This window comes from Pseudomonas sp. yb_5 (assembly GCF_043103865.1).
Classification (GTDB): domain Bacteria; phylum Pseudomonadota; class Gammaproteobacteria; order Pseudomonadales; family Pseudomonadaceae; genus Aquipseudomonas; species Aquipseudomonas putida_Y.
This window is the reverse complement of sequence record NZ_JBICKE010000036.1, coordinates 1-50,534: the sequence shown is the minus strand read 5'-3', so window position 1 is coordinate 50,534 and position 50,534 is coordinate 1. Positions and strand designations below refer to the sequence as shown.

Below are 50,534 nucleotides of genomic sequence, written 5' to 3'. Positions count from 1 at the left end.
AAGCGCTGCTGCCATGGAACTGTTCGCCAGAGATGCCACGGTAACCTTGGCTTCCACCTTGTGGTAGGTGGGGTTCATGGATCGGTTACGATAGCTGTGCTCCGCGAAGGGCGGCAATGGGTCGATAGCGGCCTTCTCAGTAAGCTCTGCTCATAAGGTTGTTTGGAAATTAAGCTGGGCTACTGTAATCCTAATGATGCCCAATATAAATACTATTGACAGGCACCTATCGGCCAGGAGCAGCCAATCTTCGTTTACGCGGTAAGGCAGGAAACTTAAACTATCAACGGCACCGCCATGACTAAACTTCCGAACGAAGCTGTTCCAAGATGAACCTTAACCTTCGCAAGAGCTCGTCATAGGTCACGATGTCTGCGATGTGCTTGTAGTGGCGTCGGGTCACTTCAAGATCACGCAGTTGCGCGTATGTGAGGCCTTTCTCCCGTCCCATTATGATCACGCCACAAGGATTCGTGATCTTGATCTGGAAACTCGGCGGTAACCTATTACCAATTTGCTTCCGCAGTTCAGCCTCGCCCTTCGGCCCTCCACGGTTGAGATGGCGCAGGTATTTCTCAATCTGCATCACAGTGCCAGAAAGGTCTCGCGAAGCGATGTGATTGTCGCGGTAGGTCGTTGAGCTTACTAGCCCTCTGGCGAATGGTCGCTTGATCTCGATTACATCAACGTTCCCAGATGCATCGACCAGCAGAAAATCGAGATATCGTTTGGTCTCACTATCAGTATCTCGAATCTCGATTTCTGGGAAAGCTGCGATATATTTTGGGTTCAGCAGGCATACGATTTGAAGGATTTCTTTTTGCCATGCCGCTTCAGAGTAGCCGTCTTCGCTGTCAAGCATGTGTTCTAATTGCTCCAGCAGAAACTCATATTTGGCAATCTCCGCTTGGCGCACTGGTTGAAGCAGGTCCTTACCCCTGGCTAGCACGCGCTTATTTACGTAGGCATTGAGCTTGGCTTCGGCGTCTATCTTGGCATCCGTATACTGCCTTACGACATTGCTAACCCTCGCCCGAATGTAACGGCGAACCTCGTAATTAGTCGGAAATTGAGCTATGAGCTTCTCGTACTCGGAGATAGGGATAGCGTCTGACTCGCTTCCACCAATGACGATGCGACTAGGTTTTAGTTCAGCAATCACTGCCAATATCGATACCTTACGATCAGTGCTGAACCATCGCCATGTCACCGGGGCATCTTTTGATAGTAAAACCGGTATATCGATGTCCAAAACCGCGGGATCTATGCGGAAATAACCACCTTCACTACTACCGATCTTGAATGCCAGCCATGGATCGTCAAAATAGTCCGGATTACTTAAGCCCGCGTCTAAGAAAGCGACTCCCTCAAACGGTTGCTGATCATGCGCGGCGAGGTGTCCATCAGAAAGATGGAAGGTGCCTTTGATCACAACCTCGTCCCTTTCCTGAAGCTTTCTAAGCACCCAATCTGTTCCGTCGCGCGGGCGGTACACGAGGATGAGTTGATCTCCATCATTTTCAAAGTCTACTGCGGTCGTGGTCATAGCTTACGCCCTCTGGGCCTTACGAATTCTGTCGGTCACAATTTCCCAGCTTTTTCTTTATGGCCAGCAGCGGCGCTAAGTTATCTAAGAAGAGCGTTAAGCCCATTCGAGGCCCGATTTGATTAGGCATACGGATGGGGCGTCGCCGGCCGTGAGTGCCCTCTACGAGGGACAGCAATGGGCCGATAGCGGCCTTCTCAGCAGGCTCTACTCACAAGCTGGGAAATTCAGCTAGGCTACCGCAACTCGGGCGATAAAAAATATAGACTAGCCATCCCAAGCTGGTGAGAGGTCTTAGGCACGTCGCGCGGCGAGCAATATCGAGGCTGCGCCCGACAGCAGTACCGCGCAGATGCGGTTGAAGAAACGCTTCCCTTTGGGATCATTGAACCAGCGTCGCAGGTGCAACCCGATTAAGGCATAGCCTGCCAGTGCGATCATCTCGAGTACCAGGAACAGAGCACCCAGCATTGCAAACTGCGGCGCGACATCATGCGCTGGGTCTATGAATTGTGGTAAGAATGCTGTGAATATCAATATTGCTTTTGGATTTCCAGCTGCAATGAGAAACTCTTGTTTCGCTAGGCCCACAAGACTTCTTGGTTTGGTATCGCTCGTCTCCTGATTTTGAATCTTTGCTGTCCAAAGTTTAAAAGCTAAGTAGAATAGATAAGTAGCGCCAAGAAACTTGATACCTAGAAACACCAGCTCGGACGTTTCAAGTACAGCCGTTAACCCCGCTGCTGCGAGCGCTATCATTGCTGCAAAAGCAATTAGCCTTCCGGCGCCTGCAAGACATGAAGCCAAGAAGCCATAATGTGTGGCGTTATTAACCGAAAGCAGGTTATTTGGGCCGGGAGCCATGTTCAGCGCAAAGCAGGCAGGTATGAATATGAGTAGTGTGGAGATGTTCATGATTTCTCGTTATTTCTGTGAATTTTGGTTTGGACATCATTGATGAAGTCTTTTTTTTTTTCAATCCCCTGCGTGCTGAGCGCCGGCTAGCAGCATCATCTCGGCATGATCATGTGTCCACTGGTTCCCCCTTTGAGTGATAATATATACTTCGGTTTTTCATGTTTAGAGTGGAATCAAGGGCATGCAAGCGTCACAGGGAGTGGTCTACAGCTATCTGCGGTTCTCTGACCCGCGCCAAGCAGCAGGGAACAGTGCGGACAGGCAGGCTGAGTATGCGAAGTCATGGGCTGCGGCAAGGGGACTCACACTAGACGAGTCGCTTTCCTTGAGGGATGAGGGCCTTTCTGCCTTTCTGCCTTTCACCAGCGGCACATAAAACAGGGTGCCTTGGGCGTCTTCCTGCAGGCCGTTGATGAGGGGCGTATCCCGGCCGGCTCTGTATTGGTTGTTGAGGGCCTGGATCGTCTCAGCCGGGCAGAACCGATACAAGCGCAAGCCCAGTTGGCCCAAATCATCAATGCGGGCATTACCGTGGTCACCGCGAGCGACGGCCGTGAGTACAACAGGGAAAGGTTGAAGGCGCAGCCAATGGACCTGGTCTATAGCCTTCTGGTCATGATTCGGGCTCATGAAGAGAGCGATACCAAAAGTAAGCGCGTAAAGGCTTCAATCAAGCGCTTGTGTGAAGGCTGGATCGCTGGCCATTACCGTGGTTTGATCCGCAATGGCAGCGATCCTCGCTGGGTCCGCCTCGTCGACGGTGACTGGCAGTTGATTCCTGAGCGTACCGAAGTTGTGCGATTTGCCATCGAGAAGTATCGCGAAGGGTATGGCGCTGATCGAGCTTTCAGTATGATGCAGGAGCGGGGCTTCGATACTTCTTATCTCGGGATCTCTGCACAGCAGATTTATCGCCTGATCAAGTTAGTGGCTTTGAAAGGTGCGAAGCATATTTGTGTCGACGGTGAGGACTACCTGCTGGAGGACTATTATCCACGGTTACTCTCGGATGTTGAGTTCGAGGAATTACAGCTATTGCGAGGTCAGCGAAGTCGTCGGCGAGGGAAGGGGGCCATTCCTGGGATAGTGACCGGTATCGGTATTACCTACTGTGGCTACTGCGGCACCGCAATGACTGCGCAGAACGTGATGCATAAGGTTCGACCTGATGGGACTTTGACGGATGGACATAGGCGTATCATGTGCATGTCCTACATGAACAAAGGTGGGTGCGACGTTGGCGGAAGTTGTAGCGTTGCACCTGTCGAGCGGGCTGTTATGTCGTTTTGCTCAGACCAGATGAACCTGTTGCGTTTACAGCAGCCAGCAGGACCGAGTGGCGATCTGCAGCAAGGGGTTATGAGCTCGCGAAAGCAGGTAGCTGATCTCGAAGCCCAGCTCGGCAGGCTAACCGAAGCGTTGGCATTGGACGAGAGTGATGGTGTATTGCCGATTGCGTTCCTGCGTAAAGCCGCCGGCACCGGAGGCGTGGTTCATGCAACCGTTCGGGCCCAACTTGACCCAGCGCATGCTCAACGAATTGTCGCCATCACCGACGACGGCGATCGGGGACTGATTGCACTGCAGTCCTGTCAGGCCTACGTGCGCGAAGTCACCAAGTAAAAAGATGGGAGCCAAGTGAATCCGTTCAATATCTAATCTGACCCCTAAGAGAGAATTATCTGAGGTGGAAATTTGCTAAAGTAATGGCGGTGATTTATGTCGCTTTGGGAGAATTGGATGGAATATTTACTAAGCTTGCTGTCTGGTGGGGTTAGTGGGGCAGTGCTAGTCTGGCTTACTAAAAGTTGGATCTCTGAGCGGCTAAAGCAATCCATTGGGCATGAGTACTCAGCTAGGTTGGAGCAGCATAAGTACGAATATTCTCAGGAGTTGGAAAAGCATCGGGCTGACCTGAGTGCGCAGTTAGAACAGGCGCGGCATTATAATCAAGTTAGCCAGCTTAGAACATCTTTGTTTTTTGATCATCAACGAAGCGCTTTTGCAGCAATCATAAAGCAAGCGGTAAAAGTTAACGATAAATGGGCGGAAGGTTACAATCCAGAGGAAGGTCTATACGATGCTGTGCCAAGGGCTGAGTATCAGGAATTGGTCTCCCTATTTTACGAGCATCAGTTGTTCTTGGATGACGAATGTTTGGTTTTGATGACGGTATTAATGGAGGCGTATACAGACTCCTATCCTTATTATGATGGGGAGAAAACGCATTATAAGGATAATTCGCAAATTTTAGAGTTTGTTGGTTATGTTGTTCCAAGGATGGCTTCGATTTTTAGAGGAAAGATTGGGGTGGGGGGTAATGCTGCGCACCTACAAGAAGTTGTTGTGTTGGCTGCGATGATTTTGGTTAATGGTATTAATCTAAGAGTCTTGGGTTTGGATTTTCCACCTAAGGGTGGGCTTTGTGCTCAGAGTAAGCATGGTGCAGCTGATATGGTTAAAAACGGTACAGAAAATATTTCGGCGCTTTTGCTTAAGCTTTGTGAGCTAGACAGCTATCTAAGTAAGGGTGAAGTAATGTTCGTGGATATTCAGTTAAAGGTGCGACGTTGCCTAGGGGTCTTAAGGAACTTGTTGAACAGTGGCGATGCATCATGAAAACCCTCGCATTCTGGAGTGCCGGCGGGGGAGACTTTGCCGACCTGGGTTGTGACGCTGGGGAGCAAGAAATCGTGCGCCATACCATGCCTCTCTACGCCAATTAATTTATTGAGCGCTTAATGCCAACAGGTGCGTAAGTCCCAATTAATTGGGGCTCAAGCACCTGTTTCTATTTCAACTGCAGTCCAATTGGTATGCGCAACTAGAACAAGCGAATGCGCATCACCAACTGATCGAGATCTGTCCCGCTATCCCGCGAGTACAAAATAAACACTATTTACCCTTTCTTGCGAAATATTCGTTGGCTTTTTGAAGAAGGTCAGCGGTAAATTTACCGCGTTTCAGAGCATCTGCTGAGGGTTTTCCAGCTTCTCTAACTATATCTTGGCAGATGACGAACTTATTCATATATGCTCGGTCTTCAGATAGTAGCGAAGAAATTATTTTGTTAGCGTACGTTTCAGCCGCATTTGAAGATGGGGATGGCATTTCAGTTTTGCCGTGTACGACCCATTTGTATACCTGGATAACATGCCAGCGGAGCTTTAGAAAGCTCTGGGCGCCATTTTTTCTTCCGTTAACAAGAGTGTTGTACTTATACAGCGCTAAAGCTGATGCGTAGTACAATGACTCATGGTCGGTGTCGCAGAATAGATCATTCCCGCTTGCGGAAAAAATTTCTTTAACATATCGCGCGGAATTGTGGGGTTGGTTTAGTACCATTGCGGCATAGGAGCGTGCCAGCTCCCGTACATCGAAAATTCTTGTATTCTGGTAACCAGCAGACCCGTATTCCTTTTCTCGCCGCTCAAAATATATTTTGCTATCTGGCGGGTTTTTAGTGTTTTTGGCGTCAAAATATTTTTGTACCAGCTTTGCTTTGTTCTTTAAACCGTGGAACGACTCGGTCTGTACTTCTGTCTGGTTGTTGGTTGCTGCGATTATGTCTTCGGATACATCGGTGTTTGCTGATTCAATAAACTTTACTACAAGATTCACTGAGTCGTTGAGGAGGTGTTTGTTAATAAATAGTGTGTTACTCGTTTGACATCCGTTGATAATCTGATAATTGGTCAGATTGATCTCTTTTGTATTTGGTGTAAGTGTTAGCTCAGGGGCTACAATGGTAATGCCATTGTTAAGAACCGAGAAGAGATCTTTCTTAGTGGCGTCTTCAAGCGTCGCTTGAATTTTGCCGTTGACCTCGTTGGTGATTCCAAGGAATGATCGGACGTTTTCGTCGAAAACTCGATGATTAAGGTTTCCTTCACTGTCGGAAATCACATTTGTGACGAAGTCTAGCGCATTCGCAATGCCGATGTAAGATTGTGGGATGTGGGCGATCTTGGGCATTCCAAAATAGTCGATTAGTTTTAACGTCGCTTCATTGGTTTCGGTTGCGGCTGCGTAAAGTTTCAATAGTTCTGCACGGCCCATTGGCGACACATGGACCTCATGAAATAATTCTGTGCCTTCAACTTTTCTTGATAGCGCTTTGAAAGAGGCTGAAATCTCTTTTGCCTCTCTGTAGGTTCCGCTTGTACAGTAGTAGGCATGAAAATTAGGCAGTCTGTTTTTTACTTTCTTTAAGTTTTTGAGGATGATGCTAAATATCTTTAGTGAGTTAACGTTAAGCTTGCCTTGCGGGTATTGAGGCTTCAGGCTTAGAAAATCTTCTACTCCCACGCTGAAATTATTTATTTCGCTCTTCTTGAATGCCTCACCGCTTTTGCTTTGTGTGAAAATAATTTCGGCGCTTAGGTTTGTTTTGTGCTTTGCGAAGATGTTGGTAGCGTCGTCTACTGTAGTTATCAAGTCCCCATCAATTATAATGGAAATCCCGTCAATGGACGCGTCGTCTTCCTCGGTGGTGATGTCTTTTGGATTAAAACGCCCTAGATAATGCTTGGAGGTAACGCAATAATTCGAAAAATATTCGAATAGTTTTGATTCTGGAGTCTTTTGGGGGAACTGAAAATCCTTTTGAAGTCCTTCGATGTGGTTTTCGATAATGATGTGCATCGGTCATTCCTTGGTCCTGGTGGCGACCTGCCATTGTGGCACGGGACGCGGAGATTGAGCACCTGAGGTGGCCGTTTTCTTGGACGCCGCGGACTAAACCATGGAATGTATATTAGTAATCACTAGGTAACCCCAAGGCCATCCTGATCTTCACCGCCTTCCTGCCGCAGTTCGTCTCGGTCGGTAGCAGCACCCCGGTAAGTGAGCAGTTCCTTTGGCTGGGTGTGTTGTTCCTGCTGCTGGAATGGGCGGCCATCGCCATCTACTCAGGCCTGGGCGCCTACATGCAGCGTTGGTTCAGCCAGCCCGGCCCACGCCGGATGTTCAACCGGGTCAGCGCGTCCTTGCTGGGCTGCGCGGGTCTCGGTCTGCTGGCTGCGCGCCGCTAGAACTGCCAGCGCACGCCCAGGTTCACGCCGCTGGCTTCCTGCTGGCGGCTGTCCAGGTTGGCGGTGTACTGCACGCCGCCATGCAGGCTCAGCGCTTCGTTGACCTGCGCTACCACACCGCTTTCCAGTTGCACTGAGGTATAGCGGTAATCGGTCTTGATCTTGTCTGCGTCATCGAAGGTCAAGGTGTCGCGGCCACCGTCGCCGTGCCACAGGTTGACCTGCGCAAAGGGCTGCAACAGGCGCCCGCTGCTCCCCGTGAACGCACCCTCCAGGCGCAGGCCCAGGCGGCCGGTCAGCTCGACCTGGGCGTCATGACTGATGCGCGAGACGCTGTCGCGGGCGCTGTCCAGCGCGACCTTTTGCGCAATCAGTTGAGCTTGCGGTTCCACGCGCCAGCGCTCGGACAGGGTGATGGGGTAGCCCGATTCCAGTGAAGCTGTCCAGGCGTGGCCGTCGAGGTTCAGCGTGTCGCCACGATCGGAGCGGGCGCGGCCATCCAGGTGGGTGTACTGCAACACCGCGTCCAGGTACGTGCCCTGTGGCCCGACCAGCGTCCAGTAGGTGCCCACGCTATCGCCATCGAGCTTCAGGTCGCCCACGCCGCGGTCGTGAACGGCCAGGGCAAACCCTTTGACGTCGGCGTCCAGGCGGCTGTGGCTTACGTAGATACCAACATGCTGGCGGTAACCATTCTCGCCAACCTTGGCATACAGATCCTGGCCCACCTTGAAACCGTACAAGTCGCCATCCAGCCTCGGGCTGACCGTGCCGCTCCATTGCTGGCGCAGAGCGCCACCGTAGGCTTGCCCCCAGCTGGCGGGCAGGGCGCCTTCACCCTGGAGTAACAGATGGTCGCCCTGGCGCTGGTGAAAGGTGCCCAATGCCTGACGGGCGATGATCGCGGCACCCCGTGGCGCTGCGGCATAAACCGGGACCTCGGGGCGGTACAGTGGCAGGCTTTCGCCCTGCACTGGGGCAGGCAGCTCGGCCTGGCCGGGCGCGGGCGCAGCGACGGGCGGGGTGACGGCCGGGGCGATCACCGGCGCCTCGCCCGGTGCCGGCACAGGGGCTGGAGCGGGCGGCGCAACCAGCGTCGAGCGCAGGTACCAGCTGTTTTCACTGCCAGCAGTGACACCCCCTTTGAACAGCCGATAGTCGTAGGCACCGGCCGATAGCCTCTGGGGCTGTACAAAGGCGGTGGCCGTGCTGGTGGCGCCGTCAAGGGCTTCGACCACCTGGATGCCGTTCTGCGCAGTCGCTGCACCTGCGCCGTTGAGGTTGTTGATGAGCACCTGTGTAGAGCCAGCGATCGCGCCGCGGCTGATCACCAGGCGATCGGAAGCAGCGCCATCGCCGGCCAGCACGCTGTTCAGGCGCAGGGCGCCGTTGTTGCCGGTGTAATCGCCCTCGATGCTCAAGCGGCCCATGGCATCATTGCCGGCGGTGAGGTCAAGTGTGCCTGCGTTGCTGATTGCGGCGCGCTGGCCTGGGGCAAACGCAGTGATCACCCCTTGGCGTGAAGTGATGCTGCTGCTGGCGTCGAGGGTGAGGCTGCCCGTGCTGCTGTCACTGTCGCCCAGTACCAGCGTGTCATCCAGTGCCAGCCGGCTGCCGTTGTTCAGCGCCACGCGCTCCCAGTTCACATAGTGGGCACCGCCTGCCGGCTGGCTGGCATCGAACGTCAGGCTGTCGTTACCTCCGCCGCCGTCCAACGTGATACTCAGTACCTCGGGCGTGAGGCCTTTGAGCAGTGCCGTGTCATTACCTGGCCCCGCATCCACGCGCCCGCCAATACGGCCACCGTCCCAGGTGAAGCGGTCGTTGCCAGTGCTCAGCAGCACATCACCACCAACCTGGCCGCCATGCATCAGGACCTGGTCATCGCCACCGCTGACGCTGATATTGCCGCCGACGTTGCCATCGAAGACTTCGATGTAGTCCTTGTCGAAGGCCGCGATGACGTTCCGGTCGACGCTGCCGCCACGCATGATGAAGGTGTTCTCGTCCAGCCGCATGTTGACGTTGCCGATACGCCCGTCGTCCATTTCGGCATAGTCGCCGCTGTCGAACGTGCCCTTGATCCAGCCACCGGTCATGTGAAAGGTGTCCAGGCCATCACCCTGGTTGAGGTTGCCTTCGATGACGCCGCTGCTCATGGCGAAGTCATCGATGCCGGCGCCCTGGTGGATGTTGCCGCCGACGCTGCCAGAGGCCATGTCGATGCTGTCTCTGCCGGCGCCGAAGGTTACGTCGCCGGTGATGGCGCCGCTACCGGATGCCGGGAATACCAGGCGGTTATCACCGTTGGTGTCCACCAGCGAGGGCGCAGTGCCGCTGTCACAGGTGTAGGTGTCGTTACCCGGGCCGGGTGAGATGGTGCAAGCCGCGTGTGCCGCGGGCGTGACTATGCCCAGCAGCGGCAGCGAACCCAGGGTCAGCATCAGGCGTAGACGCATCAGGAAAACCTCCATTCACCAGGGGGACCTGCGCACCACGCGTGGTGTGCAGGGTTACCGGGGTTGTATAGAGGAGTGCGTCACGATCACAACTGGCAAAAATGTCAGGTGGCAAAAGGCTAGCTCATTAGTCGCGGTAGAACGTTTGCACCAGGTGGTAGCCGAATTTGCTCTTGATCGGCCCGTGTACCACACGCAAAGGCTTCTTGAAAATCACCTGGTCGATGGCACCGACCATCTGCCCTGGGCGGATTTCGCCCAGGTCACCACCACGCTTGCCGGATGGGCAAAGAGAGAACTTTTTGGCGAGCACGTCGAAAGCCTCGCCGTTGGCGATGCGCTGCCTGAGCTTTTCGGCTTCGTCAGCGGTCTTGACCAGTATGTGGCGGGCTTGGGCTTTCATGGGCTACCTGTGTATCGGGAAAAAAGGCGGCATTATGCCTGATTGAATCCAGTAGTAGCGATCGCGCCCAAATGGCCGCGATGAATGTCAGATCTTCAGCTCTGCGCGATCGCGAAACTGCTCCAGTGCCTCCGGGTTGGCCAGGGCATCGGTGTTCTTCACCGGCCGCCCATGCACCACATCGCGAATCGCCAGTTCCACCAGCTTGCCACTGATGGTGCGCGGTATGTCGCTGACCTGGGCGATCACCGCCGGCACATGGCGGGGTGTGGTGTACTGGCGTATTACCTGGCGGATGTGCTGGCGCAAGGCTTCATCCAGCTGCAGGCCTTCTTGCAGGCGCACGAACAGCACCACCCGCACATCCCCGTTCCAGTCCTGGCCGATGGCCACGCTTTCCACAACCTGTTCGACCTTTTCCACCTGGCGGTAGATCTCCGCCGTGCCAATGCGCACACCGCCCGGGTTGAGCACGGCGTCGGAGCGACCGTGGATCACCATGCCCCCGCTGGCACGCTGCTCGGCGTAGTCGCCCTGGGCCCACACCCCCGGAAACTGGCTGAAGTAGGCATCGTGGTAACGGCGGCCGTCCGGGTCGTTCCAGAAACCGAGTGGCATCGAGGGGAAGTTGCGCGTGCACACCAGTTCGCCTTTGTCGTCCACCACGGGCTGACCCTGCTCGTTCCACACCTCCACCGCCATACCCAGGCCCTTGCACTGGATTTCGCCGCGACGCACAGGCAGGGTCGGGTTGCCTAGCACGAAGCAGGAGACGATATCCGTACCGCCCGACATGGACACGAGCCACAGGTCGGCCTTGATCTTGTCATATACATAGTCATAGCTGTGCGGTGACAGCGGCGAACCGGTGGACATCAGCAGCCGCAGGCTGGTCAGGCAGTGGCTGGTGGCGGGTTCCAGGCCTGCCTGCTCCAGTGCCGCCAGGTACTTGGCGCTGGTGCCGAAGGCGTGGATGCCCTCGGCCTCTATCAGGTCCAGAAGGCGCCCGGGGCCCGGGTGGAACGGCGAGCCGTCGTACAGCACCAGCGTGGCACCCACCGCCAGACCGCTGGCCAGCCAGTTCCACATCATCCAGCCGCAGGTGGTGTAGTAGAACAGCACGTCGTCGGCCTTCAGGTCGTTGTGCAGGCCGTGTTCCTTGAGGTGTTGCAACAGCACGCCTCCGGCGCGATGGACAATGCACTTGGGCACGCCGGTGGTGCCACTGGAATAGAGGATGTACAGCGGGTGGTCGAACGGCAGCGGGGTGAAACGGGGCTCGCCGCCGGGCTGGAAGAAGTCATCCCACAGGCTGACGTTGGCTGCCTGGAACTCGTCGGCACGCGTGCCTTTACGGGTATGGGGCACCACGATCAGTTGCTCCAGGCCAGGCAGCTGCGCGCACACCTGGTTGACCTTGGTCACCTGGTCGATGGCCTTGCCTGCATACTGGTAACCGGCGCAGACGATCAGCAGCTTGGGTTCGATCTGGCCGAAGCGGTCGATGATGCCGTGCACGCCGAATTCGGGCGAGGAGGAAGACCAGACTGCGCCAAGGCTGGTGCAGGCGAGCATGGCCACCAGTGTTTGCCAGGTATTGGGCATGATGGCCGCTACCCGGTCGCCCGGGACGATACCTGCAGCCTTGAATGCCGTTTGCAGCCCGGCCACCTGTGCGGCCAGTTCAGCATGGCTGAACACTTCGCGTTGGCCGTCTTCGCGTACGGCGACCACGGCCGGGCGGTCGTCGCGGCGGCGCAGCAGGTGTTCGGCAAAGTTCAGGGTGGCATTGGCGAACCACTGTGCATCGGGCATCTGCGGCCCTTCGCTGAGCACCTGGCTGGGCGGGGTATGCCAATGCACGTGGAAATACTCGGCAAGGGTTTGCCAGAAGGCGCCGCGCTGTTCGATGCTCCAGCCGTGCAGGGCCTGGTAATCGTCGAGTTGCAGGTTGTAGCGCAGGTTGACCCGGCGGCGGAAGGCATCCATCCGGCTGGCCTCGATCTGCGTTGTGGACGGGCGCCAGAGCACATCGTTCATGCCGAATCTCCTTTACCGGAACAAAGCAGGCTCAGTGCAGGATCAGCCTTGTGTTGCGAAGAAGCTGATCCTGCAGAGAAAGCGGTTCTGCTTACTCTACTTTAGCCTTTTGCACATCCTGCGATGCCGACCACACGCGGTAGCGCACTTCGACATCCTTGGGCGCATACACCACCACCGGTAGCTTGCTGTTGTAGCGCAGCAGGAAGCCGTCGCCGACCACCGGCACGAAGGCTTCGGTCTTCTTGCCGTCCGGGCAGGCCATCAGTGTGCTGGCCGGGCCGCTGACGTTGTCCAGGCGATAGTAACTGTAGCCCCAGCCTTCCAGGGTGCGTTCTTCAAGGGTGCCGCCCAGGCGCTGGCGATTGCAGTCGACCTGCAGGGTCTTGCCAGCGAGGATTTCCAGTTTATAGGCCGACTCATCGGCCTGGGCCGGCAGGTGGATGACCTGCCGGGTGAAGCCTTTTTCCGCCTCGGGGTAGGGCGCGATGTCCTTCAGGCTGGCGGCCATCGCAGGTGCGACAGTGGCCAGGCTCAAGGCCAGAATCGCGGTCATTGGGGTAGGGCGCATAAGGCCTCCTTGCTGATAAACGAATGCGCGGCCGTCGCCAGGCCCAGGCCGCCCGTCACTGGGCCAACCAGCCACCATCGACGTTCCAGGCGGCGCCGCGAACCTGGCTACCGGCCTCGCTGCACAGAAAGAGTACCAGCTCACCGAGGTGTTCGGGGGTGACGAAAGCCAGCGACGGTTGCTTTTCTGCCAGCAGATCGTGCTGCGCTTGCAGCCGATCGCCACCCTTGGCTGCACGATCGTCGATCTGCTTTTGCACCAGAGGCGTCAGCACCCAGCCCGGGCATATGGCATTGCAGGTGACATGACTGGTGGCGGTTTCCAGGCCGACCACCTTGGTCAGGCCGACCACACCATGCTTGGCTGCCACGTAGGCTGCCTTGCCCATCGAGCCGACCAGGCCATGCACCGAAGCGATATTGATGATGCGCCCCCAGTTGCGTGTGCGCATGCCCGGCAGCGCCAGGCGCGTGCCATGGAATACGGCCGACAGGTTCAGGGCGATGATCTTGTCCCAGCTTTCCGGCGGGAACTGTTCGACGGGTGCCACATGCTGGATACCGGCGTTGTTGACCAGGATGTCGACGCCGCCGAACGCTCGTTCGGCCAGGTTGAACAAGGCCTCGATCTGGATCACATCCGACAGGTCGGCCGGGTGATGCACAACCTTCACCCCGTGCCGGGCAATTTCCGCCATGGCGGGGCCCGGGTCGCCAAAGCCGTTGAGCACGATGTTGGCGCCAGCCCGGGCCAATACCTGGGCGATGCCCAGGCCAATGCCGCTGGTGGAACCGGTGACGAGTGCAGTTTTGCCTTCAAGGGTCATGCAATGCTCCTTAGACGATGCCAGTGGCGTAGAACGTGGCGATGACCACGAACACCGCCAGGGTCTTGATCAGGGTGATACCAAAAATGTCCTTGTAAGCCTCGCGGTGGGTGAGGCCGGTCACCGCCAGCAAGGTGATCACCGCGCCGTTGTGTGGCAGGGTGTCCATGCCGCCGCTGGCCATGGCGGCTACCCGGTGCAGCACTTCCAGCGGGATGTCGGCCGCGTGGGCGGCGGCGATGAACGTGTCGCCCATGGCGGCCAGGGCGATGCTCATGCCGCCCGAGGCGGAGCCGGTGATGCCGGCCAGCAAGGTCACGGTGATGGCTTCGTTCACCAATGGGTTGGGGATGCCGCGCAGGGCGTCGGCCAGCACCAGAAAACCCGGCAGCGACGCGATTACCGCGCCAAAGCCGTATTCCGAGGCGGTGTTCATGGCTGCCAGCAAGGCACCGCCCACCGCGCTTTTGGTGCCCTCGGCCAAGCGTGTACGAATGGCGCCAAAGGCGCACACCAGGACCATCAGGATGCCCACCAGCAACGCGGCCTGCACAGCCCAGATGGCCGTCAGCTTGGCCACGTCGCTTTGTACCGGTGCACTCATGCCTGGCAGTTGCAGGCTGTGACTGGGGCCGTACCAATGCGGTATCCAGTGGGTGAACACCAGGTTCATGACCCCCACCAGTATCAGCGGCGACAGCGCCAGCCAAGGGTTGGGCAGGCTCAGGTCGGCAGCGGTTTCCGGTTCGTTGCGCAGGTCGGTGCCATAACCTTCACCGGCGCGCAGGGCCTTGTTGCGCTGGCGCTGCAGGTAGGCCATGCCGGTAAAGAACACGAACAGCGTGCCGATCAGGCCCAGCCACGGTGCGGCCCAGGCGGTGGTGTTGAAGAAGGTGCTGGGGATGATGTTCTGGATCTGTGGGGTGCCGGGCAGGGCGTCCATGGTGAACGAGAATGCGCCCAGGGCGATGGTGGCCGGGATCAGGCGTTTGGGGATGTTGCTCTGACGGAACATTTCGGCGGCGAACGGGTACACCGCGAACACCACCACGAACAGCGAAACACCGCCGTAAGTGAGCAGGGCACAGACCAGTACGATGACCAGCATCGCCTGGCGGGTGCCGAGCAGGCGGATGGCCGCGGCGACGATCGAGCGGGAGAAACCGGACAGCTCGATCAGCTTGCCGAACACCGCGCCCAGCAGGAATACCGGGAAGTACAGTTTGATGAAACCGACCATTTTCTCCATGAACACCCCGGTGAAAGCAGGGGCGACGGCAGAAGGGTCGGTGAGCAGGACAGCGCCGAGGGCGGCGATGGGGGCGAAGAGGATTACGCTGTAACCGCGGTAGGCGGCCAGCATCAGCAAGGCCAGAGCAGCGAGTGCGATGAGCACGGTCATCGGGGTGGGTCTCCTGGGTGAGTCTTGTTTTTATCGTTGAGCAGGAGATAGCGGGAATCGTGCCAACTATGTAACTGGCTGATTTTTAAGGGTTAAAGGGTTTTGTTAGAAGTCTATGTCTACATTCAGAGACGCCAGGGGCTGCTTTACAGCCCATCGCTGGCTTGCCTCCGGTAAAGGGCGGAGCCCTGGCGGTAATCTCAAATAAGAAACAAGAGTCTCCAATCAGAGACCAAGTGCCGCCATCTTCTTGTACAGCGTCGACCGCCCCAGCCCTAGGGCTGCCGCTGCCTCTGGTACTTTTCCTCCCTGTTCGGCCAGCGCCCCGGCAATCAGGCCGCGTTCAAAGGCCTCGCACGCCTCGCGGTAGGTCTGCCGTTTGGGCGCCTCAGCCAGCGGGCTCAATGGCCCCAGTGCCGCACGCAGGTCCGCAACCCCCAGCCGGGGCTGATCCGCCAGCAAGGTCGTGCGCTCCAGCACATTGCGCAGCTCGCGAATGTTCCCCGGCCAGGCATGCCTGGCCAGCAGTTGCTGCGCTTCAGCTTCCAGCTCGTACTGGCTGCCCAGCTCAGCCAATATGGCCTCGCAAAGCGCCGGCAGGTCCTCCAGCCGTTGCCGCAACGGCGGGACATCGATCGGCAGCACATTCAGCCGGTAATACAGGTCGGCGCGGAAGGCCCCGCGGGCCATGGCAGCCTGCAGGTCGATGGAGGTGGCGGCGATGATGCGCACATCGCTGCGCAGCATCTGGTTGGACCCGACCGGCTCGTATTCCTTTTCCTGCAGCACCCGCAGCAGCTTGCTCTGCAGGGCCAGCGGCATGTCGCCGATCTCGTCGAGGAACAACGTGCCGCCTTCGGCCAGTTGCAGCTTGCCGCTGCGCCCTTTGCGATCGGCACCGGTAAAAGCACCCGGCGCAGTGCCGAAGAATTCGGCTTCCAGCAGCGTCTCCGGGATGGCTGCGCTGTTGATGCTGACAAAGGCCTTGTGCGCCCGTGCTGACGCTGCGTGAATGGCGTGGGCCAGCAGTTCCTTGCCGGTGCCGGTTTCGCCCAGCAGCAACACGGGTGAATCGCTGCCTGCGCCACGCCGGGCGCGTCGCTTGGCTTCCAGGCTGGGCGCGCTGCTGCCTACGAACTGGGCGAAGCTGTATTTGGCCTGGCGGGCGCGCAGTTGCGAGCGGGTCGAGGCCAGTTCCTGCTGCATGCTGGCGTAGCGTTTGAGCAGCGGTGACAGGCTGCGCAGTTCGTCGAACAGGGCAAAGCCGATGGCGCCGATCAGCGTGCCCTGGTCGTCGTGGATGGGCAGGCGCATGACCACCAACGGCTCGTTCTGCGTGTCGAGCATGTCCAGCAGGATGGGCCGCCCATCGCTCACCACGTCGCGCATCAGGCTGCCGGGGATCACCGCTTCACACGGCTGGCCGATGGCGCTGGCGGCGTCGGCCAGGCCAAAGCGTCGGGCATAGCGTTCGTTCATCCAGACGATGCGTGCCTGGCGGTCGACGATCACCGTGCCCTCACTGGACTGTTCGATGATCTCGAACAGCGAGCGGATCGCCAGTTGCCGTACCTGGGGGTAGTCCTTGAGGCTGTCGCTGTCGTGCATGGGTGAACATCCTGAATCATGTATTGGCACAAGCCCGCGAAAAGACCGGGCCTGAAAACTTATCGTCGGGGGTCAAACGCCTCACGCAGGGCATCCCCGATAAACACCAGCAGTGACAGGATCACCGCCAGCGCAAAGAACGCGGTAAAGCCCAACCACGGTGCCTCCAGGTGCTGCTTGCCCTGGGTCACCAGCTCGCCCAGCGAGGCGCTGCCCGCTGGCATGCCAAAGCCCAGAAAGTCCAGCGCGGTCAGTGTGGTAATCGCCCCGGTCAGCATGAACGGCACATAGGTCAGCGTGGCATTCATGGCATTGGGCAAGATATGCCGCAGCATGACCTGACTGTCCGGTAACCCCAACGCCCGCGCAGCCTTTACATACTCCAGATTGCGCCCGCGCAGGAACTCGGCGCGCACCACGTCGACCAGGGTCAGCCAGGAAAACAGCGCCATGATCCCCAGCAGCCACCAGAAATCCGGTTCGACAAAACCGCTGAGGATGATCAGCAGATACAACACGGGCAACCCCGACCATACCTCCAGCAATCGCTGGCCGAGCAGGTCAACCCAGCCCCCGTGGTAGCCTTGCAGGGCGCCTGCCGCCACGCCAATAAGCACACTGACCACGGTCAGGGCAAAGGCGAACAGCAGCGATACCCGTGTGCCATAAAGCACCCGCGCCAGCACGTCACGGCCCTGGTCGTCGGTGCCTAGCCAGTTGCTGGCGCTGGGCGGGCTGGGGGTGGGCACCTGCAGGTCGTAATTAGGTGTGTCGGCGCTGAACGGGATAGGCGCGAACAGCATCCAGCCACCCTGTTCCGCGATCAGCTGGCGCACATAGGCGCTGCGGTAGTCGGGTTGAAACGGCAGTTGCCCGCCGAACTGCTGCTCGGTATAGCGTTTGAGCGCCGGAACGTACAGTTCGCCCTTGTAGCCGAGCAACAGTGGCTTGTCGTTGGCCACCAGTTCGGCACCCAGGCTCAGCAACAGAAGGCCGGCAAACAACCACAGCGACACCCAGCCCAGGCGGTGGCGACGAAAGCGTTGCAGGCGACGGCGCGACAGGGGCGATAGCATCAGTGCGCCCTCGTATCGAAGTCGATGCGCGGGTCGAGCAGGGTGTAAGACAGGTCACCGATCAGACGAATCAGCAGGCCCGCCAGGGTGAAGATGAACAGCGTGCCGAACACCACCGGGTAATCCCGCGACACGGCGGCCTCATAGCTCATGCGGCCAAGGCCATCGAGCGAGAAGATCACCTCGATCAGCAACGAACCGGCGAAAAATACCGTGATCAGCGCCTGTGGCAGCCCGGCCACCACCAGCAGCATGGCGTTGCGCAAGACATGGCCATACAGCACGCGGCGTTCGCTGAGGCCCTTGGCCCGGGCAGTGACCACGTATTGGCGGGAAACCTCGTCGAGGAAGGCATTCTTGGTCAGCAGCGTGAGGGTGGCGAACCCTCCGATCACCAGGGCGGCGACCGGCAGCACCAGGTGCCAGAAGTAGTCGGCGACCTTGCCCAGCAGGCTGAGCTCGTCGAAATTGTCCGAGACCAGGCCGCGCACCGGGAACCAGTTGAGCGAAGTGCCGCCGGCAAACAGGACGATCAGCAGCAGTGCGAACAGGAACGAAGGCAGGGCGTAACCGATCACGATCAACGCGCTGCTCCAGGCATCGAAGCGGCTGCCGTGGCGCATCGCCTTGCGGATGCCCAGCGGGATCGACACCAGGTAGGTGATCAGCGTGGCCCAGAAGCCCAGTGACAGGGTGACCGGCAACTTGTCGAGAATCAGGTCGGTGACTTTCGCACCACGGAAAAAGCTGTTGCCAAAGTCCAGCCGGGCATATTGGCCGAGCATCAACCACAAGCGTTCGGGGGCGGATTTGTCAAAGCCGTACTGGCGCTTGATCTCTTCGATCAGTTTCGGGTCCAGGCCGCGGGTGGCGCGGGATTCGCCATGAACCACTTCTGCGCGCGCGCCAGGTGCGCCGCCACCGATGCCCTGCAGGCGCGCCACGGCTTGTTCCACCGGGCCACCCGGCGCGGCCTGGACGATGGCGAAATTGACCAGCAGGATTGCCAGCAGCGTCGGAATGATCAGCAACAGACGGCGCAGGATATAAGCGGTCATGGCGAGGAATTCCGGCGTTCGGCCATTTGCGCGTTGGTCAGCGGGGTAGGGCTGACCTCCCACCAGGTGTCCAGCCCTTCGTCGTAAGTGGCCTGGACCTTGGGCCGACCGAAGCGGTTCCACCAGACGGTAGAGCTGCCCGGCGGGTAATAGTTGGGGATCCAGTAGTAATTCCATTGCAGCACGCGGTCCAGGGCATGGGCGTGGCGCAGCATGTCGGCCTGGGTGTCGGCGCCGACCAGGCCGTCGATCAGATGGTCTACGGCCGGGTCCTGCAGGACCATCAGGTTGTTCGAGCCAGGGTCGTGAGCGGCCGCCGAGCCAAAGTAGTTGTACAACTCGGTACCGGGCGACAGGGTGACCGGGTAGCCGGTGACGATCATGTCGTAATCGCGCGCCATCAGCCGATTGACGTACTGGGCCGAGTCGACGTTGCGGATGTTCAGGCTCACGCCGATCTGGGCCAGGTTGCGCTTCCACGGCAGCAGCAGGCGTTCAAGGCCCGCCTGGCCATTGAGGAACGTGAACGCCAGCGGCGTGCCCTGGCTATTGACCAGGCGGTCGCCTTCGGGGTGCCAGCCGGCTTGTTCGAGCAGGGCCAAGGCCTGCAACTGCTGTTTACGGATGATCCCCGAGCCGTCGGTGACCGGGGCGGTGAACACCGTGGTGAACACTTCATCTGGCACTTGGCCGCGCAAGGGGGCGAGCAGCTTCAACTCCCCCGCATCCGGCAACTGGCGAGCGGCCAAAGGGGTATTGGAGAACACGCTTTGCTGGCGGATGTACAGGTTGCGCATCATCTGCCGGTTGCTCCACTCGTAGTCCCACAACATACCCAGCGCCTGGCGCACACGGCGGTCCTTGAACTGCGGCTGGTCGAGGTTGAACACGAAACCTTGGGCCACCTGCGGTTTGGCCGGGGCCAGGTGGGCGCGTTGCAGGCGGCCGTCGTCCAGTTGCGCACCGTTGTAGCCCAAGGTGTAGGCCGTGGCGGAGAACTCGCGGTTATAGTCGTAGCCACCGCCTTTGAGTACCTGGCGCGCCACTTCGGTGTCGCCGAAGTACTCGATGCGTAGCTTGTCGAAATTGTAGCGGCCACGGCTGGCCGGCAAGTCACGTGCCCACCATGTCGGGTCGCGTTCGAAGGTGATGCTGCGGCCGTTGTCGATGCGCCCGATGCGGTATGGCCCGCTGCCAACCGGCTTGTCGAAGCCGGCACCGTTGGCAAAATCGCGCTGCTGCCAATCGTGCTCGGGCATTACCGGCAGGCTGGCGAGGTCCAGCGCCAGGGTGCGGCCGTGCTCGGGCTTCAAGTCGAATCGTACGCTGTGCAGGCTTTCCACGGTCACGCCGGTCACGTCGGCAAACTGGGTACGGTATTTGAGGCTGCCCTTGCTCATCAGCAGTTCGAAGGTGAAACGCACGTCTTCGGCGCGCACCGGCTTGCCATCGGCGAAGGTGGCGCGCGGGTCGATGTCGAAACGCAGCCAGGCATCCTTGGGGCCGCGCTCCATGCGCCGGGCGATCAGGCCGTAAACGGTATAGGGTTCATCGTACGAGCGTACCGCCAGTGGCGCGTACAGCAGACCATCGACTTCGCTGACACCGATGCCTTTGTCGATGTAGGGGAGGATGTGGTCGAACTGGCCGATCTCGATGGCCGAGCGGCGCAAGATGCCGCCCTTGGGGGCGTCGGGGTTTACATAGTCGAAATGCCGGAAGCTGGCGGCGTAGCGGGGGGCTTCACCGTAGACGGTGAGGGCGTGGGTGGTAGCCGCCTGGACCGTAAAGCCCATGCACGAAAATAAAAGCCCCCACAATACTTGTGGGAGCGGGTTCACCCGCGAATGCGTCGGAGCAGGCAACGAGGTTGTCTGGTCTGGTCTCTTCGCGGGTAAACCCGCTCCCATAGGGGGGCTGATCACCGGGAGGGGTGAATCAGTCCTGGCGGCTGGTCACTTCCAGCAGGTGGTAGCCGAACTGGGTTTTCACCGGGCCTTGCACGGTGTTGACCGGGGCGCTGAAGACCACGGTGTCGAATTCCTTGACCATCTGGCCTGGGCCGAACGAGCCCAGGTCACCGCCCTGACGGCTGGACGGGCAGGTGGAGTTGGCTTTGGCGATTTCAGCGAAGTCGGCGCCTGCTTCGATCTGGGCTTTCAGTTCGTTGCACTTGTCTTCGCTGCTGACCAGAATGTGGCGGGCGGTTGCACGGGCCATGGGTACTGCTCCTTGGGGGTAAAAAAGGCAAGCCTAGCGCACTTGTCCGGGGTATGTCTCGCCAGGCTTGCAACCATTGGCCTACAGTTTTTGTGCCGCCTCACGCAACAGGGTTTCGGTCGAGGCCCAGCCCAGGCAGCCGTCGGTAATCGACACACCGTATTTGAGTGCGCCCTTGCCCAGCGCCTGGCAGCCATCGAACAAGTGCCCTTCGATCATCACGCCGACCAGCGAACGGTCGCCGGCCAGGCGCTGCTCCAGCACCTCATTGAAGACCGCTGGCTGGCGCGCCGGGTCCTTGCCGCTGTTGGCGTGGCTGCAATCGACCATGATCCGTGCCTGCAGGCCGGCCTTGGCCAACGCCTGGCGGGCCATGGCGATGCTGTTGGCATCGTAGTTCGGGCCTTTGTGGCCGCCGCGCAGTACAAGGTGTGTGTCCGGGTTGCCCAAGGTCTCGATGATCGCCGGGTGGCCCTGTGCATCCATACCGAAGTGCCGGTGGGGGTGGGCAGCGCTGCGCATGGCGTCGCTGGCGATGGCGATGCCGCCGTCCGTACCGTTCTTGAAGCCGACCGGCAGTTCCAGGCCACTGACCATTTCGCGGTGGATTTGCGATTCGGTGGTGCGTGCGCCGATCGCCGCCCAAGCCAGCAGGTCATCGAAGTAGCCGGCGGCCATTGGTTGCAGCAACTCGGTAGCGATCGGCAGGCCGCGTTCGATCATGCTCAGCATCAGCCCGCGGGACAAAGCGATACCCGCGTGCATGTCGTCACTGCCATCGAGGTGCGGGTCGTAGGCCAGGCCTTTCCAGCCCACTGTAGTACGCGGTTTTTCGACGTAGGCGCGCATCACCAGCAGCAGTTTGTCGTTGACTTCGCGGCCAAGGGCGGCCAGGCGGTCGGCGTATTCCAGGGCCGCGCGTGGGTCATGGATCGAGCAGGGGCCGACGATGACCAGCAGGCGCGGGTCGCGGCCTTCGAGGATGTCGCGGATGGCCAGGCGATGGGCCTGGACTTGTTGGGCCAGTTCGCTGGACAGTGGCATCTGTTGCTTGAGCAGGTGCGGGCTGGGCAGGCGCTTGCTGACAGTGGTGTTGGCCGCTTGCGGCTGGGTCAGGGGCAGGGCGAGGCTGGAAGCGTGCATGGCGTTTTTCCCTGGGCGGACAGCGGGTTCAGGCCCGCATTGTCGGCCCTATCGAGGTGTTCGACAGATCGTTGAATTCGTATTGGCTGCTGCATTGCCACCTGTGGAAGACCGATCGGAGGCGGCAGGCTGGCCCGAGCGGGGTTGGCTAAATCGCCAGGCAGAGGTGTTTGCGTAGTAATAAGTGGCGTAGTTCATGAATCTGTCCTCAACGTGAATCGGTGTTGGTCAAAGGCCTGAAAAGCAAAACCCCCGGTCGGGGAGCCGACCGGGGGTTTGAGTATTCTCATGTTCGGCGGCCCCTCGAAGGTGGACGCCGGATGGGTATCGGCGCCTAGTGGCTAAACCAATACCCAAAGTAATAGCTGGCAGGTGCCACGCAGCCGACAACGGCCAGCACAGGGCGCAGGCTGCGACCGGTGTGGTTGGCGTGGTTGCGGGTGTGTTTCGGCATGTTGCTCTCCAGTGAATGAGCCCGAGCTTACTTCAGTTCGCACGGGCCATTCAATGGATAAATGCTATGGGGTCAATCATTTGTTTTTGTACTGACTGGTTCAATGACCGTATCGCCCGACCAGGCTTTGAGCCCCCAGGGCGTGGCCTTGCAGCAGTTGCAGCAGGCCGCTGCGATCCAGCCCTTCAGGCAAGGTACCCAAGGGCAGGTCGGTGGCGATCAGGGTCAGTGCGTAATGATGGGGGTTGTCGCCGGCGGGTGGACAGGGGCCGCGGTAGCTGAGGGTGCCACGGGAGTTGCGGCCCACTGTCACGGATGGCCCGCTCAGCCCTGCCGTGCCTGCCTTGAGCCCATCCTGTTCGGGATCGATGTTGTAGGCAATCCAGTGCACCACACCAACGCCCTTGCCACCGTCCGGGTCGAACATGATCAGGGCCAGCGACCGCGTACCTGCGGGCAAGTTGTCCCAGCTCAGTTGCGGGGTCCGCTCTTCGCCGGCGCCGCATGCCGGGTCCGGGCCGACCTGTTGCAGGGCGATGACGCCGCCATCGGTGAATGACGAGGAACTGATCGACATCGCGCCTTGGTTGCCTGCGGCAGCTAACGCAGTACACGGCAGCAAAGCAGCGAACAGCCAGTGTCTGAGGTGCATGGTCAATCCTTGGCAGGGCGTCAGGGCTCAGTTTAGTCCAGCTCGGCTTCAGCGGCTGTCCTGGTCCTCGGCAGTGCCGCCGCTGGCACCGGCACCAGAGCCGGTGCCTTCGCCGGTATTGTTGGAGCCGCCAGCGGCACCGTCGGCGGCATCGGTGTTGCTGCCTGTGTCACTGCTGTCGTTACCTTTGCCGCTGCCGGGGCTGTTGACGCTGCTGCCTTCACCGACGGTCTTGCCGCCAGAGGGGTCGGTTTGCGGATGGCTGTCGGTATGGGTGTCGGTGGCGGCGAAGGCAGTGCCGGTGAGGCTGGTCAGGGCGAGCGCCAGGCACAGGGATAGCGGGCGAATGCGGATCATGGGACTTCTCCTTTGCGGATGATCAGTCATTCGTTTGGCTGGCGGCGGCTGGCGGGGTGCCTTCTGGGCGACGAGTGGCAAATTCTGAGGGGCTGTAAATCCCCGTCACACCCAAGGCCGCCCGCAGAAGGGAATGGGATCTTCTGTGGGAACGGCCTGGTAGCGCGATTGGGCCGCAGAGCGGCCCCTGCAATCATCAGGATGCCGAGTGCTGTGCGGGCGCCGGGGTTTCGACTGGCTCCAGCGGCGGATGCTCCTGCGCTGCATGCATCAGGTCTTCGGTCACCCGCAGCTCGGCGCCAGTTGGCGAGAAGGTGGTCGACGCGGTGAACGGGGCAGGGTGCTCTGCTGCCGGGCGCTTGCCGCGGCGCCACATGAAGAAGCACACCATGGTCAGGTTGACCACGGCAAACGCCCAGAACAACCCGGCCTCACCAAACTCGGTCATCATCGGCGAAATGGCTACCGGTGCCATGGCCGAGCCCAGGGAGTTGATCAGCAGCAGGCCCTGGATCATCGGCACCAAGGCATCGGACGGCGCCCGATCGGCTGCATGGCTGACCGCTACCGGGTACAGGGTGAACACACCGCCCCCCAGCAGGAACAGCGTGGCCGGCAGCAGGAACGAGTCCGATGGCAGGAACACCGTTACAAGCGACAGGACAACGCACAACGCGGCAAGCGCGAGCAGCACATCAAGGCGGTCCTTGCGGTCGGACCAGCGCCCGACCGGGTATTGCAGCAGCATCGCGCCAAGGATCACCCAGGCCATCATGTTGCCGACCTCACCCACCTCCAGGCCGATGCGTTGCAGGTACAGTGGCAGCAGCGCATAGATGCCGGCAATCGCTACACCCGAGCCGAAGCAGCCGACCAGGCCCGACGGTGCCACACCCAGCAACTGGCGGGGCTTGAGGGGCTCGACCTGGTCCAGCAGCGGCGACACCCGCGGCAGGATCACGATCGGTAACACCGACAGGGCGGCCAGCACGCCGGCCAGCATGAACGGGGCGGTATCGCCTAGCTGGGTGATTTCGCCAAGGCCGGCCTGGGCGATCACCCCGGCGCCGTAGAAGGCGATCATGTACAGCGCCAGCAGGCGGCCACGAATTTTTGCGTCACCGGCCAGCAGCAGCCAGCTTTCGATCACCAGAAACACGCCGACTGCCGCCCAGCCGTTGATCAGGCGCAGCACCGACCACCAGGTGACCTCGTAGAACAACCCTTGCAGCAGGATGGTCACGGCGATCAGCGAGGCGAAGCTGGTATAGGCTCGGATGTGGCCAATGCGCAGGATCAGCCGGTCGTTGAAGATGGCGCCGAGGGTCAGGCCGATGAAGTAAGTCGACGAGACGATACCAATGGTAGTGGCAGACTCACCGGCGGCGCCCAGGCGCAGGGTGGTCAGGGAAGACATGAAGCCGTTGCCCAGGGCAATGATGAACAGCCCGAGCAGGGGCGCCAGCGCCATGGCCAGCAAACGCGGAGACATACGTACCTCTAGTTGGATGAGCGGAATGAGCACCTTCTCGGCGCGCACACCGGCTCGACCCGGCAAGGGGCGAGTGGCGACACGGATGCGACCTGGGCAAGACTCAACCGCTGGGCGCTATGGGAGATTGGCCGGGCGGGGAGGGTTGAGCCTACTTCACATGTGCGTTCATGTGTTCAGGCGCTGACTCTGTCATTGCTGCTGGTTGCCACCGTTCAAGGCGACGGGCGAAAAGGAAGCGGGATTCTACGGGCTTGGACGCTTTTGCCAAGGGGTATGGGTGTGCGACGAGACGCCGCAGTCTCAGCGCGACATGAACATGTCTTCCACAGACATTTTCGATGGATGCTCCTGCGTGCGGTGAGAACGGCACGGCAATCTTGCAGAGTGCTGCATAATGCTGACCCCCCCACCAAGGAAGGCCTCCATGTTCGCGTCGCTGTTCGCAGTCCTGGCTCCGGTTTTCATCGTCGCCGGAATTGGCTTTGCCTGGGCCCGCAAGGGCCTGGATTACCCCACCGATTTCATCGCCCGGGTGGTGATGACCGTCGGTACCCCTTCGCTGGTGCTGTCTACCCTCAGTCGTACCGAATTGAACCCGAATGCTTTTACCAGCATGGCCGTGGCCTGCTTGCTGTGCACCCTGGGGATGGCCTTGGCCGCTTTGCTCGTGTGTCGCGCGTCGGGCATGCACTGGCGGGTACTGCTGCCGGCGTTCATGTTCCCTAATACAGGCAACATGGGCCTGCCGATCAGTCTGTATGCCTTCGGTGAGCATGGCCTGGCGTTGGCCGTGGCATTTTTCCTGACCCTGTCCATCGTTCAGTTCACCATCGGCATGGCCATCTCCGGCACGGCGGCTTCGCTCAAGGCGCTGCTGCGCAACCCTATCGTCATCAGCCTGGCCGGCGCCATGCCCATCATATTTCTCGATTTCGAACTCCCGCGTTGGTTGGCCAACACCGTAGACCTGCTGGGCGGTATGACCATCCCGCTCATGTTGCTGACCTTGGGGGTATCACTGGCCAGCATTCGCCTGCGTCACGTGGGCAGCGGCATGCTGCTGGGCGGATTGCGCATTGGCCTGGGGGCTGCGGTGGGCTGGGCAGTGGGCGCGGTACTGGGTATGGACAGCCTGGAGCGTGCGGTGCTGATGGTGCAGTCAGCGATGCCGGTAGCCGTGTTCAACTACCTGATGGCGGTGCGGGCCAACCGTGAGCCAGAGCAGGTGGCGAACCTGGTGATGTGTTCTACGGTGCTGTCGTTTGCCTGGTTGCCGGTGGTGCTGGCTTGGTGGATGTAGGCCATTGGCAACGACAGCAATTTCCGTTGAGTCAATGCGCGCTAGCCGGCGGCCCAGCAACCTGGCAATGCGCAGGGGTCACAAGGCCTTGGCCAGAAACGCCGCCGTGCGGCTGTCGGTGCATGCCGCCACCACCTGCGGCGTGCCACTGACCACCACCTTGCCCCCGGCATCGCCAGCCCCCGGCCCGATATCGATCACCCAGTCGCTCTGCGCCACCACTCGCATGTCATGTTCGACCACCACCACGCTATGTCCGCTTTCTACCAGGCGGTTCAGCTGTACCAGCAGCCGGTCGATGTCCTGCGGGTGCAAGCCGTTGGTGGGTTCATCCAGCACATACAGGGTCGCCCCGCGGGCCATGCGCTGCAGTTCGGTCGCCAGCTTGATGCGCTGCGCTTCACCACCGGACAGCTCGGTGGCCGGTTGGCCCAGACGCAAGTAGCCCAGGCCGATATCCTGTAGCACTTGCAGGCAACGGCGGGCAGGCGGTTGTTCGGCAAAAACCTGCAGGGCCTGGTCGACGGTCAACTGCAGCACTTGCGCGATGTTCATGCCTTGCCAGCTCACCGCCAGGGTTTCGGGGTTGTAGCGGGCACCCTGGCAGGTCGGGCAAGGCGCGTACACGCTGGGCATGAACAGCAACTCTACGCTGACGAAACCCTCACCCTCGCAGGTGGCGCACCGGCCCTTGGCAACGTTGAAGGAAAAGCGCCCGGCGTCGAAGCCCTGTGCCTTGGCCTGCTCGGTAGCCGCGAAGAGTTTGCGCACGTGGTCGAACAGGCCAGTGTAGGTGGCCAGGTTGGAGCGCGGCGTGCGGCCGATCGGCTTCTGGTCAACTTGCACCAGCCGCTTGATGCTGCCAAGCCCGGCGCTCACGTGGCCGCTGCTGGTCTGTTCAGGTTCGTCCTCCAGGCTTTGCGCTTCGGGCTCGCTACGTTGCTCGGCATGGCCCAGGTGTGCCCCCACCAGTTCCAGCAGGGCCTGGCTGACCAGGCTGGATTTGCCCGAGCCGGAAATACCGGTAACGGCGGTAAAGCAGCCCAGCGGAAATGCGGCGCTCAGGTTATCGAGGTTATTGCGTGTGATGCCTTCAAGCTTCAGCCAGTCGCGGGCCTGGCGGGGGGCGCGTGTGGCCTGTACCGGGGCATTGAACAGGTAGGTGCGGGTGCATGACTGTTGCACCTCGGCCAGGCCGGCAGGCGGCCCGCTGTAGAGGATGGTGCCACCGTGCTCGCCGGCAGCTGGCCCTACATCCACCAGCCAGTCGGCGCGGCGCATGGTGTCCAGGTCGTGCTCCACCACATACACCGAGTTGCCAGCCTGTTTCAGGCGCTGCAGGGCTTCGAACAGCGCTTCACTGTCGGCCGGGTGCAAGCCGGCCGACGGCTCGTCGAGTACGTAGACCACCCCAAACAGCTGCGAATTCAGCTGGGTGGCCAGGCGCAGGCGTTGCAGTTCACCGGAAGACAAGGTCGGGGTACTGCGCTCCAGGGCCAGGTAACCGAGGCCGAGGTCAAGCAGCGTATCAATACGTTCCAGCAGCTCGTTGGCGATGCGTTGGGCCGCCAGGCGTTTTTCCAGGGTCAGCTCGTCCTGCTGCTGGGTCAGGTAGTCGGCTGCCGCCACCTTGCGGAACACCTCGGCCAGCGCCTGCAACGACAGGTGCGACAGTTCGGCGATGTCCAGCCCGGCGAAGGTCACGCCCAGCGCTTCGCGCTTCAGGCGTTTGCCCTGGCACAGCGGGCAGGGGCTGGGGCGCATGTACTGGGACACACGCTTGCGCATCTGCGCGCTCTGCGAGTGCATGAAAGTATGCAGCACGTAACGCCGTGCACCCATGAACGTGCCTTGATAGCTGGGCTCCAGTTTGCGCTTGAGGGCTTCGCGGGTCTGCGCCGGGGTCAGGCCGGCATACACGGGGGCGGTGGGTGTCTCTTCAGTGAACAGGATCCAGTCGCGCTGTGCCTGGGGCAGGTCGCGCCAAGGGATATCGACGTCATAGCCCAGCGTGACCAGGATGTCGCGCAGGTTTTGCCCTTGCCAGGCCATTGGCCACGCCGCCACCGCACGCTCACGGATGGTCAGCGACGGGTCGGGGACCATGGTCGCTTCGGTCACCTCGTAGACACGGCCCAGGCCATGGCATTGCGGGCAAGCGCCCTGGGGCGTGTTCGGAGAAAAGTCTTCGGCGTACAGCATCGCTTGCCCGGCCGGGTAGTGGCCAGCGCGGGAGTAGAGCATGCGGATCGAGCTGGACAAAGTGGTCACGCTACCCACCGAGGAACGTGCACTCGGCGTGCCGCGTTGCTGCTGCAGGGCCACCGCCGGCGGCAGCCCGTCGATGGCATCTACGTCCGGCACGCCAACCTGGTCGATCAGGCGCCGGGCATAGGGCGCCACCGATTCGAAATAACGCCGCTGGGCTTCGGCATACAGCGTGGAGAACGCCAGTGAAGACTTACCCGAGCCGGACACGCCGGTGAACACCACCAAGGCATCGCGAGGAATATCGACATCGATGTTCTTCAGGTTGTGCTCGCGGGCGCCACGGACGCGGATGTAACCGCTTGGGGTGGTCGGGCTTGGAGGCATGAAGCAGTCCTTGTCTGAAGCTGAGCAGGGCGCTCAAGTTAACAGCAATTGCAGCGCCCTTGTGTGGGCAGCAGTCAAGGAACCTACCCGATGGAGCCAGTGGGGGGCAGGGAGCCGGCTGTTTTCGCCTTGTCTGACTTCGTCTCAAGGCTTTTCATACCTAGCGGGTGCCCAGCACATCGCGGATGTTGTCCACCACATTGTTGTCCTTGATCACGTCACTCAACCAGCCTTCCAACGGCATGTTGCCCCACTTGATCGCACGTTCGATCAGGTAGGGTACCGGGCTTTGCGGTTCGCTCTGTTTGAAGTACTGGGCGATGCCCGCAAGCATGGTGAATGCCTCGTCGCGGGTCAGCGGGGTGGTGCGCAGGGCGGCAGGCGCGGTCGTCGGGGGCGTGGCATTCATCGGTTCACCTGCTTCGTGGAGGTTGGCGCCCGTGGCCTGTGGCTGTGCTTCCTCCGGGATGGCGGGGTGTAGCTCTACGCCGCGGTCCTTGAGCAGTTTTTCCGCCAGCTGGCTGGCACGCGAAAGCATGTCGGCAAGGCTGGCAAAGCTGGGCGCCTCGTGGCCGAACAGGCGGTCGGCGCTGGCCTGCAGGCGTTTGCATGCGTTCAGGCTGGTAGCGATCTGCTGGGCCTTGGCGCGCAGGTAATCGGTGTCGGTAAGCGCTACCGAGCGCTGGAAGATCTCGGCGTTGATCTTGCCTTCGTTCAGCGCTGTCTGCATCGCCTTGGGGTTTTGCAAGGCGAGGTTTTCTACATGGCGTGATTCGTCATAGCGCAACACGCCGAAATTCTGCCCCTGGATAATGGGCAAGCCACCGGCAATGTCGGTGAGCGTGGTTTTCAGCCAGGACAGTCGCGCCGCGCGCTCGTCCAGGCCGTCTTCGAGCGTTGGGTACAGCGTTTCCCAGAACGCAACCAGGAGCTGTTCGGTCAGCTCAAGGCCAAAGGTGATGCCTTCGAAGTGTTCACGCTGGGCCAGCCCCTCGCAGAGCCAGGCCACCAGCATCAGGTCTTTGCTTTGCTGCGCAAGCCCCTGAGCCGACAGGTTGATCACCTGCTCCCAGTCGGCAGTCTTCAAGTCGGTTTGCCAGTCGCCTTGGGTGAGGTAGTCAGGGTCCGCCCGGCGTGCCTCCTTGATCTGGTCGAACAAGGCAGAGAAGCTCAAGTCTTCGCCACTGCCACCCTCGATAGGGGCGACCAGTGTGGCCAGCGAGAGGTCATTGAGAATTTCAGGCATAGAACACTCTGGACATGGCTAATGAACAGCGCGCCAGAATATCCGGCGCGCTGCAGAACACAGGCCGCCGAAGCGGCCCATGGTTTGGCACGTGCTTAGGCAAACACTTTGTTCGCGGTGCGGTCCCAGCCACCGACGATGTTGCCGCCGGCCTGGCCGTCGGTGCGGTTCTGCTGAGTGTAGGTAGTCTTGATGCGGGCAAAGTTGAAGCTGATTTCTTCAATTGGCAGGTCACTGACCGCCTTGTCTTCACCATTCTGGTTGCCACCGGCGACAAACTTGACCGAAGAGACCACCACTTCTTCCATGTCGATGGTCAGGTAGGTGACCTTGTCGCCACCGGCGCGGTTCACGTTCAGCTTCAGCTTGGCAATGTGCTTGCCGGTGCAGCAGTGTTCGAACAGTTTGGCCGATGCCTTGTCGACTGCCTTGCGGATCTTGAAGTCGCTCAGGGCAACGCGTTCGGAGGACGCACCGCCCGAGGAGCTGGCGGTTGCCGACGTAGCCTGGGTGGCGCCGTACTCGTAGCCCAGCACTTCGATCCAGTCCTTGTGTTTTTCATCCAGTACTTCGCCTGGGATGCCGTCGATTTGGATATACGCGTCAAATGCCATTGTGAAACTCTCCATTAACAACATGTAAAGGGTTGCTCATGCGCCCCTTGGTTTTGACCTCGCCGGGCGCGCCGGCAGAGGTAGCTTGCCGCCGCCCGGGCCTCATCCTGTGAGGCCCCGGCGACCGGTTATTGCGGCGTGGCTCAGTTAAGCCCACGCACTTCGATTTCCACCCGGCGGTTGGGCTCCAGGCACTTGATCAACTGCGTTCGCGGTTGTTGCATGTCGCAGTTGACCAATGGCTTGCGGCTGCCTTCGCCCTGCGCGACCACCAGCTCGGCAGGTACGCCTTTGCCAACCAGATAGGTGCGGATGGTTTGTGCGCGTTGTTTCGAAACCTGCAGATTGCTCCGCCTGTCACCCAGTTGGTCGGCGTGCCCCGAGATGATGATCTTGCCGATATTTGGCGTGTTCAGCAGCTTGCTGGCAATTGCGCTCAGCTGGTTCTGGCCTTCGTTTTTCAGGCTCTGGAAGTCGGCGCGGCCGAAGGCGAACAGGGTGTCGGATTCCAGCGTGATGGTCTCGATCGCGCGCAGTGACTGGGCTCGCAGGCTATCGATGTAGTTGCGCGAACTGGACATCAGGAAGGCGTTGTCGAGAATGCGCGGTACATCTGGTTCACGAATCTGGTCGCTGTAGAACGTGATCTGGCGGCTGGCGTACAGGTAGTCCTGGTTGCCACCGGCCTCGCTGCCAGCGGCGGCCATGCTGTTGCCGGTATGGCGGGCGATGGCCGGGTACCAGTAGTCCGGCAGGTGCGCCTTGAGAAACGCCGGGTCGGCATGCTCGCGCTGGCCCGGAGAAAGCATCACATAAGTGTCCAGGGCCGCCTTTCCGAAATTGGCGATCGACTGGGCGCGGTTGTCATGGGGCAGGGCCTCGGCCTCTACGCTGTCAATGCCGCTCACTGGCTGCAGCTCACGGGTGTTGCGCTGGTAGACCTTGAGCGTGGTCAGCAGGTACAGGGTGCGGGTCAGATTATCGGCCGTGGGCTTTAGCATCACATTCTGCAACGTGGCGAAGTAGCGGTCGCGCAGCAGCGGCTCGACCTCATGGCCCTGGTACAGGCCCAGGCGCATGCCGAGGGGCACACCCTTAGCGTGGTGCTGCTCATGGTAGTGAGCAGCCCAGAAGCGCAAGCGGTCGAGGCTTCGCCAGGCGGTGTACTGGCCGCTGGCCGCCTGGTCGTCGGCCTTGGCCTGGGCCAGTTCGTCGGCAATGCTGGCCAGGGTGGCGCGGTTGTTCAGGTACGACCAGCCCCACAGGCTGCACAGCACCAGTGCCGCCAGGCCGGCAGCGCCCACCCACCCGGCCTTGCGCCGGCGTTCACGGTGGTTGCTGGTGTACAGCGCCACCAAATGCTGGTCGGGAATGATCACTTTGCGGAACAGGCTGTTGATGAACAGCGGCGCCGGCTGGCTGCCGGCAGTGCCCGTTCCTTCTGCGTGTTCGAGCGCGAAGCGTTCGGCCACATGCTGGCCGTGGCAGCCCCACTGAGCCTCGTCGGCCTGCAGCGCCGCGGTGAAATAGAAACCGCGCAGCATTTCGGCATTCTGGTAAGGGTTGGCACGCAGCAGGCTGTCGACGAACTGATGCAGGCGCGGCTTGAGCGCGGCCAGCTCCAGCGGGAAGCGGTAGGCAGCGTCGTTCCGCCGGGTGACTTGTATGTCCTGCTGCACCAGCTGCTGGCTCGCCATCTGCCCCCAGTAACGGGTCAGCTCGTCCATCGCAATGCTGAAGCGCTGGCCCCAGTCGGCTTGCTCGTAACCCTTGTGAGAGAAGGTTTTACCCATCACTTCACCACGAGCCGCGTCGTCCAGTTGGCGATAGAACGCGGTGAAACCAGGGATCAGGTCGCACTTGGTGAACACCAGGTAGATTGGCAGGCGCACTTCCAGCAGCGCGCAGCTTTCCTGAATGCGTTCGCGCAGGCGCTTGGCCACGCGCTCCTGGTCTTCGACCGAGCCATGCAGGATATCGGCGATGCTGACGCTGACGATCAAGCCGTTAAGGGGACGGCGCTGGCGGTGCTGGCGCAGCAGTTGCAAAAAGCCGCGCCACTTGCCGGCTTCCTCGGGGCTGTTCATGTAACGCCCGGCAGTGTCCAGCAGTACCGCTTCAGAGCTGAAGAACCAGTCGCAGTTGCGCGTGCCGCCCAGGCCCGCGACCCGCACGCCTTCGCGCTCGGCATAGGGGAAGTTCAGGCCCGACTGCAGGATCATCGTGCTCTTGCCGGCGGCAGGCTGGCCAATGACCAGGTACCAGGGCAGGGCATACAACGCATCCTTGGTCGAGGTACCGCGCGGCTTGTTGCTGTGCAGGCGCTCGATGCTCTGCAGCAGGCGCTCGCGCAACAGGCTGACTTCTTCCCGGTCGGCCGGGGCTGCACTGAGTACGGCCTGGTCGGCGTCGTCGCGCAGCAGGCCTTCAAGGTTGTGGTGCTGACCCACTCCGCGGTACAGCAGCAGTACATAGCCCGCCGACAGCAGCAGAAACACGCCGATCCCGGCCAGCAGGCTGTGCAGCGAGGCGAAGCCGAAGGCTCGGCCGATGGCCCAGACCAGGAAGATCGCCAGGAAGAACGCCACGCCCAGCAGGTAGGGTTGGTAGCGCAGGCAGTAGTACTTGAGCTTGTTCATACAGGCGTCGCATCCAGTGCATCGACGAACTGGTCGATGACATGTTCAAGGGGGCGGTCGTAATCGTGCAGCCGTGGCACCGTTGTCAGCGGGCTGAGCAACTCCAGGTGCTGGCGCGGGTCGGCACAGCCACTGAGCAGGCGGTAGGCACAACTGGCGTGGCGCGCCGGGAAGCAATACAGCTGCGGGTGCATGAAGTCGTCGGCCAACAGGCTCACTGCCGGCAGCTCTCGGTGTTCGCTCATGCGGGCCAACCAGGTCAGCCACAGGTCGGCAGTGGGGTTTTTAAGGCCACGTTCGGCCGGCAACGGCAATTCGATGCCGCCTGCAAAGTCGCCCTGCAGCGAGGCACGGCCGAGCTGCAGGTGGGCGAGGGCAGTGGCACTGTCGAAACCAGGCCAGGACCCATGAAGGGCACGGGCCACATCCGCGAAGCTGAAATCATGCAGGAACTTGGCGTGCACCCGGCGGAACAGGTCCAGGTCCTGGCGCTGCAGCGGGCGCAAGGCCTTGATCCGTTCGAACAGGCGGGGGCAGTCGGCGCCTTGCACGGCCTGGTGCAGCATCGGCTTGATCTGCGCGCTGAACAGCTCGCCAAGCGTGAACGGGTTGACCAGCCCAGTATTGTCATCGCCCTTGAGCAACTGGAAGATGAAGAACGGGTAGCGCCGCTGGCTGGCATCGCGTGAGCTGAGCAGGCCACCCAGTAGCCAGTTGCCGTTGCGTGCGCGGTAGGTGAAAAAACACATCGGCAGCGCGTCGAACAACGCCTGCCAGTCATCGCGGTAGCGCATGGCTGCCAGCGATGACTGCAACCAGGCGTCGAACTCGCAGACTTCTTCCGCCGCCCCATGCAGGCTGACGAAATCTGCGCTCCACGGCAGCTTGCCGAAGCAACCGATCATTGCGCGCCCCTGCTGTTGAGGGCGCTCAGGGCCTTGACGTCACCCAGATCGGTCAGCTTGACCCCACCGAAATTGCGCACGACAAGGCTTACGCGGCCGCTGGCGGTGTTCCAGCTGAAGCGTTGCTGAATGCCGTCAAGGTCGTCGACCCGAGCGCTCTCGTTCATGCGCAGCAGGCCCCACCGCCCAGGGAAGTCGAACACGGTGACCCGTGTGCCGCTCAGGGTGACGACGTCCAGGCGCGCGCCCGGAGCGTTGCTGTTGCCCGGCCAGGCGAAGCGGTTCCAGCTGCTGCGGCCGTTGCGGTAGTGCTGCTCCTGGCCATCGAGGGTGAAGACGATGTCGGTGAAGTTGGCTGAAGGCTCCAGCATGATTTCGAAGCCGTTGTCACGGTCCGACAGGCTGGCGATTACCTGGCCCACGGAGCTGGCCTTGTCGATGCTGTTGAGCATGCCAGGGTTGACCAGCGCCGGCCCCTTGCCATCGCCCACACCCAGACCTTCGCCACCGGCCAGGTTGCCGATTTCGTTGCGCTTGAAGGCCGGCAGCAGCCCGCTGTCGGGATCCACGAAGCGTTGCAGGTCTTTCACCGAAGCCTCGTTGCGGCTGCTGCCGGCAATCGGGTAACGGTGTGCCATCACCTGCTCCCAGGGCTTGGCGATCTGCTGCGCCCAGGCCTTGGCGATCTGCTGGCCGGCCGGATCGCGCAGGGTCGCCCAGGCATACTGGATGGGCAGGCTGAACAGCCCCTGCAGCGAGCGCGACAGGCCATCCTGGCTGGTGTCGACGCTGCTTTCCACGTAGTTGCGCACGGTAGTGATTTCGCTCGGCTGGCCTTCCAGGGTCTCGCTGATCAACTGTTTGCTGCTCTTGCCCACATCCTGCGAGCGCTGGATGTTGTTCATGCGTACCTTGAGCTTGCGCAAGGCGGCCAGGTAGCGGTCCATGATGGTGCTGTCGGCGCCTTCGGCGTTGTTTTCGGCGAACACCCGCGCCACCGGCTCGAAGCGCTTGGCCAGGCTACCGTCGTCCACCGCCGGCAGGACCGGGGCGACGTTGGCGGGCAGGGTGTCGTTGGCGTCGAACAGACCGGTGACCTTGCTCCAGAAACCATCATCGCGGGTGTTGCCGGGGGCCGGGATGGCTTGCTTGACCGGCAGGTCCCACCGGGTATTGTCGTTGACCGCCTGCAACAGGTTCTTCACGGGTGAGTTCTGCACGTCGCTCAGCAGCCCCAATTGCCGGGTCGCCGAGGCTAGGTCGGCGAAGTGGCGCACGCCAACGCTGCTGACCATCTTGTACCAGGCCTGGGTGTAGTCGCGCTTGTAGCGGGTCATGAACTCGCGCACGAAGTTGGCCTTCTGCACGATGGCATCGCCACCTTCGCCGTCCAGCACCCAGTCCGATTCGTTGCGCAGGTTGCCCGACACCAGCTTGATCAGCTCGGGCTTGACGAAGGTGTCCCAGCCCTGGCGGGTGTAGATCGCCGGCACGCCAGCGGTTCCATACAGCAGCGCGCGGCCCGGTTGCGGGACCAGGTCGTTGAGGTTCAGTGCCGGGAACTGTCGGCTCGACTCGAGCTGCAGGCGCAGGTACTCGCGATCGACCAGCGAGCTGGAAATCATGAACGACTTGAGGTTCTGCCGGGTTTCGTTGATCAGCTGTTCGTTGCGCGGCAACGACGGCGCCTGGCCCTGTTCCAGCAACTGCACGTACAGCGGGGCATTTTCCGCGATCACGCCTTCGTCGGCCGCGGTGCCTTCGGCGGCGGCGCTGGCCCAGGCCTGGGGCAGGCTGGCAGCGACGAAGGCCGGGTCTGGATGGCCCTGGGGCTCGGTCAGCAACAGGTACAGCTTGAGGGTGTTGTAGGCCTCGATGATCGACGCCACCTGCTGCTCGTCGAGGCGCCCGAGCATTTCTTCGGACAGTGACAGCCCACCGGTGGCGGCGGACAGCTCGGCGCCATCGCTGGCAGTGGCGAGGTTGACCTTGGCGGCATAGGCGCCAGCACGGGTGTTGCCCAGCGCGGCCTTTGCCCTGGCTGCAACGGCAGGGGCCAGCGGCTTGCCATTGCGTTTCTTCGGCAGCGGGGCCGGGGTGAATTCCAGCTCCTGGTTGATACCGTTGGCGAAGGTGTTGAACGCCCGCATCTGCACTTGCAGGTTGCGTGCGATCGGTTCCAGCGCCTGGCTGCGCAACTGCGCCAGGTAGGCGCTGCGGGTCACCTGGTGAATCGCCTCACCCTGGTACAGGCCACCACCCAGCTGCAAGGGCACTCCCTGCAGGCGATGGGCTTCGACGTTGGCCATCTGTTCACGCAGCACTTCCAGGCCCTTGCCTGCGGCCAGCTGCTGCTCGCGGTCTGCTGCCTGCTCGATGTGCGCCAGCTGCCCGCGCAGGTTGTCCAGCCACTGGCGGTTATTGGCGAACGACAGCGCTTGCCAACCGATGAACAGCAACCCGGTGGCGGCGGCCAGGCCCAGTAGCAGCGGGCTGAACGCAGCCTGGCGGCCCAGGCGCGACTGGTAAAGGATCAGGTCGCGGTCGGGGAAGATCACCTGGCGGAAGGTGTCGGTGATGAAGTAGCTGCGGTTGCCCAGGGGCTTGTCGACGTGCCCGGCCTGCTCATCGTAGGCGGCCTGCAGGGCGAATTCGTCGGCGATGACGTCTTCATAGACCTGCCCCAGTTGCTGCCCGTTCTGCAGTGCACTGGTGAAGTACAGGCCACGCAGCAGCAGCGGGGCACCGCCGCGATGGCCGCGGGTGAAGTGTTCGAGGAATTGCTCGAGCACACCGCTGAGGGCCGCGAAGTACTGTGGGAAATTCAGCAGGGTGCTGTCGGCTTCGGCACCGAGGGCGATCATCTGCGCGTCGACGTGCTGGCGAATATGAGCTTGCAGCTTCTTCAGGCGCGTCTGCAGCACCGCGTGCAGGCCGTTGGTGCGGATTTCCGAAAGGCCAAAGGTCATGCCCAGCGGCTGCTGGCGATCGTGCAGGTCGAGGCCGTCGAAAGCCTGGCTGAAGCCCGGCAACTGGTCGGTCTTGCTCAGCATCAGGTAAACCGGCGGGTTGGCATCGAGACATTCGGCGTATTCTTCCACCCGGGCCACCAGCTGGGCCGCGAGGGCATTGCGCTCATCGCTGTTAGCCGCCAGCAGCTCGGGCAGGCTGACCACCAGGACCAGGCCATTGATCGCCGCTTTGCCGCGTTGCTTACGCAGCATGCGCAGAAAGGCCGAGAACTCGCTGGCCGACTGGTCGTCGCGCAGGTAGCGCCCGGCGGTGTCGATCATCACGGCGTCGGGGCTGAAGTACCAGTCGCAGTGCTGGGTACCGCTTTCACTGTCGTTGGCCGTAGCGATACTGGCCGACAGACCGGAATGGGTCAGCAGCGAGGTCTTGCCGGCCGCCGACATGCCGACCACCAGGTACCAGGGCAGGTCGGACAGCGCCGCCTTGCCGCCGCCACCCGCGGAGCGGTCGGTGCGCAGCATGGCGATGGCGTGCTTCAGGCGCTCACGCAGCACCTGCTGGTCACGGAACTCGCCAGTGGCATTCCACGAGCGGTCGACCTCGATCTGCAGCAGGTTCTCCAGGTTGTGTTCGGCGCGAATGCGCTGGTATTGGCGCAGCACGATTACCAGCAGGAAGCAGGCACTGATGATTGCCAGCGCTTCAGGCACGTGATGACGCAGCCAAGGCACCAGCGGCGCGGCCAGCCAGCAAATCAACAGGCTAGCCAGCCACAGCAGTGGCAGCAGCACCCAGAAACTTTTCAACAGACGCAGTAATGTTTTCATGTCTTCCTGACTCGGCTACCTGGTATGTGCTCAGGCACTGAACAGCTGGCGGATTTGTTCGGACAGGGCGGCGACGTCCTTGTCCAGCAACCAGTCCAGCGTCAGGTACACGGCGACGCAGACCAACGCGATCAGCGCCAGATACACCCACAGCGGTACTTCATGGCGCAGCATCTGCGACACCGGGTCGGGCAGTGCCCAGTCCGGTGACAGGGCTTTGGGCGCCTTGCGGTAGCGGGCAATATCCTGGCCCAGGGTATTGGCCAGGTAACGCAGTTGGTCTTTCTGGCCGAGGCTGAACTTGCCCTCGAAGCCCAGTGCCAGGCACAGGTGGTAAACCTCGAGTACGTCGATGTTCTGCTTGACGTCGGCGCGCAGCGCCTCGACCTTCTCGAAGAAGCCTTCGCCGGCCAGGTGCACGCCGAAATAGCGGAACTGCAACGGCTGCAGCTCGAAGTGCCGACGCAGCGCGTTGTCGTCCGAGCGCAGTACGCTTTCGTCGAGGAAGGCGCACAACGCGTATTGGCTGTCCTTGACCTGCTCGACGCTGTAGTTGGCGGCACGGGCATCACGTTCCAGGTTGGCGAAGAAGCGTTCGACGCTACCTTCGAAGGCCTGCACCGAGGTGACCTGGCGGCCGCGACGTACGATCAACGCCATGCTGATGAAGTCCTGGACCAGGTCCTTGAGCGTCGGTTTGTCGCTGGCAGCCGGGACGGCGCCCTGTTGCAGTACGGCTTCGGTCATTTGAGCACCGCCATCAGTTCAAGCTTGAGGTTGGTAAAGGCGCTGGGCGCATAGAAGCAGATGGCCTGGGCGCTGATCATTCGCTCATACACAGTGCCGTGTGGCTCGATGGCGAAGTACTGGTTGTCCAGGCGCACCGGAATCGCGTTTGGCAGCCGCGCGGCATGATTGAGGGTGACACCCGGCATGGCGCTGTTGACCACCACTTCAATGTCTTCCGGCGAACCGACCTTGAACGCGCGGGGCACCAGCTCCAGCAGGCTGGCGCCGGGCATGTCGGCGTGCACGGCGATATAGAAGTCGGCTTCGGCCAGCCGCGGGTCGTGCAGTTGGCCTTGCCAGTGCGATGGCTTGGTCTGGGTCAGGTTGATGACAATGCACTGGTTGGGCACGACGTTGTCGAGCATCACCCGGATCATTTCGTCGAGCTTGACCAGCGACGCGGCCGGGTCGTGGTGGTCGTACTCGGGGATGTCGCTGAGCTGGGTGTCCAGGGTGAAGGTCAGCAGGCCGCCGGCCAGGTCGGCCAGGAACAGGTACAGGCGCTCCGGGTGCAGGCGCGGGTGGGCCAGTAGATGAGCCAGCTGCGGGTGGGCACGGTTGACCGTGTTCAGCAGCCAGAACAGGGTGACATCGCTGGAGCCGAACTCGGCGATCTGGTCGGCGCGCTCGCGGCGCCGGCCGGAAAGCGCCTTGCTCTTGGCCTGCAGGGCGCCGAGCAGGCGCTTGCCGATGCCGGCAATGGTCTCGTGGCTGCCCAGGTGCAGGGTGGGGTGGACGAAATGCGGGTCAAGGTTGAAACCGCCCATGCTGTTGCGTGTCAGCTTCGCCAGGGGGCAGTGGCTGTAACCGTCGAGGCTGTCACCGTCGACCAGCAGTACGACGTTCAGGCGCAAGCTGGTGATTTCGTTCTCCAGCTCGCCTTCATTAAGGTCGGGCAGGGTGTCGAACTGCTTGCGGAAACGCCGTGCGGCCTTGTGTTCGTGGCCATCCTCGACGTAGTTGCGGCCGAATGGCTCGGGCAGCTTGAGCGCAGCATAGACCTTCAGGTCGTTGGCCTTGAGCAGATCCTTGAGGTCGCGCGCGGCCGGCAGCGGATCGTGCTGCGGCGCGTCGTAGAGGCTGCCATCGGGGAACACCAGCTTCAGGCGCTTGAGCTGCAGTGAACCAGTGGCCAGGGCGTCCTCGTCCACCTGCAGCGCCTGAACTCCCCAATGGAAAGGAGTGCTGCGCAGGGTCGCCTCAGCCAACTGGTGCTGATGGAATTCGTCCTGATACTGGAAGTGTTGGGGCAGCAGAAACATGCCTTCCGACCACATCACCCGGCTCTGCTTGCTCATTTGACGCTATCCACTAAAGAATTGAAGGTTGAATCCATGGCGTTGCTGGCCGACTGGCTGGCGGCGTCGGTGGCTTTGTCGACGACCGCGTCCTGCACCTTGTCGCTAAGGGTCGCCTCGGCATCCTTGGCCTTCTGCGCAGCGGCAAGCTGGTCGGCGGTCGGCGGTTTGTTCAGTACGTCCACGCCCCGCATGGCGCTGATTTCGGTGTTGTCCACCAGCACCCGCAGGCCGTCGGAGGAGAACCAGATACCGTCCTTGCGCAGCGAATTGGCGTCGAAGGCGACTTTCCAGCGCGCGTCCTGCTCATCGCGGAAGAACGCCGCCACGCCGACGTAGCGCGCGCTCTTGGCCAGCGGCCACTGGTCGATCTGGCCGATGCCAGGCAACAGGGTAATCTCGCGGGTCTCCACCAGGGTGCTGCCCAAGGCTTTCTGCGGGGCGTCCCACAGGGTCTCGGCATCGGTAGCCGCGAAGCGCTCGAGGTCGGTCAGCTGGTACACGCGCATCACCACCGACAGCGGGTTGCCCTCGGCATCGGGGTTGAGCTGGTTGCCGCCGTCGGAGGTCAGGATGACCTTTTCGCTGTCGGCCAGCATGTCGGCCGCCCAGCTGTCTTCCATGCGTTTGCCGATACGGTCGGTGACCCCGCAGCCGGCCAGCGCTACCAGCAAGGCGGCTGCGGTCAGGCGTTTGAGGACGATGTGCTTGTGTTGCATCACGGCAAAACCTCCGGGTACTGGTCAGGCCAGGCGATAGGCAAAATCGCCATCGCTGCCCAGCTCGATCGCAAGGTGCTGGATCGGCGCGTCCTGGGCCATGCGCTCGAGCACGCGCTGGGCGAGTTCGGGCATCAGGGTCTGGGACAGGATGTTGTCGATGTTGCGTGCGCCGCTGTCGACCTCGGTGCAGCGGGCGGCGATGGCCTTGACCAGTGCCTGGTCATAGCTGAGCTCGGCCTGGTGGTTGCGGGCGAAGCGCTTGGCGATGCGTTCGAGCTTGAGGGCGACGATGCGCTCGAGGATCTGGTCCTGCACCGGGTAGAACGGCACGATGCTCAGGCGACCGAGGAAGGCCGGCTTGAACACATGGTTGAGCTGGTCGCGCAGGTCTTCCACGATCGCCTCGGGCGTCGGCAGCTCGGTGGCGTTCAGGCAGGTCTGCATGATGCGCTCGGTGCCGGTGTTGGAGGTGAGGATGATCACCGTGTTGCGGAAATTGATCTCGCGGCCTTCGCCATCGTCCAGCACGCCCTTGTCGAACACCTGGAAGAACAGTTCCAGCACGTCGGGATGGGCTTTTTCCACCTCGTCGAGCAGCACCACACTGTACGGCTTGCGGCGCACCGCTTCGGTCAGCACGCCGCCTTCGCCGTAGCCGACGTAGCCGGGTGGCGAACCCTTGAGGCTCGACACGGTGTGGGCCTCCTGGTACTCGGACATGTTGATGGTGATCAGGTTGCGCTCGCCGCCGTACAAAGTGTCGGCCAGGGCCAGGGCGGTTTCGGTCTTGCCGACACCGCTGGGGCCTAGCAGCAGGAACACGCCAATCGGCTTGTTCGGGTCTTCCATGCGCGCTCGGGAAATCTTGATGCGCTTGCCGATCTCATGCAGGGCGTGGTCCTGGCCCAGCACGCGTTCACCTAGCAGGGCCGGCAGGCGCTGCACGGTATCGATTTCGTCACGCAGCATCTTGCCCAGCGGGATGCCGGTCCAGCCACTGATGACCTGGGCGATGGCGCCGCTGTCGACCAGCGCGTGGACCAGTGGCTGCTCGCCTTGCACGCGCGCCAGCTCGGCACGCAGGGTATTGAGCTGTTGGGCGTCGGCATCGTTGGCGGCGTCCAGTGCCTTGAACTGTTCGACCAGCTCCAGCTCTTGCTGCCACTGGGCATTGAGCTGCTGTTCCTGCTGCTGCTCGGACTGCAGGGCAGCCTGCAGCGCTTCCAGGCGGCGGGCATGGTCGTGCCCCTTGCCGGCTTCGTGGCCGAGCACGCCGATTTCCGCCTGCAGGTTGTCGATCTGTCTGCGGCAGTCTTCCAGTGCGCCGGGCAGCGAAGATTGCGCCAGGGCAATGCGTGCACAGGCCGTGTCGAGCACGCTGACCGCCTTGTCGGGCAGCTGGCGGCCGGTGATGTAGCGGTTGGACAGGCGTACCGCCTGCACCAGCGCTTCGTCCATCACCGCCACCTTGTGGTGCTCGCGCATCTTGTCGAGCAGGCCGCGCAGCATGTGAATGGCCTTGTCTTCGTCGGGCTCTTCCACTTTGACCACCTGGAAGCGGCGGGCGAGGGCGGCGTCCTTCTCGAAGTACTTCTTGTATTCGGCCCAGGTAGTGGCAGCGATGGTGCGCAACTCGCCACGGGCCAGGGCCGGCTTGAGCAGGTTGGCGGCATCGTTCTGCCCGGCCTGACCGCCGGAGCCAATCAGGGTGTGGGCTTCGTCGATGAACAGGATGATCGGGTGCAGGCTGCGCTTGACCTCTTCGATCACAGCCTTGAGGCGGTTCTCGAACTCGCCCTTGACCCCGGCGCCGGCCTGCAACAGGCCCAGGTCGAGGGTGTGCAGGGCAACGTCCTTGAGCACCGCCGGCACGTCACCCTGGGCGATGCGCAGCGCCAGGCCTTCGACCACGGCGGTTTTGCCGACCCCGGCTTCGCCCGTGAGGATCGGGTTGTTCTGCCGGCGGCGGGTGAGGATGTCGACCATCTGCCGTACTTCGAACTCACGGCCCAGCACCGGGTCGATGCGGCCTTCGCGGGCGCTTTGGGTAAGGTTGACCGTGTACTGGTCCAGCGCCGGGGTCTTGCCGCTGGCCTTGCTCGACGTGCTCACTGGCGCCGCTGGGCTGGCCAGCGGGCTGGCCTGCCTGGACTCGGCGCTACCCTCCACCAGCGCGGCAAGGTTCAGGCGCAGGTCATCGGCGTTGATTTTTTCCAGCTCTGGCGCCGAAGCGATCACCACGCGACGCAGTTCAGCATCGTCGAGCAGCGCCTGCAGCAGGTGGGCGCTGCGCACCTGGCCTACGCCGTACTCGATCGAGGCCAGCAACCAGGCTTGCTCGATCATGCGGGTGATGTGCGGCGACAGCGCCGGGGTGCGGGTATTACCTTTCTTGAAGGTGCCCAGGGCGGTGACCAACTGCGCCTGCAGGCGTTCGGCGACGACGTCGTAGTGGCGCAGGATCGGCGCCAGGTCGCTGTCGTTGTTGTCGAGCAATTGCAGCAGCAGGTGCTCCACTTCCACGTCGTAGTGGTGCTCCGACAGGCACAGGGCCGCCGCGCTTTCGGTGGCCGTGCGGCTGGTTTCGTTGAGCTTGGCGAACAGAGACTTCAGGTTCACAAGGCGACCCCATCGTAAGGAATGTGGAAGACAGCGCAACGCGAAGGCTCCGCGTCGCGACCAGGGCGTTTGAGCCAACCCAGCCAGCCCAGGGCGACATTGCCGCTGCGGCCCAGTTGGGCGCGTGGCACCGCCTCGCGCTTGAGGCGCGGGGCAATTTCGAAATCCAGTTCGGCACCTATATAGAAGCGCACCAGCTCGACCAGCTTGCGGTAGCAGGCGGTGCCCGGCTGGAAGCGCTGGTAGTCGGCCAGGTTCAGCGGGCCCAGCTCGATACGGATGCATGACTGGTAGTCCCAGACCCGGTTGCCGGCGACGGCGCTTTGGCCAAGCTGGGCATTGCGGCGGCCGAGCTGGGTGCATTGTTCGGGCTGCAGGTGCAGCCAGCGCCCGGCGAACGGCTGGACCTTGATCGGCAGCGAGAAATAGAAGCCGAGCATGCGTTCAAGGTTCAACGCATTGCGCGGCTTCTGGCTGAGCAGGCCGGCAAAATAGCTGAACAGCTCACGACGCAATGCTGACGGTTGCTCTTCGAACTTCAGTTTCTGGGCGCGCGGCCCGAGGCCAACCAGGTTGAGCAGGTAGCCATCGAAGCCCGATGTGCCATTGCGCTCGTGCTCGATGTGGAATTTGTATTTTTGCCAGGCCTCGTAGAACAGCGTGGTCATCCGGTGCGAGAAGATGTCGAGAAACGCATGGGCGGCATCGTCGCGATACTGCACGTGGCGCTCGAGCAGCAGCTCGGTGTAAGGGCGCGGCAGCACGCCTGACGGCCCGACCAGGCCCATGAAGGTGACCTGCACTTCCGACAGCGGTAAGCCTGCTGGCGACACCTTGCCTTCGCGCTCGAAGTGCAGGTCGCTGACCTCGCTGGCCGGGAACGCCAGCGACAGCTGGGTACGGAAACGCAGCGGGTCTTCGTGCGGCCGGGTTGCCAGGTCCATGCGCCCGGTGCGGCTGTAGTGCAGGCGGAGCAGGCGCACCAATTGGAAGAATTCGAATCGGTGCGGCTCGGCTCGGGCCTGATCGATCAGACCAGGGGCTGATCGCCGGTGCGTGCTGGCCATTGTACGACTCTCTTTTCTCGTTGTTGGGTGCGCAGGGTCAGTTGGGTGAAGCTGTTCATCGAGCAGTACTGGCCGAAGAAGTGATCCAGCACCTTGCCGAACAGAAACACGCCGCTGCCGATGAACTGGCTTTCATCCAGGGTCAGGGTGATGCCGACGCCGCGCACGAAATTAGGCCGCGGGTGGCCGATGCGCGCGACCACCGGTTCGCTGCTGATCGCCTTGATGCCGTTGATCTGTTTGCGAATGGCGGAGACATTGCGGTAGTTGTACAGCGACAACAGCTCCAGCAGCACTTCGCGGCCTTGGCTGACCAGCGACAGATGGTTCAGCGACAAGTGGGCGATCAACCGCCAGATCAGGCCCTTGCCCAAGGGCACACGCACCGTGGCGGTGGGCTTGCGCAGGCAGCGGATATCCTTGATCACCGAGTTGGCGGGAATGGTGAAATCGCCCCGTTCGCCACCGAACGGCAGCATCAGCGGCACGTCGCGGTTGCTGCAGGTAAGGCCGATACTGAGGGTGTCGCTGCTGGCATCGATCAGCTCCAGATCGCGGTCGACCACGCGGATGCTCATGGCAGTGGCGTCACCCTGATTTCGCCGACGCGCGACCCAGAAGCTGCTGTGTGGGTCTTGCTCGCCCCGGGGTTCGAAAAACGGCTGGCAGGTGGCGACCTGGTCGATACCGCCGAGTTTGCGCACCCGCCGTACCCGGTCGATCGAGACCACTTCTGCCGCGTTGTGCAGCCGTGTATCAGGGGTGACCGGGTATTCGTGCTGGGTGTGGGTCAGCTTGATCGGCTCGGCCTGCTGGCGGAACAGGTTGATGATCGGCGTGCAGTTGAGCTTGAAGTTGTTGCGCCCGATGTTCTGGGTCAGCCGCGCCAGGCGCTCGCTGAGGTCGTAGTCGGAGAAATAGAAGTTGAGCTCTACCTGCTCGATGGCCTTGCCCTGCAGGATGCGGGCAAATCCACTGAGGTCGAAGAACATGAACTTGTCGGGGAAGGTGAAATACTCGTGCAGCAGGCGGTAGCCCAGGAATGAGCGTTCGGAGTAGTCCACCAGGCCTTCGTCGCGGGCGTAGCCCACGGCTTTCAGGGCATCGGCCGGCAGCGCTACCTCGCGGCTGCGGCCCTGGTCATCGAAGCTCAGCGTGGCCTTGGCGAGGTTGTTGAACAGCAGTTCGTACAGCTGCAGCATCAGCGTCGCTTCGCCGTCGAGGAAGAACCGCAGACGGTTCATGTCCATCTGCCCGAACAGGGCATCACCAGTGGCTGCCAGGCGGATGCGCAGACGAGCGACCAGGTCGGCGCTGTGCCCGTTGAAGGCCGAGCGTTCCATTTCTGTGAACGAGGCCTGCTGCACGGCAATCGGCCACAGCTCTACCGGGTAGCAGGTGCGGAACTTGCACACCACGCCTTCCACGGGATTGGCATGCATCTCGGTATGGCGCGCCACGCGGTAGGCTTCGGTGACTTTTTCGTGCCTGCCCAGGCTCAGTTCGACAATCGACATCGACGGAGTAGGGCGCAGGTAGTGGGGGTACAGTACCTCGAGGAAGGATTCGACGATTTCCGGAAACTCGTCATCGAGCTTCTTGTGCACCCGCGCAGACAGGAACGAGAACGCCTCGATCAGGCGCTCGGTGTGCGGGTCTTCGCAGTTGTCGCCCTCGATCAGCAACCGCGAAGCGATCTTCGGGTACTGCGCGGCAAACTCCTGGCCGAGAAAGCGCAGGTGCGACAGTTCCTGTTCGTAGTAGGGCAGCAGTTCGTCGAGCATCAGTTGAGGTTCTGCACTTTGTATTCCTGGGTGTTGACCTGCAGCACGGCGTCGAATGACACCTGGCGGCTGATGTCCTGCAGACGCAACACGGCGTCCACGCGGAAGGTCAACATGCGGTGGCCGTTCTGCTGGGCCAACAGCTGGACACGGACCCGGCGAAAGCGCCGGTCTCCGGTGCTGATCGCCCGCTCCAGCTGTTGCTGGATCAGGCGACGATCGTGCGGGTCGAGCACGCTGCGGCTGATGAAGTCCGGCATGCCGTATTCAAGGATGGAACCACCGAGCTGGCTGAAGCCGTCGAGCTCTTCGGCGACCAGGGACTGGCGGGTGTTCACCAGTACTTCGAGGTCGCGGACGATGCTGGCCTTGTACTCGGCCAGCGAGCAGGTGCGCTGCGCTGCGGGCTCGGCCGACTGGTAGGGACGGTCGTCCAGCAGTCGGTCGAGCAGCGAGGGCAGCAGGCGGGCCTGGTTACTCATGTGTCATCCCTGTACACAACGGCCTGTCAGCCGCGCGCGCCCTGTGGCAGCTCGGCAACCAGCCGCAGCGAGGCGGTCAGTTCATCCAGCTGGTAGTGCGGGCGCAGATAGGTGACGGCCTTGTACACGCCTGGCTTGCCGGGCACTTCGAACACCTCGGCGCGGGCTTCGCGCAGCGGGAACTTGGCCTTGGCTTCCTGGCTGGCGGTATCGTCGAGCAGCACGTAGCTGGCCAGCCACTGGTTGAGGAAGCGCTCGACATCCATGCGCGAGGCGAAGCTGCCGATCTTGTCGCGCATGATCGCCTTCATGTAATGGGCGATGCGCGAAGTGGCGAAGATGTATTGCAGCTGGGCCGACAGGCGTGCGTTGGCGTTGGCGATGTCGGTGTTGTACTGCTTCTGTTTCTGCGCCGACTGGGTGCCGAAGAACGCGGCATAGTCGGTGCCCTTGCAGTGCACCAGGGGGATGAAGCCCAGGTCCGACAGCTCTTTTTCGCGGCGGTCGGTGATGGCGATTTCGGTCGGGCACTTGAGGGCGATTTCGCCGTCGTCGGTCTTGAAGGTATGGGTTGGCAGGCCTTCGACCAGGCCGCCACCTTCCACGCCGCGGATGGCCACGCACCAGCCGTAGCGGGCGAAGGCATCGGTGACGCGGGTGCCGAGGGCGTAGGCGGCGTTCATCCACAGGTATTTGTTGTGGTCGCGGCCATCGACGCTTTCGACGAAGTTGAATTCTTCCACCGGGGTGGTATCCGGGCCATACGGCAGACGACCGAGCACGTGGGGCAGGGTGAGGCCGACGTAACGCGAGTCTTCCGAGGCGCGGAACGACTTCCACTTGGCGTATTCCACGGTGTCGAAGATCTTCGCCAGGTCACGCGGGCCGGACATCTCGGTGAACGAGTCCCAGCCGAACAGCTCGGACGAAGCGGCCGAGATGAACGGCGCGTGCGCCGCCGCCGCGACGTGCGAGATTTCTTCGAGCAGGTACATGTCTTCGGGGTTGCGGTTGAACTCGTAGTCACCGATCAACATGCCGAAAGGCGCGCCACCGAAGGTGCCGTACTCTTCTTCGTAGACCTTCTTGAACAGCGCGCTCTGGTCGAATTCGCTGGCGGCCTTCAGGTCGCGTACCAGGTCTTTCTTCGAGGCATTGAGCAGGTGGATCTTCAGCGTGGTGCTGGTCTCGGTCTGGTCTACCTGGTATTTCAGGCCGCGCCAGGAGGCTTCCAACTGCTGGAACTCGCGGGCGTGCATGATCTCGTTCATCTGCTCGGAGAGCATCGCGTCGATTTCGGCGATACGCGAATCGAGCACGGCGATCAGGTCCTTGCTCGGGGTCATCTCACCCTCGAGCACCTGGTTCACCAGTTCGCCAATCAGGTCGCGGGTGCGGTTGCGCTCGGTGTCGGAGCGGGCCACGCGGCTTTGCGAAATGATGCTGTCGAGCAGCGAGGGCTGTGGTGCGAAGTTTTCCACTTCGACCAGGTCGCCGGCCTGTTGCGGTGCGGTTTGCTTGTCGGTCATGTTCGGGCTCCTGCTCAGGCGCGATCGTCGCTGGACGGGTCTTTCACTTCGGCTTCACGGCCGAATTCCTTGCCCAAGGTCTTGAGCTTTTCGGTGTTCTGCAGCACGTCCATCAGCAGCTCTTCGAGCTTGTCGTTGCCGCCCATCTTGTTGCGCAGGTCGGCCAGCTTGTTGCGCACTTCCAGCAGCTTGCGCAGCGGCTCGACCTGCTTGACCACGTTCTGTGGCTCGAAGTCTTCGAGGCTGTTGAAGTTCAGCTCCACGCCCAGCTGGGTACCGTTCTTGGCCAGGGTGTTGTCGACGCGGTAGGTCAGGCGTGGCTTGATGCCCTTGAGTACACCGTTGAAGTTGTCGCGGTCGATGTACACGAACTTGCGGTCCTTGAGCTTGGGCAGCGGCTCCAGCGGGTTGCCGGAGAAGTCACCCAGTACGCCGACGACGAAGGGCAGCTCCTTTTTCTCGATGGCATCGCCGATGTCCACGTCGTAGGTGATATGGACCCGAGGCGCGCGAACGCGGTCGAGTTTGTGCTGAGTGCTTTCCTTCTTCGCCATCGTGTTCTCCAGTGCGAGCAATTCGCTGCGAATCATTGCGCGGCCCGGTGCCGGGCGCTGCGCGTTACAGTCCTTCGATCGTCAGCAGCAGGCGCTGACGGATTTCGTCGTTCATTTCCAGAATGTTGTCGCGGCCCACCAGTTCTTCGAAGCTGGTGTTGCCGGCAATCTGCGTGCTGCTGCGGATGACCGAGTCGTCGGGCAGTTCCGAGCGCACCGGCGAGCTGATGACGCAGAACGGCAGGTCGCCAAAGCCCTTGAGGCGTTCGAAGCTGAGGCTGTAGCGCAGGCCCTCGAACAGCCGGCCAAGGCCGGGCGACTTGCTCAAGCAGTAGAACAGCACCAGGTAGTGCACCACGAAGCGGTACAGCTCGGCGCTGCTGCGGTTGGGGTCTTTGATGACGTTGCGAAACCGCGCCAGGTCGAAGGCGTGGAAGCCCACTACCCAGCGGGTCGGGCTGGTGATGCGGATGACCTGGCCGCTGTGTTCCAGGGTTTTGTCGTATTCCAGCGGGAACAGTGCGGGGGTGGTGCTGATCAGGTTGAGCGGTACTTCCAGCTCGGTGACCAACTGGAACGGCGCAGCCGAGCCGATGCGTTCGTAGAGTTCGACCAGGGCCTGGAAGTGGCCCTGGGTTTCGCGCCCGCTGCTGCGCTGTGCGCCTTGCAGGTATTCGCCAAACAGGGTTTGCGGACGGATCAGCGGTGCCACGGTGGCAAGGTAATCCGCCGCCTGCGCCTTCAGCGCATCGGAGATCACCCGCGTCTGGCTACGCAGCTTGATCAGTGCTTCGACATCGAATGTCTGTGTCATTGGTGCATCGTCCATGTGCCTGCATGATCGTCCTGAAACGCCGGTGGCGTGGACCTGAAAAATCGCCTTTCGGCTGCAGCGAATTTGAGTGCTGGCATATGAATATTGTGTTGCCAGCAATGCCGAGTAGGGCACCTCGCTGTGGAAGAAGTTCCGGCGAGGGGGGCGATTTTTTCCCCGTTTTGAGACGCGGCGCAATAATGGCGCGATGATATTGACAGCGTGTCTTGGGCGCAGGAGATGGGGGATTAAGCCCTAAAGACTGGGTACGAAAGGGGCTGGAAAGCGATGAAAATCGTTGGCAAAAGTTTTTTTCAAAAAGTGAATCAGTTCTCATTTTGTGCGCCGGCCGCCTGTGCGTTGCGGGATGGGGGCGCGTGTCAGGATGATGGCAATGCGACGAGTTTCGTCGCGCCCGGCGGGGTAACTGTATTGTTCAAAACCTAATAGCTAGCGCGATGCTCGTAGGAGCGGGTTTACCCGCGAATAGGCCGGACCTGCCGACCACTATCCCTG

Annotated in this window: 37 protein-coding genes and 2 pseudogenes; 5 read left to right on the top strand and 34 right to left on the bottom strand. The window is 61.5% G+C overall.

Annotated features, from left to right (window positions below; translation table 11 throughout):
* Window positions 1-301 precede the first annotated feature (301 nt).
* Together ACF8GF_RS04835 and ACF8GF_RS04830 are read right to left on the bottom strand one after the other, a co-directional pair.
* Window positions 302-1,546: a Shedu immune nuclease family protein gene (locus ACF8GF_RS04835; protein ID WP_392487715.1), complete on the bottom strand. Its 1,245-nt coding sequence runs from the start codon at window positions 1,544-1,546 to the stop codon at window positions 302-304.
* Between the two features lie 294 nt (window positions 1,547-1,840).
* Entirely contained in the window at window positions 1,841-2,461 is a 621-nt protein-coding gene (locus tag ACF8GF_RS04830; RefSeq protein ID WP_392487714.1) for a LysE family translocator, read from the bottom strand.
* A 390-nt stretch (window positions 2,462-2,851) separates the two neighbouring features.
* Here ACF8GF_RS04830 and ACF8GF_RS04825 point away from each other — a divergent pair.
* The 3 genes and pseudogenes from ACF8GF_RS04825 to ACF8GF_RS04815 all read left to right on the top strand — a co-directional run.
* Window positions 2,852-3,082: pseudogene (locus ACF8GF_RS04825) on the top strand (recombinase family protein); the annotation flags it as partial.
* A gap of 820 nt (window positions 3,083-3,902) precedes the next feature.
* A complete protein-coding gene (locus ACF8GF_RS04820; protein ID WP_392487716.1) occupies window positions 3,903-4,040 on the top strand; it encodes a lysis system o-spanin lipoprotein Rz1 in 138 nt (45 codons plus the stop codon).
* A gap of 164 nt (window positions 4,041-4,204) precedes the next feature.
* Entirely contained in the window at window positions 4,205-5,083 is an 879-nt protein-coding gene (locus tag ACF8GF_RS04815; protein WP_392487713.1) for a hypothetical protein, read from the top strand.
* A gap of 276 nt (window positions 5,084-5,359) precedes the next feature.
* On the opposite strand, the gene ACF8GF_RS04810 is transcribed toward ACF8GF_RS04815, so the two are convergent.
* Window positions 5,360-7,108, bottom strand: a complete 1,749-nt coding sequence (locus ACF8GF_RS04810; RefSeq protein ID WP_392487712.1) for an AIPR family protein — start codon at window positions 7,106-7,108, stop codon at window positions 5,360-5,362.
* 125 nt (window positions 7,109-7,233) lie between these two features.
* Here ACF8GF_RS04810 and ACF8GF_RS04805 point away from each other — a divergent pair.
* Window positions 7,234-7,497, top strand: a pseudogene (locus tag ACF8GF_RS04805) (LysE family transporter); the annotation flags it as partial.
* Here the strand turns inward: ACF8GF_RS04805 and ACF8GF_RS04800 are convergent.
* The 15 genes from ACF8GF_RS04800 to ACF8GF_RS04730 all read right to left on the bottom strand — a co-directional run bounded on the left by ACF8GF_RS04800 (window position 7,494) and on the right by ACF8GF_RS04730 (window position 25,258).
* Window positions 7,494-9,971 (bottom strand): autotransporter outer membrane beta-barrel domain-containing protein, encoded by a 2,478-nt coding sequence (locus ACF8GF_RS04800; protein ID WP_392487711.1) that lies wholly within the window; start codon window positions 9,969-9,971, stop codon window positions 7,494-7,496. The pseudogene ACF8GF_RS04805 and the gene ACF8GF_RS04800 sit on opposite strands and share 4 nt — an antisense overlap.
* Before the next feature lie 112 nt (window positions 9,972-10,083).
* Complete coding sequence (locus tag ACF8GF_RS04795) at window positions 10,084-10,359, bottom strand: peptidylprolyl isomerase (RefSeq protein WP_014860332.1); 276 nt, start codon at window positions 10,357-10,359, stop codon at window positions 10,084-10,086.
* A gap of 87 nt (window positions 10,360-10,446) precedes the next feature.
* Window positions 10,447-12,399, bottom strand: coding sequence for an acetoacetate--CoA ligase (locus ACF8GF_RS04790; protein ID WP_392487710.1), 1,953 nt, complete (start codon window positions 12,397-12,399; stop codon window positions 10,447-10,449).
* 91 nt (window positions 12,400-12,490) lie between these two features.
* Window positions 12,491-12,970 carry a serine protease inhibitor ecotin gene (eco, locus tag ACF8GF_RS04785; protein ID WP_392487709.1) on the bottom strand — a complete coding sequence of 160 codons (480 nt, stop codon included), beginning with the start codon at window positions 12,968-12,970 and terminating at the stop codon, window positions 12,491-12,493.
* Between the two features lie 55 nt (window positions 12,971-13,025).
* Complete coding sequence (gene hbdH / locus ACF8GF_RS04780; RefSeq protein WP_392461096.1) at window positions 13,026-13,796, bottom strand: 3-hydroxybutyrate dehydrogenase; 771 nt, start codon at window positions 13,794-13,796, stop codon at window positions 13,026-13,028.
* A 10-nt stretch (window positions 13,797-13,806) separates the two neighbouring features.
* Entirely contained in the window at window positions 13,807-15,198 is a 1,392-nt protein-coding gene (locus tag ACF8GF_RS04775) for a GntP family permease (protein ID WP_176684556.1), read from the bottom strand.
* 225 nt (window positions 15,199-15,423) lie between these two features.
* Window positions 15,424-16,806, bottom strand: a complete 1,383-nt coding sequence (locus tag ACF8GF_RS04770; protein WP_392487708.1) for a sigma-54 interaction domain-containing protein — start codon at window positions 16,804-16,806, stop codon at window positions 15,424-15,426.
* 59 nt (window positions 16,807-16,865) lie between these two features.
* Window positions 16,866-17,882: an ABC transporter permease gene (locus ACF8GF_RS04765; RefSeq protein WP_176684554.1), complete on the bottom strand. Its 1,017-nt coding sequence runs from the start codon at window positions 17,880-17,882 to the stop codon at window positions 16,866-16,868.
* Entirely contained in the window at window positions 17,882-18,940 is a 1,059-nt protein-coding gene (locus tag ACF8GF_RS04760) for a microcin C ABC transporter permease YejB (protein WP_064490558.1), read from the bottom strand. Before ACF8GF_RS04760 ends, ACF8GF_RS04765 begins: the two co-directional genes overlap by 1 nt.
* Complete coding sequence (locus tag ACF8GF_RS04755) at window positions 18,937-20,736, bottom strand: extracellular solute-binding protein (protein WP_392487707.1); 1,800 nt, start codon at window positions 20,734-20,736, stop codon at window positions 18,937-18,939. The genes ACF8GF_RS04760 and ACF8GF_RS04755 overlap by 4 nt, the downstream gene beginning before the upstream one ends.
* A 142-nt stretch (window positions 20,737-20,878) precedes the next feature.
* Complete coding sequence (locus ACF8GF_RS04750; RefSeq protein WP_003248318.1) at window positions 20,879-21,160, bottom strand: peptidylprolyl isomerase; 282 nt, start codon at window positions 21,158-21,160, stop codon at window positions 20,879-20,881.
* 81 nt (window positions 21,161-21,241) lie between these two features.
* Window positions 21,242-22,303: a 3-deoxy-7-phosphoheptulonate synthase gene (locus ACF8GF_RS04745; RefSeq protein WP_176684552.1), complete on the bottom strand. Its 1,062-nt coding sequence runs from the start codon at window positions 22,301-22,303 to the stop codon at window positions 21,242-21,244.
* A gap of 554 nt (window positions 22,304-22,857) precedes the next feature.
* Window positions 22,858-23,409 carry a YbhB/YbcL family Raf kinase inhibitor-like protein gene (locus ACF8GF_RS04740; protein WP_176684551.1) on the bottom strand — a complete coding sequence of 184 codons (552 nt, stop codon included), beginning with the start codon at window positions 23,407-23,409 and terminating at the stop codon, window positions 22,858-22,860.
* 48 nt (window positions 23,410-23,457) lie between these two features.
* Window positions 23,458-23,766 (bottom strand): hypothetical protein, encoded by a 309-nt coding sequence (locus ACF8GF_RS04735; protein ID WP_176684550.1) that lies wholly within the window; start codon window positions 23,764-23,766, stop codon window positions 23,458-23,460.
* A gap of 196 nt (window positions 23,767-23,962) precedes the next feature.
* Window positions 23,963-25,258, bottom strand: a complete 1,296-nt coding sequence (locus tag ACF8GF_RS04730; RefSeq protein ID WP_392487706.1) for an MFS transporter — start codon at window positions 25,256-25,258, stop codon at window positions 23,963-23,965.
* Between the two features lie 427 nt (window positions 25,259-25,685).
* Between ACF8GF_RS04730 and ACF8GF_RS04725 the strand changes: the two genes are divergently transcribed.
* Window positions 25,686-26,561 carry an AEC family transporter gene (locus tag ACF8GF_RS04725; RefSeq protein ID WP_176684549.1) on the top strand — a complete coding sequence of 292 codons (876 nt, stop codon included), beginning with the start codon at window positions 25,686-25,688 and terminating at the stop codon, window positions 26,559-26,561.
* Between the two features lie 78 nt (window positions 26,562-26,639).
* Here the strand turns inward: ACF8GF_RS04725 and ACF8GF_RS04720 are convergent, their stop codons facing one another.
* The 16 genes from ACF8GF_RS04720 to ACF8GF_RS04645 form a co-directional block, all read right to left on the bottom strand.
* Window positions 26,640-29,156, bottom strand: a complete 2,517-nt coding sequence (locus ACF8GF_RS04720) for an excinuclease ABC subunit A (RefSeq protein WP_392461100.1) — start codon at window positions 29,154-29,156, stop codon at window positions 26,640-26,642.
* A 160-nt stretch (window positions 29,157-29,316) separates the two neighbouring features.
* Window positions 29,317-30,402 carry a type VI secretion system protein TssA gene (gene tssA, locus ACF8GF_RS04715; protein WP_021785677.1) on the bottom strand — a complete coding sequence of 362 codons (1,086 nt, stop codon included), beginning with the start codon at window positions 30,400-30,402 and terminating at the stop codon, window positions 29,317-29,319.
* 95 nt (window positions 30,403-30,497) lie between these two features.
* Complete coding sequence (locus ACF8GF_RS04710; protein ID WP_176684547.1) at window positions 30,498-31,016, bottom strand: type VI secretion system tube protein Hcp; 519 nt, start codon at window positions 31,014-31,016, stop codon at window positions 30,498-30,500.
* Window positions 31,017-31,159: 143 nt separating this feature from the next.
* A complete protein-coding gene (tssM, locus tag ACF8GF_RS04705; protein ID WP_392487705.1) occupies window positions 31,160-33,655 on the bottom strand; it encodes a type VI secretion system membrane subunit TssM in 2,496 nt (831 codons plus the stop codon).
* Complete coding sequence (gene tagF, locus ACF8GF_RS04700) at window positions 33,652-34,560, bottom strand: type VI secretion system-associated protein TagF (protein ID WP_392487704.1); 909 nt, start codon at window positions 34,558-34,560, stop codon at window positions 33,652-33,654. The genes tssM and tagF overlap by 4 nt, the downstream gene beginning before the upstream one ends.
* A complete protein-coding gene (locus tag ACF8GF_RS04695; RefSeq protein ID WP_392487703.1) occupies window positions 34,557-38,360 on the bottom strand; it encodes a type VI secretion protein IcmF/TssM N-terminal domain-containing protein in 3,804 nt (1,267 codons plus the stop codon). Before ACF8GF_RS04695 ends, tagF begins: the two co-directional genes overlap by 4 nt.
* Window positions 38,361-38,390: 30 nt before the next feature.
* The gene (gene icmH, locus ACF8GF_RS04690; protein WP_176684543.1) at window positions 38,391-39,107 is read right to left on the bottom strand and encodes a type IVB secretion system protein IcmH/DotU; all 717 of its coding nucleotides are present in this window, start codon (window positions 39,105-39,107) and stop codon (window positions 38,391-38,393) included.
* The gene (gene tssK, locus ACF8GF_RS04685; protein WP_176684542.1) at window positions 39,104-40,447 is read right to left on the bottom strand and encodes a type VI secretion system baseplate subunit TssK; all 1,344 of its coding nucleotides are present in this window, start codon (window positions 40,445-40,447) and stop codon (window positions 39,104-39,106) included. Before tssK ends, icmH begins: the two co-directional genes overlap by 4 nt.
* Entirely contained in the window at window positions 40,444-41,166 is a 723-nt protein-coding gene (gene tssJ, locus ACF8GF_RS04680; RefSeq protein ID WP_176684541.1) for a type VI secretion system lipoprotein TssJ, read from the bottom strand. The genes tssK and tssJ overlap by 4 nt, the downstream gene beginning before the upstream one ends.
* A gap of 24 nt (window positions 41,167-41,190) precedes the next feature.
* Entirely contained in the window at window positions 41,191-43,788 is a 2,598-nt protein-coding gene (gene tssH / locus ACF8GF_RS04675) for a type VI secretion system ATPase TssH (protein ID WP_392487702.1), read from the bottom strand.
* The gene (tssG, locus tag ACF8GF_RS04670; RefSeq protein ID WP_339443096.1) at window positions 43,785-44,855 is read right to left on the bottom strand and encodes a type VI secretion system baseplate subunit TssG; all 1,071 of its coding nucleotides are present in this window, start codon (window positions 44,853-44,855) and stop codon (window positions 43,785-43,787) included. Before tssG ends, tssH begins: the two co-directional genes overlap by 4 nt.
* Complete coding sequence (tssF, locus tag ACF8GF_RS04665) at window positions 44,819-46,639, bottom strand: type VI secretion system baseplate subunit TssF (RefSeq protein ID WP_339443095.1); 1,821 nt, start codon at window positions 46,637-46,639, stop codon at window positions 44,819-44,821. The genes tssG and tssF overlap by 37 nt, the downstream gene beginning before the upstream one ends.
* A complete protein-coding gene (tssE, locus tag ACF8GF_RS04660) occupies window positions 46,639-47,121 on the bottom strand; it encodes a type VI secretion system baseplate subunit TssE (protein ID WP_003248355.1) in 483 nt (160 codons plus the stop codon). The genes tssF and tssE overlap by 1 nt, the downstream gene beginning before the upstream one ends.
* A gap of 26 nt (window positions 47,122-47,147) precedes the next feature.
* Complete coding sequence (gene tssC / locus ACF8GF_RS04655; protein WP_003248356.1) at window positions 47,148-48,650, bottom strand: type VI secretion system contractile sheath large subunit; 1,503 nt, start codon at window positions 48,648-48,650, stop codon at window positions 47,148-47,150.
* 14 nt (window positions 48,651-48,664) lie between these two features.
* Complete coding sequence (gene tssB, locus ACF8GF_RS04650) at window positions 48,665-49,204, bottom strand: type VI secretion system contractile sheath small subunit (protein WP_003248358.1); 540 nt, start codon at window positions 49,202-49,204, stop codon at window positions 48,665-48,667.
* Window positions 49,205-49,268: 64 nt separating this feature from the next.
* A complete protein-coding gene (locus ACF8GF_RS04645) occupies window positions 49,269-50,018 on the bottom strand; it encodes a hypothetical protein (RefSeq protein ID WP_339443094.1) in 750 nt (249 codons plus the stop codon).
* Window positions 50,019-50,534: the final 516 nt, after the last annotated feature.

Coding starts and splice junctions, on each gene's coding strand:
- ACF8GF_RS04835 (WP_392487715.1), bottom strand. CDS start 1,546: ATGACCACGACCGCAGTAGACTTTGAAAATGATGGAGATCAACTCATC.
- ACF8GF_RS04830 (WP_392487714.1), bottom strand. CDS start 2,461: ATGAACATCTCCACACTACTCATATTCATACCTGCCTGCTTTGCGCTG.
- ACF8GF_RS04820 (WP_392487716.1), top strand. CDS start 3,903: ATGGTGTATTGCCGATTGCGTTCCTGCGTAAAGCCGCCGGCACCGGAG.
- ACF8GF_RS04815 (WP_392487713.1), top strand. CDS start 4,205: ATGGAATATTTACTAAGCTTGCTGTCTGGTGGGGTTAGTGGGGCAGTG.
- ACF8GF_RS04810 (WP_392487712.1), bottom strand. CDS start 7,108: ATGCACATCATTATCGAAAACCACATCGAAGGACTTCAAAAGGATTTT.
- ACF8GF_RS04800 (WP_392487711.1), bottom strand. CDS start 9,971: ATGGAGGTTTTCCTGATGCGTCTACGCCTGATGCTGACCCTGGGTTCG.
- ACF8GF_RS04795 (WP_014860332.1), bottom strand. CDS start 10,359: ATGAAAGCCCAAGCCCGCCACATACTGGTCAAGACCGCTGACGAAGCC.
- ACF8GF_RS04790 (WP_392487710.1), bottom strand. CDS start 12,399: ATGAACGATGTGCTCTGGCGCCCGTCCACAACGCAGATCGAGGCCAGC.
- eco (WP_392487709.1), bottom strand. CDS start 12,970: ATGCGCCCTACCCCAATGACCGCGATTCTGGCCTTGAGCCTGGCCACT.
- hbdH (WP_392461096.1), bottom strand. CDS start 13,796: ATGACCCTTGAAGGCAAAACTGCACTCGTCACCGGTTCCACCAGCGGC.
- ACF8GF_RS04775 (WP_176684556.1), bottom strand. CDS start 15,198: ATGACCGTGCTCATCGCACTCGCTGCTCTGGCCTTGCTGATGCTGGCC.
- ACF8GF_RS04770 (WP_392487708.1), bottom strand. CDS start 16,806: ATGCACGACAGCGACAGCCTCAAGGACTACCCCCAGGTACGGCAACTG.
- ACF8GF_RS04765 (WP_176684554.1), bottom strand. CDS start 17,882: ATGCTATCGCCCCTGTCGCGCCGTCGCCTGCAACGCTTTCGTCGCCAC.
- ACF8GF_RS04760 (WP_064490558.1), bottom strand. CDS start 18,940: ATGACCGCTTATATCCTGCGCCGTCTGTTGCTGATCATTCCGACGCTG.
- ACF8GF_RS04755 (WP_392487707.1), bottom strand. CDS start 20,736: ATGGGCTTTACGGTCCAGGCGGCTACCACCCACGCCCTCACCGTCTAC.
- ACF8GF_RS04750 (WP_003248318.1), bottom strand. CDS start 21,160: ATGGCCCGTGCAACCGCCCGCCACATTCTGGTCAGCAGCGAAGACAAG.
- ACF8GF_RS04745 (WP_176684552.1), bottom strand. CDS start 22,303: ATGCACGCTTCCAGCCTCGCCCTGCCCCTGACCCAGCCGCAAGCGGCC.
- ACF8GF_RS04740 (WP_176684551.1), bottom strand. CDS start 23,409: ATGCACCTCAGACACTGGCTGTTCGCTGCTTTGCTGCCGTGTACTGCG.
- ACF8GF_RS04735 (WP_176684550.1), bottom strand. CDS start 23,766: ATGATCCGCATTCGCCCGCTATCCCTGTGCCTGGCGCTCGCCCTGACC.
- ACF8GF_RS04730 (WP_392487706.1), bottom strand. CDS start 25,258: ATGTCTCCGCGTTTGCTGGCCATGGCGCTGGCGCCCCTGCTCGGGCTG.
- ACF8GF_RS04725 (WP_176684549.1), top strand. CDS start 25,686: ATGTTCGCGTCGCTGTTCGCAGTCCTGGCTCCGGTTTTCATCGTCGCC.
- ACF8GF_RS04720 (WP_392461100.1), bottom strand. CDS start 29,156: ATGCCTCCAAGCCCGACCACCCCAAGCGGTTACATCCGCGTCCGTGGC.
- tssA (WP_021785677.1), bottom strand. CDS start 30,402: ATGCCTGAAATTCTCAATGACCTCTCGCTGGCCACACTGGTCGCCCCT.
- ACF8GF_RS04710 (WP_176684547.1), bottom strand. CDS start 31,016: ATGGCATTTGACGCGTATATCCAAATCGACGGCATCCCAGGCGAAGTA.
- tssM (WP_392487705.1), bottom strand. CDS start 33,655: ATGAACAAGCTCAAGTACTACTGCCTGCGCTACCAACCCTACCTGCTG.
- tagF (WP_392487704.1), bottom strand. CDS start 34,560: ATGATCGGTTGCTTCGGCAAGCTGCCGTGGAGCGCAGATTTCGTCAGC.
- ACF8GF_RS04695 (WP_392487703.1), bottom strand. CDS start 38,360: ATGAAAACATTACTGCGTCTGTTGAAAAGTTTCTGGGTGCTGCTGCCA.
- icmH (WP_176684543.1), bottom strand. CDS start 39,107: ATGACCGAAGCCGTACTGCAACAGGGCGCCGTCCCGGCTGCCAGCGAC.
- tssK (WP_176684542.1), bottom strand. CDS start 40,447: ATGAGCAAGCAGAGCCGGGTGATGTGGTCGGAAGGCATGTTTCTGCTG.
- tssJ (WP_176684541.1), bottom strand. CDS start 41,166: ATGCAACACAAGCACATCGTCCTCAAACGCCTGACCGCAGCCGCCTTG.
- tssG (WP_339443096.1), bottom strand. CDS start 44,855: ATGGCCAGCACGCACCGGCGATCAGCCCCTGGTCTGATCGATCAGGCC.
- tssF (WP_339443095.1), bottom strand. CDS start 46,639: ATGCTCGACGAACTGCTGCCCTACTACGAACAGGAACTGTCGCACCTG.
- tssE (WP_003248355.1), bottom strand. CDS start 47,121: ATGAGTAACCAGGCCCGCCTGCTGCCCTCGCTGCTCGACCGACTGCTG.
- tssC (WP_003248356.1), bottom strand. CDS start 48,650: ATGACCGACAAGCAAACCGCACCGCAACAGGCCGGCGACCTGGTCGAA.
- tssB (WP_003248358.1), bottom strand. CDS start 49,204: ATGGCGAAGAAGGAAAGCACTCAGCACAAACTCGACCGCGTTCGCGCG.
- ACF8GF_RS04645 (WP_339443094.1), bottom strand. CDS start 50,018: ATGACACAGACATTCGATGTCGAAGCACTGATCAAGCTGCGTAGCCAG.